This is a genomic window from Bradyrhizobium sp. IC4060, assembly GCF_020193715.1.
Lineage (GTDB): Bacteria > Pseudomonadota > Alphaproteobacteria > Rhizobiales > Xanthobacteraceae > Bradyrhizobium > Bradyrhizobium yuanmingense.
Genome location: NZ_JADYVJ010000015.1, coordinates 1 through 56802, shown reverse-complemented (window position 1 = coordinate 56802; position 56802 = coordinate 1). Strand labels below are relative to the sequence as shown.

General features: G+C 65.1%; 51 protein-coding genes (1 of these 51 only partly in view). 25 read left to right on the top strand and 26 right to left on the bottom strand.

What is annotated here, in order from left to right; genetic code table 11:
* Positions 1-131, top strand: the final stretch of a protein-coding gene (locus tag I6F16_RS32390; protein WP_225113654.1) for an MFS transporter. 1078 nt of this gene lie to the left of the window's left edge; only the last 131 of its 1209 coding nucleotides appear in the window; its start codon lies off the left edge, out of view; it ends in the stop codon at positions 129-131.
* Between the two features lie 258 nt (positions 132-389).
* Here I6F16_RS32390 and I6F16_RS32385 read toward each other — a convergent pair whose 3' ends face one another.
* Entirely contained in the window at positions 390-1715 is a 1326-nt protein-coding gene (locus I6F16_RS32385; RefSeq protein ID WP_225113653.1) for an MFS transporter, read from the bottom strand.
* 145 nt (positions 1716-1860) lie between these two features.
* Between I6F16_RS32385 and I6F16_RS32380 the strand changes: the two genes are divergently transcribed.
* Genes I6F16_RS32380 through I6F16_RS32365 form a run of 4 tightly spaced genes read left to right on the top strand, consistent with a single transcriptional unit; the run spans position 1861 to position 6459 of the window.
* A complete protein-coding gene (locus I6F16_RS32380; RefSeq protein ID WP_036014611.1) occupies positions 1861-2514 on the top strand; it encodes an ABC transporter ATP-binding protein in 654 nt (217 codons plus the stop codon).
* Positions 2511-4973: an FtsX-like permease family protein gene (locus I6F16_RS32375; protein WP_225113652.1), complete on the top strand. Its 2463-nt coding sequence runs from the start codon at positions 2511-2513 to the stop codon at positions 4971-4973. Before I6F16_RS32380 ends, I6F16_RS32375 begins: the two co-directional genes overlap by 4 nt.
* Positions 4963-6045 (top strand): lipocalin-like domain-containing protein, encoded by a 1083-nt coding sequence (locus I6F16_RS32370; RefSeq protein ID WP_225113651.1) that lies wholly within the window; start codon positions 4963-4965, stop codon positions 6043-6045. Before I6F16_RS32375 ends, I6F16_RS32370 begins: the two co-directional genes overlap by 11 nt.
* Positions 6046-6072: 27 nt before the next feature.
* Positions 6073-6459, top strand: coding sequence for an MAPEG family protein (locus tag I6F16_RS32365; RefSeq protein WP_225113697.1), 387 nt, complete (start codon positions 6073-6075; stop codon positions 6457-6459).
* A gap of 213 nt (positions 6460-6672) precedes the next feature.
* Here the strand turns inward: I6F16_RS32365 and I6F16_RS32360 are convergent, their stop codons facing one another.
* From I6F16_RS32360 to cobS, 9 genes are all read right to left on the bottom strand, one after another.
* On the bottom strand, positions 6673-7863 hold the full coding sequence (locus I6F16_RS32360; RefSeq protein WP_225113650.1) for an ABC transporter substrate-binding protein: 1191 nt from the start codon (positions 7861-7863) through the stop codon (positions 6673-6675).
* 287 nt (positions 7864-8150) lie between these two features.
* The gene (locus I6F16_RS32355; RefSeq protein WP_225113649.1) at positions 8151-11315 is read right to left on the bottom strand and encodes a multidrug efflux RND transporter permease subunit; all 3165 of its coding nucleotides are present in this window, start codon (positions 11313-11315) and stop codon (positions 8151-8153) included.
* Positions 11312-12511, bottom strand: a complete 1200-nt coding sequence (locus tag I6F16_RS32350) for an efflux RND transporter periplasmic adaptor subunit (RefSeq protein ID WP_225113648.1) — start codon at positions 12509-12511, stop codon at positions 11312-11314. The genes I6F16_RS32355 and I6F16_RS32350 overlap by 4 nt, the downstream gene beginning before the upstream one ends.
* 288 nt (positions 12512-12799) lie before the next feature.
* On the bottom strand, positions 12800-13207 hold the full coding sequence (locus I6F16_RS32345) for a hypothetical protein (protein WP_036026263.1): 408 nt from the start codon (positions 13205-13207) through the stop codon (positions 12800-12802).
* Between the two features lie 241 nt (positions 13208-13448).
* Positions 13449-14561, bottom strand: coding sequence for an NADH:flavin oxidoreductase/NADH oxidase (locus I6F16_RS32340; RefSeq protein ID WP_036026261.1), 1113 nt, complete (start codon positions 14559-14561; stop codon positions 13449-13451).
* Between the two features lie 205 nt (positions 14562-14766).
* On the bottom strand, positions 14767-15735 hold the full coding sequence (locus I6F16_RS32335) for a tripartite tricarboxylate transporter substrate-binding protein (protein ID WP_225113647.1): 969 nt from the start codon (positions 15733-15735) through the stop codon (positions 14767-14769).
* A gap of 54 nt (positions 15736-15789) precedes the next feature.
* Entirely contained in the window at positions 15790-16893 is a 1104-nt protein-coding gene (locus tag I6F16_RS32330) for an esterase-like activity of phytase family protein (RefSeq protein WP_036014638.1), read from the bottom strand.
* Entirely contained in the window at positions 16890-18791 is a 1902-nt protein-coding gene (cobT, locus tag I6F16_RS32325; protein ID WP_036026252.1) for a cobaltochelatase subunit CobT, read from the bottom strand. The genes I6F16_RS32330 and cobT overlap by 4 nt, the downstream gene beginning before the upstream one ends.
* 142 nt (positions 18792-18933) lie before the next feature.
* Entirely contained in the window at positions 18934-19932 is a 999-nt protein-coding gene (gene cobS, locus I6F16_RS32320) for a cobaltochelatase subunit CobS (protein ID WP_025032652.1), read from the bottom strand.
* Positions 19933-20226: 294 nt separating this feature from the next.
* Between cobS and I6F16_RS32315 the strand changes: the two genes are divergently transcribed.
* On the top strand, positions 20227-20880 hold the full coding sequence (locus I6F16_RS32315) for a DedA family protein (RefSeq protein WP_225113646.1): 654 nt from the start codon (positions 20227-20229) through the stop codon (positions 20878-20880).
* Between the two features lie 140 nt (positions 20881-21020).
* The gene (locus tag I6F16_RS32310) at positions 21021-21920 is read left to right on the top strand and encodes an EamA family transporter (RefSeq protein ID WP_225113645.1); all 900 of its coding nucleotides are present in this window, start codon (positions 21021-21023) and stop codon (positions 21918-21920) included.
* On the opposite strand, the gene I6F16_RS32305 is transcribed toward I6F16_RS32310, so the two are convergent.
* From I6F16_RS32305 to I6F16_RS32290, 4 genes are read right to left on the bottom strand one after another with little or no spacing between them, the layout of a single operon-like run.
* A complete protein-coding gene (locus I6F16_RS32305; RefSeq protein WP_225113644.1) occupies positions 21917-22399 on the bottom strand; it encodes a DUF1178 family protein in 483 nt (160 codons plus the stop codon). The genes I6F16_RS32310 and I6F16_RS32305 overlap by 4 nt on opposite strands.
* Complete coding sequence (locus tag I6F16_RS32300; RefSeq protein ID WP_225113643.1) at positions 22396-23274, bottom strand: carbon-nitrogen hydrolase family protein; 879 nt, start codon at positions 23272-23274, stop codon at positions 22396-22398. The genes I6F16_RS32305 and I6F16_RS32300 overlap by 4 nt, the downstream gene beginning before the upstream one ends.
* Positions 23271-23546 carry a glutaredoxin 3 gene (grxC, locus tag I6F16_RS32295; protein ID WP_036026245.1) on the bottom strand — a complete coding sequence of 92 codons (276 nt, stop codon included), beginning with the start codon at positions 23544-23546 and terminating at the stop codon, positions 23271-23273. The genes I6F16_RS32300 and grxC overlap by 4 nt, the downstream gene beginning before the upstream one ends.
* 34 nt (positions 23547-23580) lie before the next feature.
* Positions 23581-24390, bottom strand: coding sequence for a ComF family protein (locus tag I6F16_RS32290; RefSeq protein ID WP_225113642.1), 810 nt, complete (start codon positions 24388-24390; stop codon positions 23581-23583).
* A 64-nt stretch (positions 24391-24454) separates the two neighbouring features.
* Here I6F16_RS32290 and I6F16_RS32285 point away from each other — a divergent pair, with 64 nt between their 5' ends.
* A complete protein-coding gene (locus tag I6F16_RS32285; protein ID WP_225113641.1) occupies positions 24455-25303 on the top strand; it encodes a methyltransferase domain-containing protein in 849 nt (282 codons plus the stop codon).
* Positions 25304-25423: 120 nt separating this feature from the next.
* Here I6F16_RS32285 and I6F16_RS32280 read toward each other — a convergent pair whose 3' ends face one another.
* On the bottom strand, positions 25424-25834 hold the full coding sequence (locus tag I6F16_RS32280; protein WP_225113640.1) for a (deoxy)nucleoside triphosphate pyrophosphohydrolase: 411 nt from the start codon (positions 25832-25834) through the stop codon (positions 25424-25426).
* Between the two features lie 137 nt (positions 25835-25971).
* Between I6F16_RS32280 and I6F16_RS32275 the strand changes: the two genes are divergently transcribed.
* A complete protein-coding gene (locus I6F16_RS32275; protein ID WP_225113639.1) occupies positions 25972-27297 on the top strand; it encodes a TadE/TadG family type IV pilus assembly protein in 1326 nt (441 codons plus the stop codon).
* A gap of 43 nt (positions 27298-27340) precedes the next feature.
* Here I6F16_RS32275 and argJ read toward each other — a convergent pair whose 3' ends face one another.
* Both argJ and I6F16_RS32265 read right to left on the bottom strand, forming a co-directional pair.
* Entirely contained in the window at positions 27341-28582 is a 1242-nt protein-coding gene (gene argJ / locus I6F16_RS32270; RefSeq protein ID WP_036014660.1) for a bifunctional glutamate N-acetyltransferase/amino-acid acetyltransferase ArgJ, read from the bottom strand.
* A 100-nt stretch (positions 28583-28682) separates the two neighbouring features.
* Entirely contained in the window at positions 28683-29597 is a 915-nt protein-coding gene (locus I6F16_RS32265; RefSeq protein WP_109141737.1) for a peptidylprolyl isomerase, read from the bottom strand.
* Positions 29598-29949: 352 nt separating this feature from the next.
* On the opposite strand from I6F16_RS32265, the gene secA reads away from it, so the two are divergent.
* Positions 29950-32790: a preprotein translocase subunit SecA gene (gene secA / locus I6F16_RS32260; protein ID WP_109141738.1), complete on the top strand. Its 2841-nt coding sequence runs from the start codon at positions 29950-29952 to the stop codon at positions 32788-32790.
* Positions 32791-33267: 477 nt separating this feature from the next.
* Complete coding sequence (locus I6F16_RS32255) at positions 33268-33672, top strand: DUF6006 family protein (RefSeq protein WP_225113638.1); 405 nt, start codon at positions 33268-33270, stop codon at positions 33670-33672.
* An 86-nt stretch (positions 33673-33758) separates the two neighbouring features.
* Here I6F16_RS32255 and I6F16_RS32250 read toward each other — a convergent pair whose 3' ends face one another.
* The gene (locus I6F16_RS32250; protein ID WP_025032676.1) at positions 33759-34202 is read right to left on the bottom strand and encodes a MarR family transcriptional regulator; all 444 of its coding nucleotides are present in this window, start codon (positions 34200-34202) and stop codon (positions 33759-33761) included.
* Between the two features lie 37 nt (positions 34203-34239).
* Between I6F16_RS32250 and I6F16_RS32245 the strand changes: the two genes are divergently transcribed.
* The 9 genes from I6F16_RS32245 to ligD all read left to right on the top strand — a co-directional run bounded on the left by I6F16_RS32245 (position 34240) and on the right by ligD (position 43868).
* Entirely contained in the window at positions 34240-34494 is a 255-nt protein-coding gene (locus I6F16_RS32245; RefSeq protein WP_162131185.1) for a hypothetical protein, read from the top strand.
* The gene (locus tag I6F16_RS32240; protein ID WP_036026234.1) at positions 34382-35566 is read left to right on the top strand and encodes a substrate-binding domain-containing protein; all 1185 of its coding nucleotides are present in this window, start codon (positions 34382-34384) and stop codon (positions 35564-35566) included. The genes I6F16_RS32245 and I6F16_RS32240 overlap by 113 nt, the downstream gene beginning before the upstream one ends.
* A gap of 151 nt (positions 35567-35717) precedes the next feature.
* Positions 35718-37232 (top strand): amidase, encoded by a 1515-nt coding sequence (locus tag I6F16_RS32235; RefSeq protein ID WP_036026291.1) that lies wholly within the window; start codon positions 35718-35720, stop codon positions 37230-37232.
* 36 nt (positions 37233-37268) lie between these two features.
* Entirely contained in the window at positions 37269-38126 is an 858-nt protein-coding gene (locus I6F16_RS32230; protein WP_225113637.1) for a branched-chain amino acid ABC transporter permease, read from the top strand.
* A 4-nt stretch (positions 38127-38130) separates the two neighbouring features.
* The gene (locus I6F16_RS32225) at positions 38131-39348 is read left to right on the top strand and encodes a substrate-binding protein (RefSeq protein WP_036014678.1); all 1218 of its coding nucleotides are present in this window, start codon (positions 38131-38133) and stop codon (positions 39346-39348) included.
* Positions 39349-39426: 78 nt separating this feature from the next.
* On the top strand, positions 39427-40530 hold the full coding sequence (locus tag I6F16_RS32220; protein ID WP_225174291.1) for a branched-chain amino acid ABC transporter permease: 1104 nt from the start codon (positions 39427-39429) through the stop codon (positions 40528-40530).
* A complete protein-coding gene (locus I6F16_RS32215) occupies positions 40520-41251 on the top strand; it encodes an ABC transporter ATP-binding protein (protein ID WP_036014683.1) in 732 nt (243 codons plus the stop codon). Before I6F16_RS32220 ends, I6F16_RS32215 begins: the two co-directional genes overlap by 11 nt.
* Complete coding sequence (locus I6F16_RS32210; protein ID WP_036014686.1) at positions 41244-41939, top strand: ABC transporter ATP-binding protein; 696 nt, start codon at positions 41244-41246, stop codon at positions 41937-41939. The genes I6F16_RS32215 and I6F16_RS32210 overlap by 8 nt, the downstream gene beginning before the upstream one ends.
* 111 nt (positions 41940-42050) lie before the next feature.
* Entirely contained in the window at positions 42051-43868 is a 1818-nt protein-coding gene (gene ligD / locus I6F16_RS32205) for a DNA ligase D (RefSeq protein WP_225113635.1), read from the top strand.
* A 20-nt stretch (positions 43869-43888) separates the two neighbouring features.
* Here the strand turns inward: ligD and I6F16_RS32200 are convergent, their stop codons facing one another.
* The 4 genes from I6F16_RS32200 to I6F16_RS32185 form a co-directional block, all read right to left on the bottom strand.
* Positions 43889-45421, bottom strand: a complete 1533-nt coding sequence (locus tag I6F16_RS32200) for a murein L,D-transpeptidase family protein (RefSeq protein WP_225113634.1) — start codon at positions 45419-45421, stop codon at positions 43889-43891.
* A gap of 491 nt (positions 45422-45912) precedes the next feature.
* Entirely contained in the window at positions 45913-46875 is a 963-nt protein-coding gene (locus I6F16_RS32195) for an acetyl-CoA carboxylase carboxyltransferase subunit alpha (protein ID WP_036042616.1), read from the bottom strand.
* Between the two features lie 272 nt (positions 46876-47147).
* Positions 47148-48104 carry a site-specific tyrosine recombinase XerD gene (gene xerD / locus I6F16_RS32190; protein WP_225113633.1) on the bottom strand — a complete coding sequence of 319 codons (957 nt, stop codon included), beginning with the start codon at positions 48102-48104 and terminating at the stop codon, positions 47148-47150.
* Positions 48105-48121: 17 nt separating this feature from the next.
* Positions 48122-48268 carry a hypothetical protein gene (locus I6F16_RS32185; RefSeq protein WP_036026218.1) on the bottom strand — a complete coding sequence of 49 codons (147 nt, stop codon included), beginning with the start codon at positions 48266-48268 and terminating at the stop codon, positions 48122-48124.
* 174 nt (positions 48269-48442) lie between these two features.
* On the opposite strand from I6F16_RS32185, the gene I6F16_RS32180 reads away from it, so the two are divergent.
* From I6F16_RS32180 to I6F16_RS32170, 3 genes are all read left to right on the top strand, one after another.
* Positions 48443-49069 carry a shikimate kinase gene (locus I6F16_RS32180; protein WP_036042618.1) on the top strand — a complete coding sequence of 209 codons (627 nt, stop codon included), beginning with the start codon at positions 48443-48445 and terminating at the stop codon, positions 49067-49069.
* Positions 49066-50208: a 3-dehydroquinate synthase gene (gene aroB / locus I6F16_RS32175; RefSeq protein WP_036014703.1), complete on the top strand. Its 1143-nt coding sequence runs from the start codon at positions 49066-49068 to the stop codon at positions 50206-50208. Before I6F16_RS32180 ends, aroB begins: the two co-directional genes overlap by 4 nt.
* A gap of 67 nt (positions 50209-50275) precedes the next feature.
* On the top strand, positions 50276-51628 hold the full coding sequence (locus tag I6F16_RS32170; protein ID WP_036014704.1) for a hemolysin family protein: 1353 nt from the start codon (positions 50276-50278) through the stop codon (positions 51626-51628).
* Positions 51629-51828: 200 nt separating this feature from the next.
* Here I6F16_RS32170 and I6F16_RS32165 read toward each other — a convergent pair whose 3' ends face one another.
* Positions 51829-52098, bottom strand: a complete 270-nt coding sequence (locus I6F16_RS32165) for a BolA family protein (protein ID WP_050995968.1) — start codon at positions 52096-52098, stop codon at positions 51829-51831.
* A 127-nt stretch (positions 52099-52225) separates the two neighbouring features.
* Here I6F16_RS32165 and I6F16_RS32160 point away from each other — a divergent pair, with 127 nt between their 5' ends.
* Entirely contained in the window at positions 52226-52855 is a 630-nt protein-coding gene (locus I6F16_RS32160; protein ID WP_036014711.1) for a DnaJ domain-containing protein, read from the top strand.
* Positions 52856-53024: 169 nt separating this feature from the next.
* On the opposite strand, the gene I6F16_RS32155 is transcribed toward I6F16_RS32160, so the two are convergent.
* Complete coding sequence (locus I6F16_RS32155; RefSeq protein ID WP_225174290.1) at positions 53025-54119, bottom strand: citrate synthase/methylcitrate synthase; 1095 nt, start codon at positions 54117-54119, stop codon at positions 53025-53027.
* 76 nt (positions 54120-54195) lie between these two features.
* Between I6F16_RS32155 and I6F16_RS32150 the strand changes: the two genes are divergently transcribed.
* Positions 54196-55416, top strand: coding sequence for a citrate synthase family protein (locus I6F16_RS32150; RefSeq protein WP_225115168.1), 1221 nt, complete (start codon positions 54196-54198; stop codon positions 55414-55416).
* Between the two features lie 93 nt (positions 55417-55509).
* On the opposite strand, the gene ubiG is transcribed toward I6F16_RS32150, so the two are convergent.
* Positions 55510-56277: a bifunctional 2-polyprenyl-6-hydroxyphenol methylase/3-demethylubiquinol 3-O-methyltransferase UbiG gene (gene ubiG, locus I6F16_RS32145; RefSeq protein WP_036026212.1), complete on the bottom strand. Its 768-nt coding sequence runs from the start codon at positions 56275-56277 to the stop codon at positions 55510-55512.
* Positions 56278-56291: 14 nt separating this feature from the next.
* Entirely contained in the window at positions 56292-56759 is a 468-nt protein-coding gene (locus I6F16_RS32140; protein WP_036014717.1) for a PH domain-containing protein, read from the bottom strand.
* Positions 56760-56802 lie beyond the last annotated feature (43 nt).

The following is a 56802-nucleotide window of genomic DNA, read 5'->3' as shown; positions in this document are numbered from 1 at the left end:
CACCGCTGCTGTTCGGCTGGATCATGGATCAAAGCGCGCCGCACTGGGTGTTCGGCGCGTCCGTGATCTTCATGGTGGCGACGGTGGTGCTGTCGCCGTTCACGGAGCGCCGGCCGGCGAAAGCAAATTGAGCCGTCGGCATCGACACAAATTCAACTGTCGTTCCTGCGAAGGCTAACGAGGCAGCCGCTTACCCTCCCTTGGAGGGGTCCGGGACGAGCGAAGCTCGCCCGTGGTCGATCGCGCGCAGCGCGAGCGGGGTGGGGTGATCTCTCCTCTCGGGCACTGCTGGATGGGGAAACACCGTCACCCCACCCCGCTACGCATTCCGCTTCGCTACATGCGCAGCGACCCTCCCCCTCCAGGGGACGGTAAGAGAGAGCCGCGACTTACGTCGGCGACACTGCGCCCTTCAGCGCCGTGCCCTGCGCCGCCGCATCACGTGTCAGCCTGGCTTTCTCCGTGTTCGGCCACAACAGCAGCAGGCCAATGACGCCGGAGCCGATCATGACCACCGCGTTGATGGTGAAGCCCGTCAGGTAGCCATCGAGCATGCTGCTGGCGCGCTGGATCACGGTGCCCATCACGCTCGGCGCGATGATGCCTGAAAGCGTGTAGAGCGCGCCGTAGATCGCGAGCACTGCACCGCGCTGCGAGGCCGGCGTGAACTCGCCGAGCATCGGCGGGCAGACCACGTAGATCGCGCCGCAGAGTCCGGAGCCGAGGACGAGCAGCGCGATCTGCAGGCCGGCGCCCTCGACATGCGCCATCGCGGTGAGGATCAGGCCGCCGACGATGAGCGGCACCGAGCCGAGCACGCCGCGCGAGACGCGCGTGGTGTAGCCGCGGGCCATCATCACCTGCGAGATCCAGCCGGTGAGGATGACGATGGTGGCGCCGAATACCCAGGGCAGGATCGAGATGAAGCCGGCCTGGCTCTGCGAGAAGCCGAGCCCCTTGACGATGAACGGCGTGAACCAGGTGAGGCCGAGCGACAGCGCCCAATAAGCGCCGAAGGTCGCGATCACGCAGCCGAGGAAGGTGCGCGAGGTCAGCAGCTGCACGTACGGAATCTTCGGCTCGGTGACGGCCAGGACCTCGGTATCCTCCAGCGGGCCTTCCTTGCCGAGCGCGAGCCAGGCTGCGACCCAGATCAGGCCGACGACCCCGAGCGCGCCGAAGGCGTAGTGCCAGGAATGGTTGACGATGATCCAGTTCAGCGCCGGCACCGCCAAGATGACGCCGAAGGCCGAGCCCTGTGACAGGATCGCGGTCGGCAGCGTGCGCTTCTCGTCGGGGAACCATTTGTAGATGGCGTGCGCGGCGACCGAGAAGGCCGGCCCTTCGCCCGCCCCCAAGACGATTCGGCAGATCAAGAGCGTGGTGAAGGAGACTGTGCCGACCATCGGGAACTGCGACACCGCCCAGATCACCGCCAGCGTCAACAACACCCAGCGCGTCGGCACCTTGTTGACGATGAAGCCGACCACGATGGCCGAGATCGAGAACAGGAAGAAGAACGAGGACCCGAGCAGGCCGAACTGCTCGGCGCTGAGCTTCATGTCGGTCATGATCGGCACGCCGGCGAGACCGACCACGATCTTGTCCGCGAAGTTCACCACCATGAAAAGAAAGAGGAGAAATGTAACAGTCCAGGCGCCCTTTGGCGTTTTGGTCGTCCCAGCCGCCACATTCGGCATTTCCTGAGCGCTCATCATTCTCCCCGTATGTCTCTTTCGGCACTTTCTTGATTTGGCCGTTTTGGAAGCTAACAGCGGCTTCAGGGCCAACGCAACCCCGGCATTTCCGCATCAGGTGTGCTAGGCAGCAATTCCGTTAATTCCGTCCGGCGCCGTCATCGTGCTGAGCATCCGAAACCTCTCAAAGACCTTCTCTTCGGCCGGCGAGCCCGTCCATGTTCTGCGCGGCGTCGACCTCGACCTCGGGGCTGGCGAGCGCGTCGCGCTGACCGGTGAATCCGGCAGCGGCAAGAGCACCCTGCTGCACCTGATCGCCGGCCTCGACGCCGCCGATGGCGGCTCGATCCGGCTGGGTGACGCCGAGGTCACCACGCTATCGGATGCCGGACGCGCCAGCTTGCGGCGGAATCGCGTTGGCCTGGTCTTTCAGCAGTTCAACCTGATCCCGAGCCTCTCCGTCGCGGACAATCTCGCCTTCCAGGCGCGGATCGCCGGCCGGCATGATGCGGCCTGGACGAAAGAGCTTGTCGAGCGCCTCGGACTCGGCAGCCTGCTCAAACGGTATCCAGAGCAAATATCAGGCGGCCAGCAGCAGCGGGTCGCGATCGGCCGGGCGCTGGCGACAAAGCCCGCGCTGCTGCTGGCGGACGAGCCGACCGGCAATCTCGACGAAGCTACCGCCGAGGAGGTGCTGGCGCTGGCGCGCGACCTCGTCGCGCGCACCGGCTGCGGCTTCCTGATGGTGACGCACAGCCTGCATCTCGCCGCCACGCTCGACCGTCATCTCACGTTGCATGCGGGGCGCATTTCATGAAGCGCGCGCTCTGGGTTCTCGCCGTGCTGCTCAGCCATTGGCGGCACCACAAGATGCAGTTCGCGACGCTGCTGATTGGCCTGATTGCGGCGACCGCGCTGTGGAGCGGGGTGCAGGCCATCAATCAGCAGGCCCGCAATGCCTATGACCGCGCTGCAGCAACGTTCGGCGGCGTGCGCACCGCGATGCTGGTCGCTCCCAATGCGGCGACTTTCCCGCAGGAGCTGTTCATAAAGCTCCGCCGCGCCGGCTGGCCGGTGTCGCCGGTGCTGGAGGGACGCGTCCAGATCAACGGGCATTCGGTACGGCTGCTCGGCATCGAGCCGGTCACGCTGCCGGTCGATGTCGGCAACGCGCCACGCCTGGGTGCCACGGATCTCAGCAGCTTCGTTGCTCCGCCCGGCCAGACGTTGGTGGCCCGGGAGACGCTGAGGGGCTTGCAGCAAGCAGAGGGCACGGCCCCGGCGATCAGCAGCGGCGCAAGGCTGCCGCCGCTGCGGGTCCAGCCGCAGCTCGCACCCGATGTGCTCGTGGTCGATATCGGCGTGGCACAGCGGCTGCTGAGCAAGCCCGACCAGGTCTCGCGGCTGCTGATCGGCAAGCCGAGGGGCAAGCCCGCACCGCTCGCGAGCGTGGTCGGCGAGCAGTTAGAGCGAGTCGAGCCCAATGCGGAGACGGAGCTGGAGCGTCTCACCGACAGTTTTCATCTCAACCTCACCGCCTTCGGCCTGCTGTCGTTCTTCGTCGGCCTGTTCATCGTCAATTCGGCCGTCGGCCTTGCGTTCGAGCAGCGGCTGCCAATGCTGCGCACTTTGCGGGCCTGTGGCGCCTCGGCGCGGCTAGTCAATACGGTGCTGGTGGTCGAGCTGGTGGCGCTGGCGCTGGTCGCAGGCCTGATCGGGCTCGCGTGCGGCTATTTCATCGCAGCCGCCCTGCTGCCCGATGTCGCGGCCTCGCTGCGCGGACTCTATGGCGCGCAGATCCCTGGGCAGCTCAGCCTGCGGCCCGAATGGTGGCTCGCCGGCATCGGGATCAGCGTGGCGGGTGCGCTTGTGGCGGCGGCGACCAGCCTGATCAAGGCGATCAGGATGCCGGTGCTGGCGACGGCGCAGCCGGGCGCCTGGCAGCAGCGGCAACGCCGCTGGCTGATCCTGCAGAGCTGTGCAGCCTGCGGCGCGTTCGCCGTCGCGCTGCTGCTGCTCCACTACGGGCAATCACTGATCGCAGGGTTCGGCGTGCTGGCCGCGTTGATGTTCGGTGCGGCACTGATCCTGCCGGCCTTCCTCGACATCATCCTGCTCGTAGGCCAGCGCTTCGCGCGAGGCCCGCTCGTGCTGTGGTTCTGGGCGGACAGCCGGCAGCAGCTCTCCGGATTGTCGCTGGCGCTGATGGCGCTTTTGCTCGCGCTTGCCGTCAACGTCGGGGTCTCCACCATGGTGGAGACCTTCAGCCGCACCTTCATCGGCTGGCTCGACGGGCGCCTTGCGGCCGACGTCTACATCAGCGCCTCCGACAATGCGCAAGGCGTCGCGATCCGGAACTGGCTGAAGGATCGCAGCGATGTTCAGGCGATCCTCCCCGGCGGGCGCGCGGAGGCGCAGGTTCAGGGCCAGCCGGTCGAGTTGCTCGGTCTGCCCGATCACGCGCTCTATCGCGAACGCTGGCCGCTGCTGGACACGGCGCCGCGGGCCTGGACGCGGCTGGTGCCGGGCAATGCCGCTTTCATCAGCGAGCAATTGAGCCGCCGGCTGAACGTGCAGATCGGCGACGTCGTCGAGGTGCCGGCGCCTGGCGGAAGCTGGGAGCTCGACATCGTCGGCATCTATGCCGATTACGGCAACCCCAGGGGGCAGCTCACGGTGAACGTTGCCGCATTGATTCGGCAGTTTCCGCAGACGCCGCAGACCCGGATCGGCCTGATCGTCGCGAGAGAGAATATCCCCGGCCTGATCGCGGCCTTGCAGAAGCAGTTCGGGCTCAACGACCGCAGCGTCGCCGACCAGGCGACGGTGAAGGCGGAATCGATCCGCATCTTCAACCGCACCTTTGCGGTGACGTCGGCGCTGAACGCCTTCACGCTCGGCGTCGCCGGCATCGCCTTGCTCACGAGCCTGCTGACCCTGGCGAACGCCCGACTGCCGCAGCTTGCACCGCTGTGGGCGATCGGCCTGACCCGGCCGCGCCTTGCCGCGATCGAGCTGACCAAGACGCTCTCGGTCGCGCTGTTCACGGCACTGCTGGCCGTGCCGCTCGGACTGCTGGTCGCGTGGTGCCTCATCGCGATCGTCAATGTGAAAGCATTCGGCTGGCGGCTGCCGTTCCATGTGTTTCCGCTGCAATTGGTCGAGCTGGTCGCGGTGGCGCTGTTCGCCTCGCTGCTTGCGGCGCTGCTGCCGATGGTGCGGCTGGCGCGGATGCAGCCGGCGAATCTCGTCAAGGTGTTTGCCAATGAGCGCTGAAGCCATCACGCGGCGCGCCTTCGCCGGTGGAATCGTCGCCCTCGCCCTCCCGCGCCGCGCCGGCGCGCAGGGCTATGCCGGACTCGGCGAGACCGCCGATGGGTTTACAAAGGTAACGCCGGGAAAGACATTCACCTTCCCCGAAGATCACGGACCGCATCCGCAGTTTCGTATCGAGTGGTGGTATCTCACGGCCAACCTCGTCGACGCGCGCGGCGCGGCGTGCGGCCTGCAATGGACGCTGTTCCGCCAGGCGGCGCAGCCAGGTCCGCAAGGCGAGGGCTGGGCCAATCAACAGGTGTGGATGGCGCATGCCGCGGTGACGCGCGCCGACACTCACCGCTTCTCTGAAACGTTTTCACGGGGTGGCGTCGGGCAAGCCGGCGTGACGGCAAAACCGTTCGATGCCTGGATTGACGATTGGGAGATGAAGAGTTTTGACCGCACCGATGACCGCGCTTTGGCGCCGCTGTTGCTGAAGGCAGCTGGCGCCGATTTCAGCTACGCACTGACGCTCGAGGCCGACCGGCCGGTCGTGCTGCAGGGCGATCGCGGCTTCAGCCGCAAGTCGGAGCGTGGGCAGGCCTCGTACTACTACAGCCAGCCGTTCTACCGCGCGCGCGGTACGCTCAGCATCGACGACAAGCCGGTCGATGTCTCGGGCCAGGCCTGGATGGACCGGGAATGGAGCAGCCAGCCGCTCGACGCCGACCAGACCGGCTGGGACTGGCTGTCGCTGCATCTGTCATCCGGAGACAAGCTGATGCTGTACCGGCTGAGGCAGAAGGACGGCAGAAATTATCCGTTCGGCAATTGGATCAGCGCGGCCGGCGAGACGCAGATGATTGCAGGCAGCGACATCCAGATGATGCCGAGGGCGACGGCTGAGATTGCGGGACGCAAGTTGCCGGTGCAATGGCAGATCGCGATCCCCGCGCGATCATTCTCGATCCTCTGCAAGCCGCTCAATCCGAACGCCTGGATGGGGACCGGCTTCTCGTACTGGGAAGGGCCGATCAGCTTTGCCGGCACACATGACGGCATTGGCTATCTCGAGCTGACCGGCTATTGAGGCGCGATTTCTATGAAGGAACCGACGATGTATCATCTCACCGCCCTCGTCACGCTGCTGGCGATCGCGTTTTATTTCTTCACCTCCATCAACGTCTCGCGCTCGCGCACCAAGACCGGCGTGAAGGTACCTGCGATGTCGGGGCATCCGGATTTCGAACGGGCCTTCCGCATCCAGATGAACACGTTGGAATGGATGCCGATCGTCCTGCCAGCCCTTTGGCTGTTCGCGATCTATATCAGCGACGCCATCGCGGCGGCGATCGGCGTGATCTGGATCATCGGCCGGATCGTCTATTTCATCGGCTATTCGCAAGCCGTGGCCAAGCGCGGCACCGGCTTTGCGATCCAGGCGCTCGCCGCAATGGCGCTGTGGGTCGGGGCGCTCGGGGCGGTGATGCTGCGGTTGGTGTGAGGCAATCCGTCGCCACACATTCCGCTGTCGTCCCGGACAAGCGTAAGCGCCGATCCGGGACCCATAACCACAGGAAGATGTCGTGATGCGAGCTGATCACTCCGAGTCCCCGTAACCACGCGTGCCTGTGGTTATGGGTCGATGATCGGCGCGCGCTTGAGGCGCGCTTGTCCGGGACGACAGCGCGGGTGTGGCGCTCGCTGTGCCACTTCCCTACTTCGTCAGCGGACAGCCGCTCTCCTTGGCGGTGAAGAAGGCCTTGTCGCCGGGGACGGTGGCGAGCAGCTTGTAATAATCCCAGGGCTCCTTCGATTCCGAGGGCTTCTTGACCTCGAACAGATACATGTCGTGGATCATGCGGCCGTTCTCGAGCACCTTGCCGCCTTGCGCGAAGTCGTCGTCGACCGGCAGCTCCTTCAGCTTCTTGGCGACGGCATCCGGATCCTTGGTGCCGGCAGCCTTGACGGCCTTGAGATAGCTCAGCGTCGCCGAATAGGTACCGGCGTGGATCATGCTCGGCATCCGCCCGGTGCGCTTGAGGAAGCGCTCGCCGAGATTGCGCGTCCTGTCGTTGAGATCCCAGTAATAACCTTCGGTCAGCACCAGGCCTTGCGCGGCCTGCAAGCCGAGGCCGTTCACCTCGGCAAGCGTCATCAGGAGGCCCGCGAGCTTCTGGCCACTCGCGACGATGCCGAACTCGGACGCCTGCTTGATCGAATTGGTGGTGTCGAGGCCGGCGTTGGCGAGGCCGACGATCTTCGCCTTCGAGCTCTGCGCCTGCAGCAGGAAGGAGGAGAAGTCCGACGAATTGAGCGGAACGCGCACCGAGCCGAGCACCTTGCCGCCATTGGCGGTGACGATCTCGCTGGTGTCCTTCTCCAGCGCGTAGCCGAAGGCGTAGTCCGCGGTGAGGAAGAACCAGGTGTCGCCGCCGGCTTTGGTCAGCGCGCCGCCGGTGCCGACGCCGAGCGCGCGGGTGTCGTAGGCCCAGTGGAAGCCGTAGGGCTGGCAGGCATCGCCGGTGAGGCGCGATGTCGCGGCGCCGACGACGATGTCGATCTTCTTCTTTTCCTTGGAGAGCTCGTGGATCGCGAGCGCGACCGAGGAGGTCGTCAGCTCCGTGATCATGTCGACGTTCTCGACGTCATACCAGCGCCGCGCGATCGAGCTTGCGAGGTCAGGCTTGTTCTGGTGGTCTGCAGTGACGAGCTCGATCTTCTGGCCGAGTACTTCGCCGCCGAAATCCTCGATCGCCATCCTGGCCGCTTCGACCGACCATTTGCCGCCGTAATCGGCATAGACGCCGGACTGGTCGTTGAGGATGCCGATCTTGACGCCTTGCGCGGAGGCGGGAACCGCAATCAAGAGGGCCGAGGCCGCTGCGGCCCAAAGTGCTGATTTCATATGTTTAACTCCCGGCATTCTTCTGTGAAATCGCGCGGATAGTAGTGAAGAACCGCGCTTCCGCCCATCCATTTCATGTTGGTCGTTAGTATGGGATTCTGCGTGCCACATTCTCCACCGTCGTCCCGGGGCGTGCGCAGCGCGAGCCCGGGACCCATAACCACAGGATGGTGTTTGGCGAAGACTCGCCGCTGTCGCGCTAAACTCCTCCCTGTGGTTATGGATCCCCGCGTTCGCGAGGATGACAGCGGAGGATGTGGCGGAGTCTTTGGCCATCGAGAGAGACGTCAGGCCATCGCCTCCGGCTTCTTGTCGCGCCGCCCTTCCGCCAGGTTCCGCACCACGACGTAGAAGATCGGTGTGAACAGAAGGCCGAACAGGGTGACGCCGATCATGCCGAAGAACACGGCGACGCCGACGGCCTGGCGCATCTCCGAGCCAGAGCCGCTCGAGATCACCAGCGGCAAGACGCCGAGGATGAACGCGAACGAGGTCATCAGGATCGGCCGCAAGCGCAGGCGGCAGGCATCGATGACGGCCTCCAGCCGCGGCTTGCCTTCGTTCTCGATATCGCGCGCGAATTCGACGATTAGGATCGCGTTCTTCGCCGCCAGTCCCACCAGCACGACGAAGCCAATCTGGGTCAGAATGTTGACGTCCTGGCCCATGACGCGAACGCCGATGGTGGCGGCGAGCAGGCACATCGGCACGATCAGAATCACCGCGAACGGCAGCGTCCAGCTGCCATATTGCGCGGCGAGGACGAGATAGACGAACAGCACGCAGATCGGAAATACGTAGAGACCGGCATTGCCGCCGGTGACCTGCTGATAGGACAGGTCGGTCCATTCGAAGGTGAAGCCGCTCGGTAAAGTATCGTTCGCGAGCTGCTTGATGGCGTTGAGCGCGGTGGTCGAGCTCGTGCCCGGCGCCGGCTCGCCCTGGAGTTCGGACGCCGCATAGAGATTGTAGCGCGCGACGCGGTCGGGTCCCGAGACGTCCTTGAACTCGACCACGCTGCCGAGCATCACCATGTCGCCGGAAGCGTTGCGCGTGCGCAGGCGCGCAAGGTCGCTCGGTTCTTTCCGGAACGGGAAGTCGGCCTGCGCGGTGACGTGGTAGGTGCGGCCAAACAGGTTGAAGTCGTTGACATAGGTCGACCCGAAATAGGTCTGGATCGTCTCGTTGATGTTGGAGATGGGCACGCCCAGCTTCTGCGCCTTGGTGCGGTCGATGTCGACGAAGAGCTGCGGCGTGTTGGCCGTGAACGGCGAGAACACCGAGGGGGCGAGCAGCGAGGGCGATTTGCGCGCGGCGGCGACAAGCTCGTCGGTGGCGGCTGCGAGCATTTCAGGCCCGCGGCCCTGGCGGTCCTGGATGCGGATGGCAAAGCCGCCGCCGGTGCCGATGCCGGGCACGGCCGGCGGCGGAATCACGATGATGAAAGCGCCCTGGATCGCGGACAGGCGCTTGCGCAGCTCGGCGGTGATGGCATTCGCGGACAGGCCCTTCTTCAGCCGCGCCTCGGGCTCGTCGAACACCGGGAACAGCGCCGCCGCATTGCCGGCCTGCGTGCGGGTGGCGCCGGAGAAACCGGCAAAGGCGGCGACTCGAACGATGCCCGGCGTTTCCAGCGAGATCCGCTCGATCTCGCGAACGACCTCGGTGGTACGCGCCAGCGACGCCGCGCCCGGCAATTGCACGGATATGATGACGTAGCCGCGATCCTGCGCCGGGATGAAGCCCTGCGGCGTGGTCACGATCAACCAGCCGGCGCCGCCGATCAGCACGACGTAGATCAGCAGCATCACCACCGAATGGCGAATCGCGAAATTGGCGAGGCCGGCATAGCCATGCGCCAGCCGGTCGAACACGCGATTGAACACGCCGGTGAACGCATTCCAGCCGCGCGCGATGATGTTCCAGGCGGCCGGCGGCCGCTTTTCTTCGTGTGGTGTGAGGATCTGCGAGGCTAGCGCGGGCGAGAGCGTCAGCGAGCAGAAGCAGGAGATCGCCGTCGCAACGGCGATGGTGACGGCGAATTGCTGGAAGAACTGCCCGGAGATGCCGCCGAGGAACGCGGTCGGGACGAACACCGCGCATAGCACCAGGGCGATCGAGACCAGTGCGCCGCCGACCTCCTCCATTGTCTTCAGCGCGGCATCGCGACGACTGAGGCCGTGCTCGAGATGGCGTTCGACATTCTCGACCACGACGATGGCGTCGTCGACCACGATGCCGACCGCGAGGACGAGCCCGAACAGGGTGAGATTGTTGATGGAGAAGCCGAGCGCCGCCATCACCGCGAACGTGCCGACCAGCGAGACCGGAATCGCGATGATCGGAATGATCGCGGGCCGCCATCCCTGCAGGAACACCAGCACGACGACGACCACGAGCAGCATGGCCTCGTAAATGGTCTTGATCAGCTCGTGGACCGACTGGGCGATGAACTCGGTCGGGTTGTAGCCGATATTGAAGTCGAGCCCCCTGGGAAAGCTCTCCTTGAGCCTCGTCATGGTGTCGGAGATGTTCTTTGCGGTCGCGAGCGCGTTCGAGCCCGGCCGCTGCGTCACCAGCATCGCGACCGCCGACTTGCGCAGCAGGAAGCTGTTGGTGCTGTAGGCCAGCGCCCCGAGCTCGATGCGGGCGACGTCGCGCAGCCGCACCGTGCGGCCGTCAGGGCCGGCCTTGATCAGGATATCCTCGAACTGCTTCTGGTCCTTCAAACGTCCGGTGAAGGTGAGGTTGGGCTGGAAGGCGCGATCGGCGATCGGCGGCTCGGCGATCTGGCCGCCCGCGATCTGCACGTTCTGGGCGCGGATGGCCGCGAGCACCTCGGCCGAGGTCAGGCCGAGATTGGCGATTCTGTCGGGATCGAGCCACAGCCGCATCGAATAGTCGCGGGCGCCGAAGATCTGGATGTCGCCGACGCCGTCGATGCGCAAGAGCTGGTCGCGGACCTGGAGCAGCGCATAATTGGAGATGTAAAGCTGGTCGAACGTGTCGTCCGGCGACAGCATGAACACGACCATCAGGATGTCGGGCGAGTTCTTGCGGGTGGTGACGCCGTTGCGCTGCACTTCCTCTGGAAGGCGCGGCTGCGCGATGGCGACGCGATTCTGCACCAGCACCTGGGCCTTGTCGAGATCGGTGCCGAGCTTGAAGGTGACGGTGATGGTGAGCTGGCCGTTCGAGGTCGCCTGGCTGTAGAGATACAGCATGTCCTCGACACCGTTGATCTCCTGCTCGATGGGAGCTGCGACCGTGTCGGACACGGTCTGGGCGGAGGCGCCGGGATATTGCGTCGTGACGACGACGGTCGGCGGCACCACTTGCGGATATTCGGAGACCGGCAGCGTGGTGTAGGCGAGTGCACCGACGATCAGGAGCACGATCGACAGCACCATCGCCAAAATGGGCTGGTTGATGGAGAGGCGGCCAAGATTCATGACTTGCCACCGGCCGGCGCTTGCGCGGTCTGGGGAGCGACCTTGGCGCCGACGCGGGCGCGCTGGATGCCATTGACGATGACGCGATCGTCCGGCTTCAGCCCTTCACGGATCACGCGCAGGCCGTCGTCGAGCGGACCGAGCACGACGGGGCGTGCCTCGACCGTATCATCAGGCTTGACCACGAACACGATCTTGCGGGACTGGTCGGTTGCGATCGCAGCGTCCGGAATCAGCAGCGCCTCGTAAGGCGCGCTGCCGATCAGGCGGACGCGGCCGAACTGGCCGGGCAGGATCGAAAGATCCGTGTTCTTCACCACCGCGCGGCTGCGCAGCGTGCCGGTCGACACGTCCAGCCGATTGTCGAGGAAATTGACGGTGCCCCCGCGCGAGGGCTTGGTCTCGCCGGCCAGCGTCACTTGCACCGGGTTCGCGGTATCGCGCGAACTTGGCCGCCGTCCTTCGAACCACAATTTGCTGTATTTGATGAACGTCGCCTCATCCATGTCGAAATAGATGTAGATGGGATCGAGCGCGACGATCGAAGTCAGCAGCGTCGAGGTGCCGGTGTCGCTGCCCTGCACGAGATTGCCGGGGCTGACGAGATGGCGGCTGACGCGGCCGGTCAAGGGCGCTGCCACATGCGTGAACTCGATGTTGAGCTTGGCGGCCTTCAGCGCGCCCTCGGCCTGCATCTCGGCGGCGTGCGCAGCCTGCAAGGCCTGGCGGCGCTGATCGACGACCTGTTCGGAGACCGCGCTGGTCTGCACGAGGCTGAGACCACGGTCGAGCTCGCGCTTGGCGAGCTCCACTCGCGCCCGTGCGTCTGACAGCTGGCCCTCCGCCTGAGTGGCCACCGCCTCGAACGGGCGCGGATCGATCACGTAGAGCAGGTCACCCTGACGCACGATGGCGCCGTCCTGGAATTCGACCGAGTTGACGAAGCCGCCGACCCGCGGCCGCACCTGGACCTCCTCCACCGCCTCGAAGCGGCCGGTGAACTCGTCCCAATCGGTGACTGTGCGCTTGACCGGCTGGGCGACCGTCACCGCCGGCGCCGGCGGAGCCGCAGCCTGCGATGCCGGCTTGTCGCAGCCGGACAGGGCGAACGCGGCGGCGAGAAGCCCGGCGATTGCGCTGACCTGAACGAAATCGTGCTTTTTGATCAACTGCCTGCTTCCGTCCGGTCCGCTCATCCCCAGGTCCTCGCATCAAAGCCGCAGAAGATGCAGGGTACGCCTCTACCTGCGGGCGCCACAAGATGTGTTGCAAAGATGAACTCTTCAAGACCAATGCGCGCGCAATGCTCCGAACGGCGCCCTGACCGGATGACGGGTTGACAGAGAGAGAGAGACGGTGCCGGGCAAGGCAGTTGCGGCAAGCCGAACCCTGCCGTGAACGACGGGCACTCGGAATTGCGAGCTTTTCCCGGCGGCTGTCCTTCGAGACGCCCGCTTCAGGCGGGCCCATCCTGACAAAGAGAGCTACTTACGCAGCCTGGCCTTGGCGCCGGCGACGATCTGCATGGTGACGCCGGCAATCCAGCCGACCAAGACGAGCCAGGTCCAGGCCATGTGCGGATCGAGCCGGAGCACGATCACGGCGACCGAGGCGAAGGCGGTGAGCGTAGCGGAGAGCGTGCCGGCGGCGCTCATGAGCTCGGCGGCGTCGATCTGGCTGTGCGCATCGTCGAAAGGCATCTGCGGCGTGTCGATGCCGAGATAGAAGCCGATGCCGCCGAGCAGCATCATCAGCAGCAGGAAGCCCTGCGTGGTGAGGGTGGGGATCGCCGAGCCGACATAGGCGCCGACGAACAATCCGCACGCGGCCCCCGCCATGGCAAGGCCAACGCGCTCGAACACATGGGCAGTTTTACGAAAACGAAAGCGCATGGCCAGCCTCCGCGAGGCGTTGAGTATGGAGAGGTTAGGCCAGTTTTGGGGGGCATGGAAGGTGAGGAGGTTTACGGATGCGTGAGGGATCTAACTCCCTCTCCCCGTTCTTACGGGGAGAGGGTTGGGGTGAGGGGCTTCTCTCCACACATGAGATTTTCGCCGCACCTGTACCCCCTCACCCGGATTGCGCTCGCGCGCAATCCGACCTCTCCCCGCAAGCGGGGAGAGGTGAAGAGAGTCACCTCGCCCCGAACGTGGTCTTGCCGAACAGCGCCTTTTGCGTGGACGGCTGCGAGCGCCAGTATTGCGGCGGCGCCTCGACCACGCCGCCGAGCTCGGCGGCAGCGTGCCAGCCCCAGCGCGGATCGTAGAGCAGGCCGCGGGCGAGCGCGACCATGTCGGCCTTGCCCGACGCGACGATCTCCTCCGCGTGCTTCGACTCGGTGATCAGGCCGACGGCGATGGTGGGCAGGCCGGTCTCGCGCTTGATCGCCTCTGCAAACTGCACCTGATAGCCGGGGCCGAGCGGAATCTTCTGCAGCGGCGAGACGCCGCCGGACGATGCATCGATCCAGTCGACGCCGCGCGCCTTCAGCGCGTTCGCGAATTCGATGGTCTGTGCCAGATCCCAGCCGCCCTCGACCCAATCGGTCGACGACACCCGCATGCCGACCGGCTTGTCGGCGGGGAACGCGGCGCGCACCACGTCGAACACCTCCAGCGGAAAGCGCATGCGGTTCGCGAGGCTACCGCCATATTCGTCGGTGCGCTTGTTGGAGATCGGCGACAGGAATTGATGCAAGAGATAACCATGCGCGCCATGGACCTCGATGGCGTCGATACCGAGCCGCGCGGCGCGCTCGGTCGAATGGACGAAGGCCTCGCGGATGCGCTTCAGGCCTGCCGCATCCAGCGCCAGCGGGGCGGCCTCGCCCTCCTTGTGCGGCACCGCCGACGGCCCGACCGTCTGCCAGCCGCCCTGCCCTTCCGGAATCAATTGGCCGCCGTCCCAGGGGCGCGCGCTCGAGGCCTTGCGGCCGGCATGGGCGAGTTGCATCGCGATCGCGGTGGAGGAATGCTTGCGCACCGAATGCAGGATCGGCTTCAGCGCGGCCTCGCAGGCGTCGCTGTAGAGCCCGAGGCAGCCCGGCGTGATACGGCCGATCGCCTCGACATGCGTCGCCTCGATGCAGAACATCGCCGCGCCCGACAGGCTGAGATTGTTTATGTGGGTGAAGTGCCAGTCGGTGGCGACGCCGTCATCGGCCGAATATTGGCACATCGGCGACACCACGAGGCGGTTCTTCAAAGTCAGTCCGCGCAGCTTGATCGGAGAAAACAGGGCGCTCATGCGAGGGTCCGGGGCTGGAGAAATGGAAGCGATTGCATGAAGTTTAGTGGGTGGGCGGCGAATTGCCAGCCGCACGGGCAGCATGGCGACCAGCAGCGGCATGCATTGCGCTGGAGATGCCGCGGCGAACATGTCTCCCTATTGTCGTCCCGGATCCGCGCTTCGCTTGTCCGGGACGATGGAGGAATGCGGGCGTAACCCGCCCCTACGGCTTGATGCCGGCGGCCTTGATCAGCTCCTGATTGGCCGCCAGCTCGCGCTTGACGAGGTCGTCCATCTCGGCGGGCTTCATCGGCCTCGGTTCGAGCCCGAGCTTTGTCAGGCTCACCTGCGTCGCCGGCGTGGCCAGGACTTTCTCGGCGGCCGCGTGCAGCTTGTCGACGACCTCGCGCGGGGTCTTCGCCGGCACGAACACGCCGAACCAGATCTCGCCGTCGGCGTCCTTCAAGCCGATCTCGGCCGGCGTCGGCACATCGGGCAGCTCGGCAACGCGCTTCGGTGTCGAGACCACCAGCGCGCGCACTTGGCCCTCGCGGATCAGCGGCAACGCGGTCGCCAGCGGGCAGAAATACAGATCGATGCGCCCACCGAGAATGTCGGCGATCACTTCCGGGCCGGCGCGATACGGCACATGAATAGCCTCGATGCCGGCGGCGTAGCGGAACTTCTCGCTCGAGATGTGCACGGCGCTGCCGATGCCGACCGAGCCGAACGAGATCGAACCGGGCTTTGCCTTGGCAGCGGCGATGAAGTCCTGGATGGTTCTCCAAGGGCGCTCCTTCGGCACGATCATCACATTGGCACCGGATCCGATCATGAACACCGAGGCGAGATCGCGGCTGGGGTCGAAGCTCGCATTCGGGAACATCAGGGGCGCAATGGTCAGCGCCGACGACTGGGCGAGTAGGCTGTAACCATCGGGATCGGACTTCGCGACCGCCGCCGAACCGACCACACCGCCGCCGCCGGCGCGGTTTTCGATCACGATCGGCTGACCGAGTTCGGCGGAGAGATGCTCGAACACCAGCCGCGGCACCACGTCCGCCGCGCTGCCCGGACCGAACGGAATGGTCGCCTTGATCAGTCGCGCCGGCCAGTCTTGTGCCTGGACTTGTGTTGCAGCGGCGATCCAGAAGGACGCATATAGACAAAACACGCGAAGGAACCTGGTCATCGAAATCTCCGGTCGACTCTCGCGATCGCTGCAAGAACCGTTCCGGCGCGATCTCTACTCCGCCAGCGTGAATTGCAGCAGCAGGGTTCGCTGCAACATCGAGAAATTGTCGTCGGAGATCAGGGTCAGCACCGTCTCGCCGTCGGCGGTGACGTGGGCGTCGATGCCTTCCATGTTGTCGATCTCGTGGCCGAGATCGGCGGCGAACAGCGTCAGGCCGTCGACGACGGCGCCCGGCGCGATTCCCTTCAGCGGGATCGCGCGGATGCGGATGTTGACGCCGGTGAACCAGGAAAATTTACGTTCGAGGATGAGCAGATCGCCCGAGGGCAGCAGCACCGCGTCGCTGATGTCGAAATTCTCCGAGCGCCGCACGCTGAATTGGCCGGGCGTCGAGCCGCCGATCAGGAAAGCGAGGAGGTTGCCGTCGGCATCGAGCCCGCGCTCGGAAAAGGCGATCAGCGTGCCCGCGAGCGGCTGGGCCTGGCTCTTGCCCGGTCCCTGCGCTTTGGGCACGACGACCATCGCCTCCAGCCCCTTGTTGTAGGGCAGCTTGCGCAAGGCCGGCGGGACGGCGATCACTTCGCCGCGGGCGCCGGTAGCACCCTTGGCGAAATCATAGCGCAGGATCTGGTTGACGCGTTCGAGCCCGACATAGACGAGGTTGCCGTCGCGCGCGAGCGACTCGGTATCGTACCAGAGCCGCTTCTCGGTGATCGGCCGCCCGTCGGCGCCCAGCACCGGCGCGGCCTCGACGTCGGCGAGCCCAATCATCTCGCGGCCGGAATAGCGGATGCTGCCGGTGAACCAGCCGCCCTGATCGGAGATCGCGAGAAAGCGCTCGCCCTTGCCGTCGAGGAAGCGGAGGCCCGACAGCCCGCCGAAGCCGCGATAGGGCGAGGTCAGCACCAGGCCGCTGCGAAAATCCAGCGAGCCGAAGCGCGTGCGCGAGCGGTCGCGCGGCTCGAAATTGGCAATGCTACGCGCGTTGACCTCGACGCTGACCGGCGCGGTGACGGCATGCTCGAGCTGGAGGGCGCGCGGCGGCGGCTCGGTCTTGGGCTGCAGCTGCGCCTGCGCCAAGCGCGGCAACGCGAGAGTGGAAAATCCCGCCGCCGCGAGGCTGACGAAGCTGCGGCGGGATGGATGCGTGCTCACGAATGCAATTTGCGTCGCGGGCGACCGGCCGCTTGCGTTGGCGCCGTGTTGGTCTCGCTGAAGAGCTCGGCAAGCTTTTCGGTGATCGCGCCGCCGAGTTCTTCCGCGTCCACGATCGTTACCGCGCGGCGATAATAGCGCGTCACGTCATGGCCGATGCCGATCGCGATCAGCTCGACCGGCGAGCGGGTCTCGATCTCCTCGATGATGTGGCGCAGATGCCGCTCGAGATAATTGCCCGGATTGACCGACAACGTGGAATCGTCGACCGGCGCGCCGTCCGAGATCATCATCAAGATCTTGCGCTGCTCGGGCCGGCCGAGCAGGCGCTTGTGCGCCCAGTCCAGCGCCTCGCCGTCGATGTTCTCCTTCAAGAGGCCCTCGCGCATCATCAGGCCCAGGTTTTTCCGCGCACGACGCCACGGGGCGTCCGCGGACTTGTAGATGATGTGGCGGAGATCGTTGAGGCGGCCGGGATTGGCCGGCTTGCCGGCGGCAAGCCATGCCTCGCGCGATTGCCCGCCCTTCCAGGCCCGCGTGGTGAAGCCGAGAATCTCGACCTTGACGCCGCAACGCTCCAGCGTGCGCGCGAGGATGTCGGCACAGGTCGCGGCGACCGTGATCGGGCGGCCGCGCATGGAGCCGGAATTGTCGAGCAGCAGCGTCACTACGGTGTCGCGGAACGTCGCCTCCTTCTCGTGCATGAAGGACAGCGGGTGATAGGGATCGGTGACGACGCGCGACAGCCGCGCAGGGTCGAGGATGCCCTCCTCGAGATCGAACTCCCAGGCGCGATTCTGCTGCGCCATCAGGCGGCGCTGCAGCCGGTTGGCGAGACGGGCGACGATGCCCTGCAGATGTGCGAGCTGCTTGTCGAGATAGGCGCGCAGCCGCTCCAGCTCGTCATGGTCGCAGAGATCCTCGGCGGCGATGACCTCATCGAACTTGGGCGCGAAGGCGTGATATTCCGGCCCACGCGGCTCGTTCCTGCCGTGCTGGTTCGGGCGCGTCGCCTCGCCCGGCGTCTCGTCATCACCGAGCTCGCCATCGTCGAAGGTGTCGGAGGTCGAGGCCTGCGCGCTTTCCATCGCGCTCTCGCTCATCTCCTCGCTGGTTGCCTGCGCCTGGTCGGCGCTCATTTCCTGCGCGGCGTCGGAATCGGGCGAGCCTTCGGCGCCGGACTGGTCGTTGTCGCCGTCCTGGTTCTCCTCGTTCTCGTCATTGTCTTCGCTGTCGGCGTTGCGCTCGTCGCCGAGCTCGAGTGCCGACAGCAGGTCATGCACGGCATCGCCGAACTTGGTCTGATCCTCGAGCACGCCGTCGAGCCGATCGAGCCGCTTGCCGATCTTGTCTTCGAGGATCGGTCGCCAGAGATCGACCATCTTCTTGGCCGCCGTCGGCGGCGCCATGCCGGTGAGGCGCTCGCGCACCAGCATCGCCAGCGCGTCCGCCAGCGGCGCGTCGGCGCGGTCGGTGATCTCGTCGAACTTGCCGCGGTGGAAATGGTCGTCGAGCATCGCGGTGAGGTTCTTGGCAACGCCCGCCATGCGGCGCGCGCCGATCGCCTCGACGCGGGCCTGCTCCACCGCCTCGAACACGCCGCGCGCCTGCGGATTGCCGGGCATCAGCTTGCGGTGAACCTTGGGATCGTGACAGGCGATCTTGAGCGCGATGGAATCGGCATGGCCGCGCACGATCGCGGCGTCACGCTTCGTCATCTTGCGCGCGGGCTCGGGCAGCCGCGCCTTGCCGGGCGCAAGTCCCGGGCGCTCGGCCGCGAAGGAGACGTCGAGCTCGGGCGCCTTTGCGATCGCCTTCAGACAGGAGGCGACCGAGCGCTTGAACGGCTCGGTCGGTGCTTCCTTGTTGCTGCGGAATTTGGAGTTGGAGGTGGTCATCTGACCCTATCTGTCGTCCCGGCGAAGGCCGGGACCCATAACCACCGGCCGCTCTTGTGTCAGGAAACTATCAGCGTCGCTTCAATCGAGACATCACGCGGTATGGGTCCCGGCCTTCGCCGGGACGACACACCGTGAGAGATCAGCTCAGCGCGACGTTGACTGCCGATTCCGGCAGCTCCGCATTGAAGCAGCGCTGGTAGAACTCGGCGACCAAGGGCCGTTCGAGCTCGTCGCATTTGTTGAGGAAGGTGACGCGGAACGCAAAGCCGATATCGCCGAAGATGTCGGAGTTTTCCGCCCAGGTGATCACCGTGCGCGGGCTCATCACCGTCGACAGATCGCCATTGGCGAAGGCGTTGCGGGTGAGATCGGCGAGGCGCACCATCTTGTTGACGATGTCGCGGCCCTCCTGCGTGCGATAGTGCTTGGCCTTGGCCAGCACGATCTCGACTTCCTCGTCGTGGCTGAGATAGTTCAGCGTGGTGACGATCGACCAGCGGTCCATCTGGCCCTGGTTGATCTGCTGGGTGCCGTGATAGAGGCCCGAGGTGTCGCCGAGGCCGACGGTGTTGGCGGTGGCGAACAGCCGGAACGCCGGATGCGGCTTGATCACCTTGTTCTGGTCCAAGAGCGTCAGGCGGCCCGAAACCTCCAGCACGCGCTGGATCACGAACATGACGTCCGGGCGGCCGGCGTCGTATTCGTCGAACACCAGCGCGACGTTGTTCTGCAGCGCCCAGGGCAGGATGCCGTCGCGGAATTCGGTGACCTGCTTGCCGTCGCGGACCACGATCGAGTCCTTGCCGACGAGGTCGATACGGCTGATGTGGCTGTCGAGGTTGACGCGCACGCAGGGCCAGTTCAGACGTGCCGCGACCTGCTCGATATGGGTGGATTTGCCGGTGCCGTGATAGCCGGTCACCATCACGCGGCGGTTCCTGGCAAAGCCCGCGAGAATGGCCAGCGTGGTGGCGCGGTCGAAGCGGTAATCGGAATCCACTTCGGGCACATGAGGATCGACTTCGGAATAGGCCGGGACTTCGAGATCACTGTCGATCCCGAACACCTGGCGCACCGACACCTTCATGTCGGGCAGGCCGGAAACTTCCTCAACTTTGGACAGGGCGGCGGTCGTCATCAATCCTCCGAGGTCCCGGGCGGTCCCGAAACCGGTTATTCGCACGTTGGCTGCGGCTGGGTGCTGAAAATCAACCTATCAGAGACAACGAGCCGGCAGAAGCCCGCCCACCAATCAAAGTTCCGTTGTCTTTTCATTTAGATAGGCAAGGAACGCAGTTTTTGGAGGGCTGCCTTGCGAATCACGCCGAAATTCGGGCGGGTCGCGCCCAATCCCTGCGAATGGTACTTTGGCCGTATGCAGTTACTTATGTAGGGTCCGAAGCCCTCATGCTCCAGCCCTACAAGAGACGACGTGACGTCCTTTCTCGATCCCCTCATCGCCTTCGTTTCCGCCCATGCGTGGCTGGCCTATCTGACCCTGTTCCTGGCGGCGCTGCTCGAAGCCGTTCCGGTGGTGGGATCGGTGATCCCCGGCTCGACCATCATCCTGGCGCTGAGCGCCCTGATCCCCGGCGGCGAATTGCAGCTGCCATGGGTGCTCTTGGCGGCCGCAACTGGTGCCGTACTCGGCGACGGGGCGGCCTATTGGATCGGGCACAGGCGGCAGCGCGAGATCCTCAACACCTGGCCGCTGACCAATTATCGACGCGTGGTCGCGGAGAGCGAAAACTTCTTCAACCGCTTCGGCACCTGGGCCGTGTTCTTCGCCCGCTTCGTGCCGCCGATCCGCGCCTTCGTGCCCGTGACCGCCGGCGCGCTGGGCATGGCGCCCACGAAATTCTATGCCGTGAACATCCCGGCGATCCTGGCCTGGGCGCCCGCCCATGTGCTGCCGGGCGTCTTGGCCGTGTCGGCCCTGCATGAATATGCCGGGCTGCATCATCATGCGCATGTCGGCAAGCACATCTGGATGCTGACCGTTGCAGGGGTTGCGATCGTGCTGGGCGTGGGGATGTGGATCTATCGCCGACGGTATGGCGGCGCGACGGCCAAGCCGCAGGTTTAGGCAGACGCCACATCACAACCGTCGTCCCTGCGTTCGCGGGCACCGAGTTTGTGCGAGAGCATCGCACCCATGACATCCGTGTGATTGACCTGCTCCACCGCTAGCGGCACGTTGGCCCGGATCCTCGCGCCCGCCACCCCATGTTCACCATCGCCAGCCTCTGGATTCCCTTCACCATCATTGCCGCGCTCGGGCAGGTCGCGCGCAATGCGATGCAGCGGTCGTTGACGAAGCCGCTGGGGACCTGGGGCGCGACCAATATCCGCTTCCTGTTCGGCTTTCCGTTCTCGCTGCTGTTCCTGGGGCTGGTGCTGCTCGCGACCGGCGATCATCTCAGCGCGCCGCCAGCCGTGTTCTGGCCATGGCTGCTGCTGGGCGCGCTCAGCCAGATCGTCGCCACCGGCCTGATGCTGCTCGCGATGAACGACCGCTCGTTTGTCGTGACGACGGCCTACCTGAAGACCGAGGCGATCCAGACCGCGATCTTCGGCTTCGTCTTCCTCGGCGATCACCTGACCTGGCTGAAGGTGCTCGCGATCATGATCGCCACCGTCGGCGTCGTCATCACCGCGCTCCGCCCCGGCAGCGACAAGAGCTTTGCCGAGCTGAAGCCGACCATCACCGGCCTCGTTGCCGCGGCGGCCTTCGCGCTGTCAGCGGTCGGCTTTCGCGGCGCCATCATCAATGTGCCCGGCGTGTCCTTCGTGACCGCGGCGTCAATCACGCTGGTGCTCGGCCTGTTCGTGCAGACGTTGATCCTGACGATCTACCTGCTCTGGCGCACGCCGGACGTGCTGCGAGGAATCCTCAGGTTATGGCGACCGTCGATGCTCGCGGGCTTCATCGGCGCCTTCGCCTCGCAATTCTGGTTCCTCGCCTTTGCGCTGACGGCGGCCGCCAACGTCCGCACGCTCGCGCTGATCGAGGTGCTGTTCGCGCAAGCCGTGGCGTATTACTCGTTCAAGCAGCCGATCGCGCCGCGCGAGCTTGCAGGCATTGCGCTGATTGTCCTGGGCGTCGCTGTGCTGGTGGGAGCTTAATTCCGGTCTTCCGGCAGCGTCGGCAGCGGTGAGACCTCGATGCCTTCGTCGATCAGCGACTTCGCCTCTTCGGGCGAGGCTTCGCCATAGATTGGGCGGTGCTCCTTGTCGCCGTAATGCATGGCGCGGGCTTCGTTGGCGAAGCGCTCACCGACATTGTCGGCGTTCTTGACGATGTGGTTGCGCAGCTCTTTCAGCTTGGCGCGCAGCTCGCGCTCCTGCGCCATCAGCAGCGAGGTCGGCCCTGACGGCGCAGCCTCGGGTGTGGTCGCGGCCACGGGCTCCGGCGACGGCGTGGCGCGGCCGCGCCCCTTCTTGCCGACGATGCGCGGCGCCATGATCGCCTTGTCGACCTTGGCTGAGCCGCAGATCGGGCAGGTCACGAGCTTGCGCTTCACCTGCGAATCATAGGCCGACGAGCTCTGGAACCAACTTTCGAAGGCGTGATTGCGGTCGCAGTGGAGCGCGTAGCGGATCATGCCGAGCCCCGCACGAGGTGCAAATGGTCCGGCCCGGCCTTGGGATCGGAGACGCCGAAGCGGCGGCCGTGCTGGAGCGAGGGAATCGCCCGGCGCGCGGTCTCGACCTTGGCCGGGTCGATCCTAGCCATGATGATGCCCGGCTCGACATCGCCTTCGGCGAGGATCTCGCCCCAAGGATCGATGATCAGCGAATGCCCGTAGGTCTCGCGCTTGTTCTCGTGGGTGCCGGCCTGCGCCGCGGCGAAGACGAAGCAGCCGGTCTCGATCGCACGGGCTCGCAGCAGCACGTGCCAATGCGCTTCACCGGTCTTGCGGGTGAAGGCGGACGGCACGGTGATGAAATAGGCGCCGCTTTCTGCGAGCGCACGGTACAGCGCCGGGAAGCGCACATCGTAGCAGATCGTCAAGCCGATGCGGCCCCAGGGCAGATCCGAGATCACGGCGGTCTCGCCCGGCTGGTAATTGGCGGATTCGCGATAGCTCTCGCCGTCCGGCAGCTCGATGTCGAACATGTGGATCTTGTCGTAGCTCGCGAGCACATTGCCCTCGGGCCCGATCAGGAAGGAGCGGTTGACCGCCTTCTCCGGCGAGAAGCGCAGCGCCAGCGAGCCGACATGGAGGTGAATCCTCAGCTCCGCCGCGAGCGCCCGGTAGGCCTTCAGCGAGGCATCGTCCTCTTCGCTCTGGAGATGCTCGAACAGCGCCTTGCGGTTCAGCTGCATCATGTTGCTGACTTCGGGTGTCTGCACGTAATCGGCGCCATCGGCCGCAGCCTGCCGGATCAGCTTCGTAGCCTGCTCGAGGCTCGGCCCGGGCATCAGGCCGGTGCGCATCTGCACCATGGCGGCGGTGAACGTGCGGTTCTCGCTCATGATACCGCCTTCACGCTTTCGAGCATGCCATCGAGCTTGCCTTCGCGATCGAGCGCATAGAGGTCGTCACAGCCGCCGACATGGGTGCCGCCGATCCAGATCTGCGGGAAGGTCGAGCCCTGGCCGGCGCGGCCGTACATTTCCTGGCGCCAGGACGGGTTCTTGGCGACGTCGAATTCGGTGAAGGTCGCCTTCTTGCGGGTCAGCAGTGACTTGGCGGCGGAACAATAGCCGCAGCCCGGCCGGGTGTAGATCTCGACAGCAGCAGTCATTCGTCTGGCGCTCTCATGTCATGAATTCATTGAATTATATGGGACGGGGCCCGCTCTCGACAACCCGGGCAAAGACCAGCACGTCGACCTGGGCCGCCTTGGCGCGGAGCAGGGCCCGCGCGCAGGTGTCGAGCGTAGCCCCTGACGTCAGGACATCGTCGATCAGGACAACGCGGCGGCCCTGGATCTCGGCCTGACGGCCGGGAGATACCTGGAATGCGCCTTGCACATTGGTGGCGCGCTGGGCCCGCGACAGGCCGATCTGCTGCTCGGTGGCGCGCACCCGCCGCAGCACGTCGCCCCGCACCTTGATCCCGCTCTGTCGCTCGATGACGCGCGCGAGCGCGCCGGACTGGTTGTAACGGCGCCGCCAGGCCCGCCGCCAATGCAGGGGCACGGGCACCAGCATGTCGGCGCCGGTCAGCAACTCGCCGCCCGCGCGCGCCATCCAGCGGCCCATGGCCGGCGCCAGATCGGTACGGTCCTGATACTTCAGCGCATGCACCAGCGTGCGCGCGACGTCGTCGTAGCGCACCGCCGCGCGAGCGCGCTGGTAAGCCGGCGGGCTCGCGATCGCCTCCATCGACAGCATCTCGGGGCCGGGGTCGTAGACGAAGGGAATGCCGAGCCGCGGGCAATAGGGCCGCTCGATGAACGACAGCCGCGCCCAGCAGGAAGCGCAAACGCCCTCGCCATCAACCGGCTCCCGGCACGATACGCACTGTGTCGGCAGGGCGATGTCGAGCGCGAGCCGCGCCGCCCGCGCCAGCACGTGGCGGCCGGCCGTCCACGCGCTCCGCAGCGGTGCGGCGATGGAACGGATGGGGGGAGCGTCGGCTTCCATGTGGGGAGGCTAACGCTGCACGCAGCGGATTGCCAGAACTGTGGAGATCGGCGTAACCAGCGGCATGGTCCGGACCGCTCAAATCCCGCCCGCCTTGTTTGATCGTGCCTTGCTGCAGAGGCGGCAGCAGCGCGCCCAGGCCCAAGGCGCGGTCACATTCCTGCTCGAGCGGGTCGCCGAGGACATGTCCGACCGCTTGGCAGCGGTGATGCGGGAGTTTCACGCTCCCGCCGACCTCTGGACGCCCGGCGCGGGACTGGCGGCGTTGCGCACGCGGCTTCCCTCCATCGAACACATCGCGCTCGACGCGGCCGGCGCGGAGAAGTTGTCCCTCGCGCCTGAGAGCCTCGATCTCGTCGTCTCGGCGCTGGCGCTGCAATACGTCAACGACCTGCCGGGCGTGCTCGCGCAAATCCGCCGGGCACTCAAGCCGGACGGGCTGCTGCTTGCTGCCATGATCGGCGGCGACAGCCTCACCGAGCTGCGGCAGGCCTTTGCCGCGGCGGAAGCCGAATGCGAGGGCGGTGTGTCGCCGCGCGTGGCGCCGTTCGCTGACCTTCGCGACATCGGTGCGCTATTGCAGCGGGCGGGCTTTGCGCTGCCGGTGACCGACGTCGACCGTGTCGTGGTGCGCTATGCCAATGCGTTCGCCTTGATGCAGGATCTCCGCCGCATGGGTGCGGCCAACGTGCTGATCGAGCGGCGGCGGACACCGACGCGCCGCGCGACGCTGCTGCGCATGGCCGAGATCTACGCCGAGCGTTTTGCCGATGCCGACGGCCGCATCCGCGCGACCTTCGACATCGTCTGGCTCTCGGGCTGGGCTCCGCATGCGAGCCAGCAGCAGCCGCTGAAGCCGGGGTCGGCGAAAGCGAGCCTGGCGGAGGCGGTGAAGAAGGCGGGGAAGGAGTGATCTTTCTCTTGCGTCATGCCCGGGCTTGTCCCGGCCATCCACGTCTTTCAGGCTGGCACGAAGGCCGTGGATGCCCGGGACAAGCCCGGGCATGACGCCAGAGAGCGGTACCCTTCGACCTCACATCAACAAATCGATCAGATGCGGGATCAGCGGAATGTCCGCGGGCGGCATCGGGTAATCGCGCAGCTTGTTGGCGCGGACCCAGGCAAGGTTCTGGCCCTCGCGTGCGGTGACCAACCCCTCCCAGCGCCGGCAGATATAGAGCGGCATCAGCAGATGGAAGGTCTCGTAACCGTAGCTGGCGAAGGTCAGCGGCGCGAGGCACGGCTCGGCGACGTCGATGCCGAGCTCCTCATGAAGCTCCCGGATCAGGCTCTGCTCCGGCCGCTCGCCCGGCTCGAGCTTGCCGCCGGGGAATTCCCACAGGCCGGCCAGGGCCTTTCCTTCCGGGCGCTGCGCGATCAGGACGCGTTTGTCGGCGTCGACGAGCGCGCAGGCCACCACCAGTGTCAGTTTGAGATCGGCCATGCGCGTCTGTCGCTCGCTGAGATCGTTTGCAACGGTTTGTTAACCTCGTTGCAGTCTACGTTTCCAAGGTCACCATAAGTCATATTTAATCCGCAGTTCCTAGAGTGGGAACTCTTTAAACCACTCCAGGCCACCTCATGCGCGCTGCGCCTTCGGTTCTCGTCCGCCGGTTCGTCCACGACCGGAGCGGCAATATCGCGGTGATTTTCGCGCTCGCCTGCGTTCCCCTGATCAGTGCGGTCGGCTGCGCCATCGACTATTCGCGCGCGACGATGATCCGGTCCAAGCTTCAGGCCGCGGCGGATGCCGCCAGTGTCGGTTCGATCGCCAAGGCTTCGCCCGCCTTCAAGGCCGCCGGCAACATGACTGCGGACGGCTCGATTTCGGTCGGCATCACGGACGCCACGAACATTTTTAATGCCAATCGCGCCAGTCAGTCCGGCTACACGCTGACCGGCCTCACGCCGACCGTGGTCAAGTCCGGCTCGACCGTCACCGCGACGGTTTCGTTCACCGCAACTTTGAACACCATGTTCCTCGGCGTGATCGGCAAGTCGGTGCTGACGTTGAGCGGCACGTCGAAGGCGACGGCCAGCATGCCGCTCTATATCGATTTCTACCTGCTGCTGGACAATTCGCCGTCGATGGGCGTCGGTGCGACCCCGGCCGACGTGCAGAAGATGGTCAACAACACGTCGGACAAGTGCGCTTTCGCCTGCCACGATCTCAAGGACAAGAACAACTATTACGACCTTGCCAAGAAGCTTGGCGTGACCACCCGGATCGACGTGCTTCGGAGCGCCACCGAGTCCTTGATGGATACGGCAAACGCCACCGAGACCTATTCAAACCAGTTCAGAATGGCGATCTATGATTTCGGCGGCTCTGCAAGTTCGCTCGGCCTGCGCAGTCTGTTTTCGTTGTCGGCCTCTCTCTCCAGCGCCAAGGCGGCGGCCGGCAAGATCGACTTGATGTCGGTGAACGGCCAGAACGAGAATCACGATCAAGATACCCCATTCACCGCGGTCTTTCCCGCGATCAACGGCGAGATCAGCTCCCCCGGAAGCGGCACGTCGGCCAGTCCGCTCAAGTATCTGTTCTTCGTGTCCGACGGCGTGGCCGATGAGAGCAACACCGGATGCCTGAAACCGCTCTCGGGCAGCACGCGGTGCCAGTCGCCGCTCAACCCTGCGCTTTGCAAGACGATGAAGGATCGCGGCGTCAAGGTCGCGGTGTTGTACACGACGTATCTCGCGCTGCCGACCAACCCCTGGTACATAAAGTGGATCGATCCATTCAATGCCGGCCCCTATGGCCCGTCGCCGAACAGCCAGATCGCACAGAACATGCAGAGCTGCGCTTCGCCGGGCCTGTATTTCGAGGTCAGCCCGACGCAAGGCATCGCGGACGCCATGAACGCGCTGTTCAAGAAGGCGGTCGCGGACGCGCGGATCTCCGGATGAGGGCGCTCACCTCTCCCCGTAAGAACGGGGAGAGGGAGAAGGCCTACGACCTGTAGTCCCCGTTGATCGCCACATATTCCTTGGTGAGGTCGCAGGTCATGACGCGGTCGCGGCCTTTGCCGAGGCCGAGCGAGACCAGAATCGCGATCTCCGGCGCCTTCATCGCTTCCGACACCTGCGCTTCGTCATAATCGGGATCGCGCGCGCCGCGCTTGGCGACGCGGATGCCGTTGAACGAGATCGACAGCTTGTCGCGATCGGCCGGCTCGCCGGCCTTGCCGACTGCCATCACCACGCGGCCCCAATTTGCGTCTTCGCCCGCGATCGCGGTCTTCACCAGCGGTGAGTTCGCGATCGACATCGCGATCTTGCGGGCGGAGGCCTTGGTCTTGGCGCCCTCGACGGTGATCTCGACCAGCTTGCGCGCGCCTTCGCCGTCGCGGGCGACCTGCTCGGCGAGATTGGCGAGCACCTGGTTGAACGCCTTGACGAAGGCCTTCAGGCGCGGGTCGCTGGCGCGGCTGATCTTCGGCGCGCCGTGCTCGGCGGCGGCGCCGGTCGCAAACGCCAGCAGCGTGTCGGAGGTCGAGGTGTCGCCGTCGATGGTCACGGCGTTGAACGTGTCCTCGACGCCGCTCTTGAGCAGCGCCTGCAGCGCGGCGGGCGCGATCGGCGCGTCAGTGAAGATGAAGGACAGCATCGTCGCCATGTCGGGCGCGATCATGCCGGCGCCCTTGGCCATGCCGTTGATGGTGACCTTGGCCTTACCGAGCTTGACTGTCGCGGTCGCCACTTTCGGGAAGGTGTCGGTGGTCATGATCGCCTTGGCCGCGGCTAGGTAATCGCCGGGCTCGGCGGCTTCGGCGAGGCGGCCGAGCACGCCGTCGAACTTGGTGGCATCCAGCGGCTCGCCGATCACCCCGGTCGAGGCCAGGAAGATCTCGCTCTCGCTGCAGCCGACCGCCTTGGCCGCGATCTTCGCCGTCAGCGCGGTGGAGGCGCGGCCGGTCTTGCCGGTGAAGGCGTTGGCATTGCCGGAATTGACCACCAGCGCGCGCGCCTTGCCGCCCTTCAGCTTGGCGCGGCACCATTCCACCGGGGCCGAGGGACACTTCGACCTGGTGAAGACGCCGGCGACGGCAGTGCCCTTGTCCATCACCGCGAGCAGCACGTCGGTACGGTTCTTGTAGCGGATGCCGGCTTCGGCCGTCGCCAGACGGATGCCCGCGATCACGGGCATATCAGGGACGGTTTTGGGGGCGAGCGGAGAGACGGAGGAGGACATCGCGGGCGCCTTGGTAGTGTCTGGACATGCAGATGGCCGGGGGAGCCCCGGCCATTGCGACGTTAGATATACTTGGCGTCCGCGAAGTGACAGCGAATTCTTACTTCTTCGCCGGCGGCGCCATCTTGCTGTCGGACGGCTTCGCATCCGGCTTGGCGTCCTTCGACGCATCCGCCGCCGGCTGGTCCAGCCGCTCGACCTTGGCTTCGGTACGCAGCTTGGCGACATACTCGGCCTGGGCCTTGCGGGTCACATACTGCTCGATCTGGGCCTTGACCTGCTCGAAATCGGGCGCCTTGCGGTTGCGCTTTTCCTCGACCTTGATGATGTGCCAGCCGAACTGCGACTTCACGGGGTCGGAGATCTTGCCGGGCTCCAGCGAGAAGGCCACGGCCGAGAATTCCGGCACCATCTGCTCCTTGGTGAAGAAGCCGAGGTCGCCGCCATCGGCGGAGCCGGGGTCCTTGGACTTCTTCTTGGCGAGCTCGGCGAAATCGGCCCCCTTCCCGAGCTCGGCCTTCACCGCCTTGGCCTCGTCCTCGGTTTCGACCAGGATGTGGCGGGCGCGCACCTCCTGCTCGCCGGTGATCTGCTTGGCGGCCTCCTCATAGACCTTCTTCATGGCGTCCGGCGTGGTGGCGGCCTTGCCCTCGCTGGCGAGCAGGCTGTCCATCAGAAGCCGGTTGCGGGCGAAGGCCAGGCGCTTCTTGAACTCCTCGCCGTCGGCGATTTTCCTGTCTTCGGCAGCCTTGCTGACGATCTTCATGTCGATCAGGAACGACAGGACGTTCTCGTCCTTGGTCGCTGGGTCCATCTGGGCGAGGCTCGGCCCGAGTTCCTCCTCGGCCATGGTGACGTCGCTCTTCTTGATTTCCGCGCCATTGACCTTCGCCAGCACCGGATCATCGGCGGCCCGGAGCGGGCCCGCAAACGCCAGGGACAGCGCCAGAGCGAGGCTGCCAGCCAGGGCGGACGCGGAGCGGAAGCGCTGGGTTGCCGGGAACGAGGTGGTCATGGAAAATCCTTATGTTGAAGCAGGGGGCTGCTCGAGCGGGGCGGACACTCGCCCAATCAGGGGGGCTTGGCAACGCGAAAAGTCTGTCAAAATGATGAATTAGCCGCACTGCGCCCGCCGTTGACAAGGCCCCGACCGGGCCATATCTCTGCGCGGTCGCGACCATGGCGATGGCGTTTATTTTGCTGCGTTTTTGGCCGTTGAACCCAGACTTGCCCAATTCCCACCCATATGGCGGATGTCCCCCGCAGTCCGGGCTCTGACGCCGCGAAGCGTCACGGTGAGTTGATAGGCGGGCGGGTGACAACTTCTTAGGCCCAACGCGGTTGAATCGCGAACACAGGAACCAGGCATGATCGGCGCGCTCGCCCGCAAGTTTTTCGGCTCCGCCAACGACCGGCGGGTGAAGGGATATCAGTCCCGCGTCAACGCGATCAATGCGCTGGAGCCCGAGGTCTCGAAGCTCTCCGACGAGGCGCTCAAGGCCCGCACCGCGGAATTCAAGCAGCAGCTCGCGAACGGCAAGACGCTGGACGATCTCCTCGTCCCGGCCTTCGCCACCGTGCGCGAGGCCGCCAAGCGCACGCTTGGCCAGCGCCATTTCGACGTCCAGCTGATCGGCGGCATGGTGCTGCACGAGGGCGACATCGCCGAGATGAAGACCGGCGAAGGCAAGACGCTGGTCGCGACGCTTGCGGTGTATCTGAACGCGCTCGCCGGCAAAGGCGTCCACGTCGTCACGGTCAACGACTACCTCGCCCGCCGCGACTCCGGCTGGATGGGCCAGATCTACGGCTTCCTCGGCATGACCACCGGCGTGATCGTGCACGGCCTCGACGATGCCGAGCGCAAGGCGGCCTATGCCTGCGACATCACCTACGGCACCAACAACGAATACGGCTTCGACTATCTCCGCGACAACATGAAGTACCGGCTCGAGGACATGGTCCAGCGGCCGCACTTCTTCGCCATCGTCGACGAGGTCGACTCCATTCTGATCGACGAAGCGCGCACGCCGCTGATCATCTCCGGCCCGCTCGACGACCGCTCCGACTTCTACAACACCATCGACGGCTTCCTGCCGAGGCTCGACAAGACCGACTACGAGGTCGACGAGAAGCAGCGCACGGTGACGCTGACCGAAGGCGGCATGGAGAAGATCGAGACGCTGCTGCGCGATGCCGGCCAGCTCAAGGGCGAGTCGCTCTACGACGTCGAGAACGTCTCCGTCGTGCACCACATCAACCAGGCCCTGCGCGCTCACACGCTGTTCACGCGCGACAAGGACTACATCGTCCGCGACGGCGAAGTCGTCATCATCGACGAGTTCACCGGCCGCATGATGCCGGGCCGCCGCTATTCGGAAGGCCTGCATCAGGCGCTGGAAGCCAAGGAGCACGTCCAGGTCCAGCCCGAGAACCAGACGCTGGCCTCGATCACCTTCCAGAACTACTTCCGCATGTACGAGAAGCTGGCGGGCATGACCGGCACCGCCGCGACCGAAGCGGACGAATTGTTCGACATCTACAAGCTCGAGGTCGTGGAGATCCCGACCAATCTGTCGATCGCGCGCCTCGACGAGGACGACGAGGTCTATCGGACCCAGAAGGAAAAATATCAGGCCATCCTCGCCGAGATCGAGCGCGCCAATGCGCGCCTGCAGCCGGTGCTGGTCGGTACCGCCTCGATCGAGAAGTCGGAGGTGCTCGCCGAATTCCTCAAGAAGAACGGCTACAAGCAGATCGATTTCGGCAAGGAGGGCGCGCTCGACAAGCTCTATGCCGCCGCCCGCGCCGGCAAGCCGGCGAAACTGTTCGCGGTGCTGAACGCGCGCTTCCACGAGCAGGAAGCCTACATCGTCGCCGAAGCCGGCGTGCCGGGCGCGATCACGATCGCCACTAACATGGCCGGCCGCGGCACCGACATCAAGCTCGGCGGCTCGCTGGAGATGCGCATCCAGCAGGAGACTGCTGATATCACCGACGAGGCCGAGAAGGCCAAGAAGATCGAGCAGATCAAGGCCGATATCGAGCACTTCCGCGACATCGTGCTGAAGGCCGAGGAGACCGTCGAGGTCGAGCCGGCCAAGGGAAGCAAGCCTGCCAAGACCGTGAAGAAGCCCGGCGGCCTCTACATCATCGGCTCCGAGCGCCACGAATCCCGCCGCATCGACAACCAGCTGCGCGGCCGTTCCGGCCGTCAGGGCGATCCCGGCCGCTCGAAGTTCTTCCTGTCGCTGGAAGACGACCTGATGCGCATCTTCGGCTCGGACCGTCTCGACAGCATGCTGCAGCGTCTCGGCCTGCAAGAGGGCGAGGCCATCATCCATCCCTGGATCAACAAGGCGCTGGAGAAGGCGCAGCAGAAGGTCGAGGCGCGCAACTTCGACATCCGCAAGAACCTGCTCAAGTTCGACAACGTCCAGAACGACCAGCGCAAGGTGATCTTCGACCAGCGCGTCGAGCTGATGAAGGACGAGAGCGTCGCCGAGACCGTCGCCGACATGCGCCACGCCTTCATCGACGACCTCGTCGCCAAGCACGTGCCCGAGCATGCCTATGCCGAGCAGTGGGACGTCGCCGGGCTCAAGGACGAATTGAAGCGCGTGCTCGATCTCGACCTGCCGGTCGACGAATGGGCCAAGGAAGAGGGCATCGCCGACGAGGAGCTGCTGACTCGCATCGAGACCAAGGCCGACGAACACATGGCGGCCAAGGTCGCGCAATGGGGTCCCGACGTGATGCGTTACGTCGAGAAGACCATCCTCTTGCAGACGCTCGACCATCTCTGGCGCGAGCACCTGATCATGCTCGACCATCTGCGCCAGGTCATCGGTCTGCGCGGCTACGGCCAGCGCGATCCGTTGCAGGAGTACAAGACCGAAGCCTTCAATCTCTTCCAGGAGATGAGCGCTCACTTGCGCGAGGCCGTCACGGCGCAGCTGATGCGCGTCGAGATCGTCCCGCCGGAGCAGGAGGCCCCCGTCCTGCCGCCGATGGAGGCGCACAAGTTCGATCCGAACACCGGCGAGGACGAGATGGCTCTCGCCAGCGTCACCCTCGGCGCCCAATCCACCGACGCGGCGTTGCGCGACCCGAAGAACCCGACGAGCTGGGGCAAGGTCGGCCGCAACGAGGACTGCCCGTGCGGTAGTGGCAAGAAGTACAAGCACTGCCACGGGCGGTATGCTTGATCGATGACCTCAAAACCCAGCGAACTCGCGGTGTTGTCTTGGCCCACGAGTTCGCCAGGCGTCGAATGCTTTCGATCCATATGATGCCTGCTGGTCTTCCGTTGCATAACGAATGGTAGGCGCACGCCATTGAGGATGGCTGGCGCACAATTGTCAGACGGTCCTTTATCCGTCACGCGCGGCTGAGCACGCTTTAGTCATCTGGCAACCCGCCTCAGCGCCTGTTCCTGTGATCACTCCGGAGTGCTGCTGCTTCTGCAGATGGCCGGCGGCCACTCGCTCGCGCGGCTGCGTCGCTGAAGAACTCTTCACCCGGAGAGCCAATGGTCAAAGCGCGGCATCGCGTCTCGGCGAACGCCCTCGGGTAGACCATCCAATTTTTTACCACTGCTCATTGTGATCTGGATCACCGCTACAGAGCTCAATCCGTGGTTTGATTGAATCACGAGACGTGGCCTGAAAATTGGGAGCCAGACAATGTCCAAACGCGCGCTGCCAACCGCCTTTTGTGTCCTTGCCCTGAGTTTTTACGCCTGCGGTTCCGCCCCTGCGAGCCAAGTGGGCGGATGGTGGGGCGGAACATGGTCGTGCAACATCGACGGCCGCCCGGCCCGGATGAAATGGGCCGCCGTCGATGACAGTCAGACAACCTGCAACGGCAACACTTGCACCAGCACTTCGGGAGCACGCTGGTCAGGCCGCTTCTCAGATAATGGCTCGCGATGGGTGAAGTTGACAAATCCACGCAGCGGAACCCAGGGCGGCGTGTACTTCAACCATGCCGACGGCAACAAATGGTATCTAGCCAAGCCGGTCGGCAACAAGGCCGTGGGCTGGACGACATGGAATGGCCAACGCTATCGCCTCTCGTGCTGGCGATGATGCGCGAGTGCTTTCCTCTGGCTATGCATTGAAACGGCAGATGTGTGTGTGCGCTTCGCAAGGCGCCACGCTCCACTTCACGAGGTCTAATTCGAGCTGTCGATCAAGCTCTCCAGCAGCCGCTTGAGCTCGCTCGTCGACTTGTCGCCGTAGCTCTCCAGGATGTGCTCCTCCTGGTCGACCGCGAGCGAGTTGAGCTTCTTGCACAGCACCTTGCCGCGGTCGGAGATGAACATCAGCACCTTGCGGCGGTCGTTCGGGTCCTGCACGCGGTAGACCAGCGTGTCGGAGACCATGCGGTCGATCATCTTCGTGAGCGTCGGATGGTTGAGCAGCACGGCGTCCGCGAGCTCGCCCATCGAATGGCCCTCGCCGTCCGACAGCACTTTCAGGATGCGCCATTGCTCGACCGGCACGCCCTCCTTGCTCAACCTCAGTTCGAGCTGCCGGTTGATTTCCCGGTTGGCTTGCGCGAGCAGGTAAGCGAGGTGTTCGGTGATTGGGGAATTTTGTTTCGGCGGTTTTGCCACGGCTGAGACTTCGCCTTGACCCAAATGAGTGAATGTCTTGCAATCGATGCTGCATCTATATGCACTTCAATTCTTGAATATTCAATATTTTCAAAATAAGATCATTGCCCAACAAAAGGGCGGAAGCCGCGGCCGCCTGCTCAATGTGCTTTCAGGTCTGGCCTCAGACAGGAGTTGGCGTGCGCGCGACGGTGAACTTCCCGGCTCACGGCGGCTCGGCGTTACCGCCGTCCTTGCTGTTCAGGAATCTGTCGTCTTCGGCAGCTGGCGGTGCCTTGTCGCCGCACGGTGACGCCTTGTTCAAGCGCCGCGGCGTCAACAAGCTGCGCGTCGGCGGCTTCATCTGCTGCACCGGCTCGCCTGGCGTGTGGGGCCCGTGTGCCACGAACAGCGCGCAGCTTGCCGTCGCCGAGATCAACAAGCGCGGCGGCATTCTCGGCCGCGAGCTCGAGCTGTCGATCTACGATGCCGGCGGGCCGCTGGATGAGGTTCTGGACCGCGCCGAGCAGGCAATCGCATTCGACGAGGTCGATCTGATCGTCGGATTGCACACCAGCGCGGTTCGCGTGGGCCTCCGCGACGTCACCACACGCCACCGCATTCCCTATATCTACACGCCGGTCTACGAGGGCGGCGAGCGCACGCCCGGCGTGATGGCGATCGGCGAGACGCCGCGCTGGCAGAGCCGCCCCGCCATCCATTGGCTCGCGGACGTCAAGAAGGCCAAACGCTGGTACCTGATCGGCAGCGACTACGTTTGGCCCTGGCAATCGCATCGCGCGGTGAAGAACTACATCAAGGAAACCGGCGGCCGCGTCGTCGGCGAAGAGTTCGTCCCGCTCGGCGAAGACAATCACGGGCCGCATCTGGCGCGGATCCGCGCCGCCAAGCCCGATGTCGTGTTGATCTCGCTGATCGGTACCGACAGCATCACCTTCAACCGGGCCTTCGGCGAATGTGGGCTAGGCGCCACGACGCTGCGGCTCGCGGGCGCGATGGACGATACCGTGCTACTCGGCATCGGCGCCGACAACAGCGAGAACATGTTCTGCGCTTCCGGCTACTTCACCGGCACCGGCGCGCGCGCCAATGACGACTTCCAGAGCCGTTATCACGCGATGTTCGGGCCGAATGCGCCGCCGATCGGCTCGGTGGGGCAATCGAGTTACGAAGGCCTGCGCTTCCTCGAAGCCGTTGCGAACAAGGCTGGTTCGCTGGCGATGCGGCCGCTGCTCGCGGCCGGCCGCAACATCGTCTACAGCGGCGCCCGCGGTCGGGTTACCGTCTGCAACGGGCACGTGCGGATGCCGATGCATCTCGCCGAGGCCGACGGTCTCGATTTCAAGCTGATCAAGCCGCTCTGACCGCCTCGCGGCTAGACCGGCCGGCGCATTTGCAAAATAATACTTGAAAAGGAAAATATTTCCGTTTTGAATGTTTCGGCGAGGCCGCGGGTGCGTGCGTCGCACCGGGGCGGCCACGCCCAACGTTGCAAAGAACTTCAAGGAGAGCGCCGTGACAGTTGCCCTTCCCACGCCAGCCCAACTTCGCAGTGTCGCCGAGCAATGCGGTCTTTCGCTCACCGATGACGACGTCGCCTCGTTCCGCGGTCTCATGCAGGGCTCGATCGAAGCCTACAATCTCGTTGCCGCGATGCCGGACGAATTGCCCGAAGTGAAATATCCGCGCACGCCGGGCTATCGGCCCTCGGCGGAGGAGAACCCGCGCAATGCCTGGTATCGCAAGTCGACAGTGAAGGGCGCCGCCAGCGGCAAGCTCAAGGGCAAGACCATCGCGCTGAAGGACAACATCATGCTGGCCGGCGTGCCCATGACCAACGGCTCGTCGACCTTGGAAGGCTATGTGCCCGATTTCGACGCCACCATCGTCACGCGCATGCTGGATGCCGGCGCCGAGATCAAGGGCAAGGTGCATTGCGAGCATTTCTGCCTGTCCGGCGGCAGCCACACCGGCTCCTACGGGCCGGTGCATAATCCGCACAAGATGGGCTACTCGGCCGGCGGCTCGTCGTCGGGATCGGGCGTCGTGGTCGCGCTCGGCGAGGTCGACATGGCCATTGGCGGCGACCAGGGCGGCTCGATCCGCATGCCGTCGTCGTTCTGCGGCATCTACGGCATGAAGCCGACCTGGGGCCTCGTCCCCTACACCGGCATCATGCCGATCGAGATCTATGTCGATCACACCGGTCCGATGACGGCAACGGTCGAAGACAATGCGCTGCTGCTCGAGGTGCTCGCCGGGGACGACGGCTACGATCCGCGCATCAAGGCTCCGAAGGTCGAGGAGTACACCAAGGCGCTAGGCCAGGGCGTCAAGGGCATGAAGATCGGCATCGTCAAGGAGGGTTTCGAACAGCCGACCGCCGAGTCTGCGGTGAATGAAAGCGTGCGCGAGGCCGCAAAGCGCTTTAGGGATCTCGGCGCCACGGTCGAGACCGTCTCGATCCCGATGCACCTGATGGGCGGGGCGATCTGGACGCCGATCGGCACGGAAGGCCTGACCCAGACCATGATGTTCGGCGACGGCTACGGCCTCAGCCGCGGCGATCTCTATTCGACCTCGCTGATGGATTTCCATCGCGGCTGGCGTCGGCAGGCCGATTCGCTGTCCGAGACCACGAAGCTGTTCATGATGCTCGGCACCTACATCAACAACAATTTCGGCCCTCGCTTCTACGGCAAGGCCCTCAACATCTCGCGCCGGCTGACCGCGGCCTACGACAAGGCGTTTGGGGATTACGACCTGCTCCTGATGCCGACGACGCCGATGAAGGCGACCAAGCTGCCGGAGCCCAATGCCAGCCGCGAGGACTATGTCGCCCGCGCGCTCGAGATGATCTCCAACACCGCGCCGTTCGACATCACCCACCATCCGGCGATGTCGCTGCCCTGCGGCATGGTCGACGGCTTGCCCGTCGGCCTGATGCTGGTCGGCCGCATGTTCGAGGAATCCACGATCTACCGCGCCGCCCATGCCTTCGAGCAGATCGGCGACTGGAAGAAGATGTGAGGAAACCTTTGCTTCAACTCGGCGGAAACGCAACGCATGGCTAACGCGTTCGTCGCGGCGTTCGAGATCCTGAGCTTCGGCGCGATCATCGTCCTGATCGTGCTGGGGCTCGGGATCATCGCCAGCATGATGGGCATCTTCAACTTCGCGCAGGGCGAGTTCGTCCTGCTCGGCGCCTACATCACCTATCTCGCTTATGCCAAGGGCCTGCCGATCTGGGCCGGCATGGTTGCGGCGCCTTTCGTGGTCGGTGCGCTCGGCTTCGTGCTGGAGGCGCTGATCATCCGACGATTCTACGCCGCGCCGATCGTTGCCATGCTCGGCACCTATGCGCTCGGCCTGATCATCCGCGAGGCCGTTCGCGGGCTGATCGGCGGCTTCTACCTCACCGTGCCGGAGCCGATCGGCGGCTCGATCGACATCGGCGCCATGCACATCTCGGCGTGGCGCTTCACCATCATCATCATCACGCTGCTGGTGATGGGCCTCTGCTATCTGCTGTTGTCGCGGACGAGTTTCGGCCTGCGCGTGCGGGCGACGCTGGAGAACCCGTCGCTGGCGCGTGCGTCGGGCATTTCGACGCCGCTGATCTACGGCGCGACGTTCGCCTTCGGTGCGGCGCTCGCGGGCCTTGCTGGCGCGCTGATCGTGCCGGTGTTCAGCCTGTTTGCCGATCTCGGCCTGCGCTTCCTGATCCAGGGTTTTGTCGCGGTCATGGTCGGCGGGGTCGGCTCCTTCATCGGCCCGGTCGCGGGCGCCGGCGTCATCGGCACGCTGAGCGCGGCGCTGCCCTGGGTAATGGCACCCGTCGTCGCCGACGTGCTCGTCTTCGTGCTCGCCATCGTCTTCATCAAATTCCGTCCGCAAGGTCTCATCGCTGGAAAAGGGGTTTAATCACATGCTCGATCGTACTCAGCTCACGCGACGTCGTTTCCTGTCCAATTTCGCCTTTGCATCCGGCGCGGTCGCAACCGGCGTCGGCAGCTGGGTGATTCCGGCGCCCTGGGCCAATGCGGCCGAGGCGCCGATCAAGGTCGGCATCGCCACCGACCTCACCGGCCCGATCGCGTACGCCGGCAACGCCGACGCCAACGTCGCGAAAATGGTGATCAAGGAGATCAACGCGGCCGGCGGCCTGCTCGGCCGTCCGCTCGAGCTCTATATCGAGGACACCGCGTCCAACGAATCCGTCGCCGTCGGCAACGTGCGCAAGCTGATCCAGCGCGACAAGGTCGACATGGTGCTCGGCGGTATCACCTCGTCGATGCGCAACGCGATCAAGGACCCGATCGTCGCGCGCGGCAAGACGCTCTACATCTATCCGCAGCTCTACGAGGGCAAGGAGTGCACGCCGTACCTGTTCTGCACCGGCCCGACGCCGGCGCAGCAATGCGACGAGTTCATTCCCTGGCTGATCAAGAACGGCGGCAAGAAGTTCGCGCTGCCCAGCGCCAATTATGTCTGGCCGCACACGCTCAACGTCTACGCCCGCAAGGTGATCGAATCCAATGGCGGCGAGGTCGTGTTCGAGGAATATTACCCGCTCGACCAGGTCGACTTCTCCGCGACCGTCAACCGCATCATCTCCAACAAGGTCGACGTCGTCTTCAACACCGTCATCCCGCCCGGCGTCGGCCCGTTCTTCAAGCAGCTCTATGAAGCAGGCTTCCTCAAGAACGGCGGGCGCCTGGCCTGCGTCTACTACGACGAGAACACGCTCAACATCAACCAGGCCGCCGAGATCGAAGGCCTCGCCAGCTGCCTCGACTATTTCAAGGTGCTGACCAAGGAGAACCCGTTCGACGCCAAGATCCAGGCGGCCTATGAAAAGGATTTCCCGGGCAACTTCCTGTTCGCCGCCGGCAGCGCTGCCACCGGCACCTATCGCGGCCTCAAGCTGTGGGAAGCCGCGGTCAAGGAAGCCGGCAAGATCGACCGCGAGTCCGTGGCCGCCGCGCTCGACCATGCCAAGATCGCCGAAGGTCCGGGCGGACCCGCCGAGATGGTGCCGGGCAAGCGGCACTGCAAGATGAAGATGTACACCGCCGTCGCCAAGAGCGGAAATTACGAGATCGTCGGGCGCAGCAACGGCCTCGTCGATCCCAAGGAATGCTGATTTTCGCCTCTCCCCTCTCGGGGAGAGGTGAATCCCGCCGTGATTGACACGGCTGCCTCTGACGATGTTGAACTCGGAATGCTGAAGCCGATGAGTGTGGTAAGAGAGGCCATCGTCGCCGGCGTGGACGACGAAATGGACGGTGCGATGGCTGAGGGCGCAGCGGCGGAACGGGCCAATGACCGGGACAAGGCAGGACGAAAAATCCTGCCTGTCATCGAGGGCCTCGTGCTCCTCGCGGCGCTACTCGCGCCGCTGGTGCTGCAGGACTATCTCACGGTCTTCGCGACGCGCGTGATCATCCTCGCGCTGTTTGCGCTGTCCTTCGACCTGGTCTGGGGCTATGCCGGCATCATGAGCTTCGGCCAGGCGCTGTTCTTCGGCTCGGCCGGTTACGGCGTCGCCCTGCTCGCGCGCGACCTCGACATCACCAACATCTTCCTGGTGTTGCCGGCAGGCACGCTGATCGGCCTCACCTTCGCGCTGCTGCTCGGCGGCTTCCTGCTGCTGGGACGGCATCCCTCCAGCGTGATCTTCGTCTCGCTCGGCACGCTGACCGGCTCCTACGCCGCCGATCGGCTCGCGCGCGGCTGGTACTATCTCGGCGGCCAGAACGGCATCCCCTCGATCGCGCCGATGTCGCTTGGGTCATACGACTTCACGGAAGGCCCAGCGTTCTATTATCTCGTGCTCGGCATCCTCGTCGTGGTCTATCTGCTCTGCCGCGTCCTGGTGCGCTCGCAATTCGGCCTTGCGCTCGCAGGCCTGCGCGAGAACGAGCAGCGCATCGCCTTCTTCGGCTACAAGGCGCAGCATCTCAAAGCCATCATCTTCACCATCGGCGGCGCCGTCGCAGGCCTCGCCGGCAGCCTCTATGCCTTCCACGAAGGCTTCGTCTGGCCCAACATGGTGGGCGTCGTGGTTTCGACCCAGGTCGTGCTCTATGTGCTGTTCGGCGGCTCCGGCACGCTGATCGGTGCCGTCGTCGGCGCTGTCATCGTCGAGGGCGTCAGCTTCTGGCTTTCGGACAATTACCGCGAGATCTGGCCGATCATCCTCGGCCTGCTGCTCCTGCTCGTGATCCTGTTCCGGCCGCTCGGCCTGATCAGTTTTGTGCTCGGCGAGCGCGAACGCGTCGGCAGCTTTGGTGCCAAGCAAAAGGAGAGGCGCAATGCTCCTTGAAGCGGCCGGCATCAAGAAGGTCTTCGGCAAGCTCACCGCGCTCGACGGCGCAGCCCTCACGGTCGGCGAGAATGAGTTTCACGGCCTGATCGGCCCGAACGGCTCGGGCAAGAGCACGCTGATGAAGTGCATCGCCGGCGCCGAAGTGCCGACCCAAGGCAAGGTCTCCTTCGTCAACACCGACATCACCGCGTTCACGCCGACCGAACGTGCGCGCGCCGGCATGAGCCTGAAATTCCAGATCACATCCGTGCTGCCGTCGCTCACGCTCTACGACAACATCCTGCTCGCGCTGCAGGCGCAGTCCTCGCTGTTCGACCTCGTGTTCTCGCGCACGCGCGGTGCGTTGCACGACCAGGTCATGTCCATGCTGACGCAGTTCCGTCTCGCCGACCGCGCCTTCGATGCGGCCGCTGCGCTGTCGCACGGCCAGCAGCAATGGCTGGAGATCGCGATGGCGCTCGCCGGCAAGCCGAAGCTCCTATTGCTCGACGAGCCCACCGGCGGCATGAGCCTGGAAGAGCGCCGCGTCACCGGCGAGCTGCTGCAGCCGATCAAAAAACATTGCTCGCTGGTCATCGTCGAGCACGACCTCGATTTCATTCGCGACATCTGCGATCGCCTCACCGTGCTCGACCAGGGCAAGGTGCTGGCAACAGGCACGGTGTCCGAGATCCAGGCCAACACATCCGTCCAGGAGATCTATCTGCGCCGTGCCTGAATTTTTGGACATCAAGCATCTCGATGCCGGCTACGGCCGCAGCCAAGTCCTGTTCGACGTCAGCCTCGGCATTCCCTGGCGCGGCGGTGTTGCCGTGCTCGGCCGCAACGGCGCCGGCAAGACCACGCTGATGAAGACCATCGTCGGCGAGCTGCCGGCATGGAAGGGCGAGGTCGCCTTCGACGGCCGCGACATCAGTCGCCGCGCCACCCAGGAGCGCGTCCGCGCCGGCATCGGCTACGTGCCGCAGGAGCATTCGGTGTTCGCGCGCCTGTCGGTGCGCGACAATCTCGCCGTCGGCTCGCTGGCTAAGAAGGATTCCTCCGCCATCGACCGCGTGCTGGCGATCTTCCCAAAGCTCGGCCAGCGCCTCGACCAGCCTGCCGGCACGCTTTCCGGCGGCGAGCGCAAGATGCTCGCGATCGGCCGCGCCATGCTCGGGGATCCAAAACTGCTGCTGCTGGATGAGCCCACCGAGGGCGTCTGGATCGGCGTCATCGAGGAGATCACCGAGCGCCTGATCGAGCTTGCCAAGAGCATCGCCGTCATCATCGTCGAGCAGCACCTCGACCTCGCTTTGCGAGTCGCCGACTACGCCTATGTGCTCGACCGCGGCCGCGTCGCGCTGCAGGGCGACGCCGGCGAGGTGAAAGGCAGTCCGGAGCTGATGCGGTATCTGGCGCCTTAGCGCGCGGCGCCCCTCGCACTGCGAAATATTCGGGTTGTTCAAGAGCTTCGCGGCATTCCATCGATTTTATTTCAGATCGGAACGAATCTGTCGGGCCGCGTTGAATCCCGCATGTGTGCCGTTGCGTTGCGTCAGTCGGGACTATCGCGCCTAGCCGGCGCGCGGAAGATTCCGATTCCATCATACATCGTGCCATGCGATCCCACGCTACGCGAGAACCCGCCGCAAGGCAGCGGCTGGGTGTTCGAGATAAAAGCCGACGGCTATCGCGCGCAACTTCACCTGCAGGCGGGCGCGGCGACGGTCTATTCGCGCGCCGGATACGATTGGACCGAGCAGTTCTCGTCAATTGCAGCCGGCGCGCGAATGCTCAGAGCCGGGAGTGCGATCATTGATGGCGAGGCCGTTGTCTACGGCAGTAATGGCCGGCCGGACTTCCAGCAGCTGCGGCGCGAGCTCGGCGCCAAGCAGAGCCGCCGCATTCGCTATCACGCGTTCGATCTATTGTATCTTGACGGATACGATTTGCGCGGCGTCGGCTTTGTCGAGCGCAAGCAGCTGCTGCAGCGGCTCCTGAAAGAAGCGCCCGAGACTTTCATCTACGTCGAGCACGTCGAAGCCGACGGCGAGCAAATCCTTCGCCATGCTTGCAGGCTTGGCCTCGAAGGGCTGCTCGCCAAGCGCGCGGACGCACCTTATCGCTCCGGACGGCAGGAAGCCTGGCTCAAGCTGAAATGTAAGAAGAGCGAGACGTTTCCGATCGTCGCATTCGTCGAAAAGCTGGGCGCGTACCCGCGCAAGGTGGCTTCGCTTTACGTCGGGCATCACGAGGATGGGCGCCTGCTTTATGCCGGCAAGGTCCGCACCGGATACACCGAGGCGACCGCGCGTGAATTGCGTGAACGGCTTGACCCACTGATCCGGCGCGATTCTCCGCTCGATCTGCCGGTAAAGAAGCCCAAGGCTACATGGGTTGAGCCCGTGGTGAATGCCGAGGTGGAATATGGCGCCCTGACCGACGATGGCCTGCTGCGTGAAGCCGTATTCAAGGGCCTGCGCGACGATCTTGCGCCGCGGAAGGTCAGGGCGCCCCGGTTGGTGCCTTCATCGGTCAGACGGCCAAAGCTCGGCGTTCCCAAAGAGAATATCCTGCAGCTGCTGCCCGATGCGATCGTGCCCTCCAAGCAAGAGCTCGCGCATTACTGGGCGCGTGTCTGGAAGAAGGCGCTGCTGCATCTAGGACATCGACCGCTCAAGCTGGTGCGGCACGTGCACGGCACGACGTTCTATCACAAGGGGCCGCTGCCGAAGGACATTCCGCAAGCGGTGCACCAGCTACGCATCCGAAAGCGAGAAGGCGGCGAAGGCACGCGGCTTTGGGTGGACAGCCTTGACGGTTTCCTGGGACTCGTCGAGATCGGCGCAGTCGAATTGCATCCCTGGAATTCGACTGTTGAGGATTTCGAGCACGCCGATCGCATCGTGATCGACCTTGATCCCGGCGAGGGCGTCGAATGGGATGCTGTGATCGAGACCGCCCTGGAACTTCGCGCGCTGATGAGCCGTGAGGGGTTTGCGACTTGGCCCAAGTTGACCGGTGGTCAGGGCATTCATCTGACGGCGCCGCTTGAGGTGGCAATGCTGCACGATCAGGCGCATCGCGTGGCGCGCAGTCTCGTGGCCGATTTCGCATTGCGTCGGCCGGACCGCTACGTTCTCGCGGCCCAGGCCAGGCGCAGCGGCCGCATTTTTCTCGACTATTTGCGCAACGGCCGCGGTACCACCGCGATCGGCACCTTCTCGCCGCGGGCACGCGAGAACTTTCCCATTGCTGCACAGGTGACATGGAAGCGGATCGAAAGCGGCATAGTGCCCGACGCGTTCACGATTCACAGTCCCTACCGTGCGGTGCGGAGGAAAGAGCGATAATTGCGCGCTCGGGCGCTAGCCTACTTCACCGCCGAGAAGCGGCTGTCGAACGAGTTCGACTGCACCACCGGCGCGGCGCCTGATATCATCGGGGTATTGTCACCCGCGCCGTCGCTCACCGACGGCTTCAGCGCCGGACGCGATGCGGCGAGTCGGGTGTCGGGCTTCGGCGGCTCGGCCGGCTTGGCGGCGACGGCGGCCGGCTTCGGCGCATCCTTTGCATCCTTGGACTTGTCATGGGACTTGTCTTGCCCCGGCACGAAGCGGGTCACGGCGGCCTTGAGTCGCGAGGCGGCCGTGGCCGGCGTCGTGGACGTCTGGGCGGCCGGGGCCACGGACGCCGTGGCCTGCGGCGCGGGCGTTGCGGTCGCGGTGGTATCGGCGGTGCCGAATCCCATCTTGCGGCCGAGGTTGGAGAAGAAGCCGCTGCCTTCAGACTTTCCGGCGGGCGCAGCCGAAGCGACGCGGGTGCTCGCGGCAGGCGCGCTAACGGCAACCACCGGCTCTTCCTTCGGCGCCGGCGCGCTTGCCACAGCGTCGAGGTTCGGCTTGGGCGGGTTGACGTGGCCGGGGATCGTGCCCGGCGCCTTCGCCATGGCCAGCATCTGCAGCGTGGTGCCTTCGGCACTCTCGGACAGGCCGGTCGAGCCTTCCGGAATTTTGGCGGCGAACACCTTGTGCATGCCGCCGTCAATGCCGGTGTTCATCCGCGCCACCGGCGTGCCCTTGGCGACGAGCCTTGCATATTCCGTCTCGTCCTTGGCCTGCTTCTCGCGGACCGCGCTGGCGATCTCTTCGGGGATCACATAGGCCGGACATCTGGCGGAGGCGTCGAACACCAGATCGCGCTTGGCGTCCGCCGGCTTGGCGGCGTCGAACACGTATCTCTTCTCGCAGAAATCGACCTTCGGCTCCTGCCGCGTCACCTCGAAATGATCATAGCCTTCCTTGATCATCTTCCAGAACGGCATGTTCGGATTGTTCCGGTGCCTGGCCATGTTCACCGGCGTCATCTTGAACGGATAGGCCTGCAGCTGGAACGCCTTCTGGCCGCCGAAGAAGGACTCGCGGCCGAGCGAATAAATCTCCGCGATCTGCTCGTCCGTCATCGCGTAGCAGCCGCGCGACGAACAATCGCCATGCACCATCAGCTGCGAGCCGGTGCGGCCCAGCGCCTTGTCGAACGCGTTCGGGTAGCCGGTGTTGAACGAGAGGTAATAGGACGATTGCGGATTCATCTGGCTCGGATTGATCGAGTAGAATCCCTCCGGCGCCTGGCGGTCGCCTTCGCGCACCTTGGGGCCGAGATCGCCCGACCAGCGGCAGATCGGATAGGTCTTGAGCAGCGCGAACTGGCCCGAGCGGGTCTGCTTCCAGACCTCGAGCTCGGCCTCCTGCTTGAACAGGCGGACCAGGATCGGCGATTGCAGGTCCATGTCCTTCTCGGCCATCGCGGCGATCAGCTTCGGCGGCACCGGCTGATTGGCCTTGGCGTTGGTCGCAAGCGAGACCTGATCGGTGTTGCAGCCGGCGAGCAGACCGCCGGCCGTCATCAGCGCAACCGAAACCAAGAGCGCGCGAGCAAGCGAACGAGAAATCAAGATGGACCCCACACCGTGCCGGGCATTGAAGCGCGAACCCCAATTCTTCCGAAGCGCAATCCGACCGGTAAACCGACCCGCCGAGACGGGCCCGGTCAGACCCCGCTCCAGCGCTTATGCCCTGAAGCCATTGATTAAAATTCTAACCTCTGGGTCATGTGGTCGCAACCCGAGCGGGGATCACGAGGGCGTTGGCCCAGTGGCATGGTCAACGAAGACTAAATGGACGCGACTTGGGACGGAACTTGGGCTTTCGGGCCGAGGGGACTCAGATCGCCGATTTGGGCAAAAAAAGGGTTAAGGCGGGGTTACCGGGGGCTGCTCGAAAGGCCTGGTAGGGGTGGGCAAAGGCGCGAAGCGCCGTGCCCACGAGCCGTTCGTACAGCCGGGATTGGTGGGCACGCTTCGCTTTGCCCACCCTACGAGAGCGGAATCGAGGCGAATCAGCCCAGTTTGCGGCCGATATCGAGGAATTTCTGCCGCCGCTGCTTGCGGATGGCATCCCCATCAAAGTTCCGGAGCTCGTCGAACGCCTTGGCGATGGCCTCGCCCGTGGTGGCGATCATGGCGGCGGGGTCGCGGTGGGCGCCGCCGACCGGCTCCTTCAGGATGGCGTCGATCACGCCGAAGCGGAGCATATCCTGGGCGGTGATCTTCATGTTGTTGGCGGCTTCCTGCGCCTTGGTGCCGTCGCGCCAGAGAATGGAGGACGCCGCCTCCGGCGAGATCACGCTGTAGATCGCGTGCTCGAGCATCAAGACCTTGTTGGCGGTGGTGATGGCGATGGCGCCGCCCGACATGCCCTCGCCGGTGATGATCGCGACGTTGGGCACGGTCAGCGCCAGGCACGCATCGGTCGAGCGCGCGATGGCTTCCGCCTGGCCGCGCTCCTCGGCGCCGATGCCGGGATAGGCGCCGGCCGAATCGGCGAGCGACAGCACCGGCAGGCCGAACCGCTCGGCCATCTCCATCAGCCGCACGCATTTGCGATACCCTTCCGGCCGCGCCATGCCGAAATTGTGCCGGATGCGGCTCTCGGTGGAATCGCCCTTTTCCTGGCCCATCACGCAGATCGGCTCACCGCGGAAGCGGCCGAAGCCGGCGACCAGCGCCTCGTCCTCGCCGAACTTGCGGTCGCCGGCGAGCGGGGTGAATTCGGTGATCAGGCCCTTGATGAAGTCGTTGAAATGCGGCCGCTGCGGATGCCGCGCCACAAGCGTCTTCTGCCACGGCGTCAGGTTCGCATAGAGGTCGGCCAGCGCCTGCGCCGCCTTGTCCTCGATCCGCCCGACCTCGTCGCTGATGTCGGTGCCGGTGGCGGCGAGCGCACGCAATTCGTCGACCTTGGAGTCGAGCTCGGCGACGGGCTTTTCGAAGTCGAGATAGCTGCGCATCTGGTCTTGCATCAACTCAATATAGGGGGACGGGGCGCGAGAAGCGAAGCACGTTGGGGCGGCGGAAAGAAGTTTAGCTTCTTCAATGGCTTGGCTTGTGTGCTCGTGACAGTCGGCCAAATCAGTCGAAAGGCCCCGGCTCTTTCTGCGGAGATGTGGCCGAAGTCAAGGCGGTTTCACCCTTTACCCGTAGCCCGGATGGAGCGAAGCGCAATCCGGGAAGGTCTGGCGGCGAGGAGGCGGCCCCGGATTACGCGTCGCTCCATCCGGGCTACCAGCAGCAACTACTTCTCCGCCAGCGGGTGCAGGTCGCGCACCAAGCTCTTCAGCCGCTCCTCGACCACATGGGTATAGATCTGGGTGGTCGAGATGTCGGTGTGACCGAGCAGGGTCTGCACGATGCGCAGGTCCGCGCCGTTGTGCAGCAGATGGCTGGCAAAGGCGTGGCGCAGCACGTGCGGGGAGACCAGGCGGGCCTGCAAGCCGGACGCAACCGCGAGCTCCTTGAGGTCGCGGGCAAAATGCTGGCGCGTCAGATGTCCGCTCTCGCCGAACGAGGGGAACAGCCATTTCGACGCGGCCACGCTGTTCTTCCTGTCGGCCTTTGCCGCTTCCGTGGCGGCGAGATAGTCCGCCATCGCCTGCCGCGAGGCGTCGTTGAGCGGTACCAGCCGTTCCTTGTTGCCCTTGCCGCGCACCACGATCATGCGGGCGTCGCGCTTGGCCGCCGAGCGCGGCAGCGCCACCAGCTCGGAGACGCGCAGGCCCGTGGCGTAGAGCACCTCGAGCAGGCAATAGAGCCGCAAGGCACGCAGCCGTTTCGACGGCGAGGCATCTTCCGCCTCGCTCAATTCCCTGGCGCGGCGGAGCATGCGGTCGACGTCGGCGATCGACAACACTTTCGGCAGGCCGCGGCCGCGCTTCGGACCTGACAGGATCGCGGCGGGATCGTCACCGCGGATGCGCTCGTTCAGCAGGAAACGGTAGAGGTGCCGCATCGCGGACAGCCGGCGGGCCACACTGGTGGATTTGAAGCCGCGGGTGTCGAGATCGACGAGATAGTCGCGCAGCGTCTGGGTCTCGGCATCCACGAATGTATGGCCGACGCGGCCCAGAAATTCCGAGAAATCGCTGAGGTCGCGGCGGTAGGCATCGAGCGTGTTGGGGCCGGCGCCCTGTTCCGCGGCGAGCATGTCGAGGAACAGGCCGATGAGCCTGGTGTCTGAGGGTTTGGCGGGCATGCCCGGGAGGCTAGCTCCTATTTCTTGAGAAACTTGTCCGGCGGGATCGTCACCGTCATTTCCCGCGGCTTCGGGTTGACGAAGTTCGCCAGCGCGAAGACCACGCCATAGACGATGCCGCCGATCACGGCGACGACCGTCAGGAAGCGGAACAGGCTCGGCATCGTTCTGGGGTCTCGGGTCGGGGCGCGGCAGCCAAATTAACCAATGAAATCATCCAACATGTTCGCCGTTTCGTGGCAAGAGTCCTCTGGCGAGGGCCCCCATGGGGTCGTATAGGTGGCCAAAGCCATGCCGCATCTGGCGGCAGTTCGAGCGAGATCCAGCCGAGCGAGACGATGTCCGACGCCGCGTTGCCGCTTCCTGCTTCGCCCGAGGCCGACATCCTGTCGGCGCTCGGGGCGCGCTCGATCGTGCTCGTCGGCATGATGGGGGTGGGCAAATCCACCATCGGCCGCCGCCTCGCGGCCCGGCTCAGGCTGCCCTTCATCGATGCCGACACCGAAATCGAGGTGGCCCATGCCGGCATGACCATCCCGGAGATCTTTGCGGCCCATGGCGAGCCCTATTTCCGCGACGGCGAGGCCCGTGTGATCGCGCGGCTGCTCGAGGGCGGGCCGATCGTGCTGGCGACCGGTGGCGGCGCTTTCATGCGCGAGGAGACGCGCGCACGCATCGCGGCGAAGGCCATCTCGATCTGGCTGAGGGCGGACCATGACGTCATCATGCGCCGCGTGCGGCGCCGTGCCGACCGTCCGCTGCTTCAGACCGCCGATCCCGAAGGAACCGTGACGCGCCTTCTCGCCCAGCGCGAGCCGATCTATGCCAATGCCGACCTCACCATCGCCTCGCGCGACGTGCCGCACGACAGAATCGTCGAGGAATGCATCGAGGCGCTGCACGCCCGTCTCTGCGGCGGAGAGCCAGCCCAACCGCCTGCCGACATTGCGAGTGCGTCAAGATGACTGCGCCGTTGAAACATTCCGATCCCATCAAGGTCGACGTCGCACTCGGTGACCGCGCCTATGACATCGTCATCGGCCGCGGCGTGCTGGCCTCGCTCGGCGAGCGTGTCGCCGCTCTGCGTCCCGGCGTGCGCACGGCCATCGTGACCGACCGCACCGTCGCGAAATACTGGCTCGAGCCCACTGAGGCGTCGCTCGCAGCCAGCGGTATTCCGACCTCGCGCATCGTCGTCGAGGAAGGCGAGATCTCGAAAACCTATGCCGGGCTCGAAAAGGTCAGCGAGGCCCTGATCGCAGCGAAGATCGAGCGCAACGATCTCGTCATCGCGCTCGGCGGCGGCGTGGTCGGCGATCTCGCCGGCTTTGCCGCGGCGATCCTGCGCCGCGGCGTCGATTTCGTGCAGGTGCCGACCTCGCTTCTCGCGCAGGTCGATTCCAGCGTCGGCGGCAAGACCGGCATCAACTCGCCGCAGGGCAAGAATCTGCTCGGGGCCTTCCACCAGCCGGTGCTCGTCATCGCCGACACCGCCGTGCTCGACACGCTGTCGCCGCGCCAGTTCCGGGCCGGCTATGCCGAGGTCGCCAAATACGGCGTGCTGGGCGACGAGGCCTTCTTCAGCTGGCTGGAGAAGAACCATGCCGACATCTCGAGGGGCGGATCGGCCCGCGAGCATGCGATCGCGACCTCCTGCCGGGCCAAGGCCGCAATCGTCGCGCGCGACGAGCGCGAGACCGGCGAGCGCGCGCTGCTCAATCTCGGCCACACCTTCGGCCACGCGCTGGAGGCTGTGACCGGCTTCTCCGACCGCCTGTTCCACGGCGAGGGCGTCGCCATCGGCATGACGCTGGCAGCGCAGTTCTCCGCGAAGCTCGGCATGATCGGCGAGCGTGAGGCGGCGCGCATCGAGCGCCACCTGATCGAGGCAGGCCTGCCGACGCGCCTGCAGGACATCGCCGGCTTTGCGCAGGAAGGGCTCGCCGATGCCGACGCGCTGATGGCGCTGATGGCGCAGGACAAGAAGGTCAAGCGCGGCAAGCTCACCTTCATCCTACTGGAGGCCGTGGGCCGCGCGGTGATCGCAAAGGACGTCGAGCCGGCGCCGGTGCGCGACTTCCTGAAAGAGAAGCTCGCGCAGTGATAACGGGACCGTTCAGATCGGCCGCCCGCGAAACGGCGGGGAACGCCAGGGCGGTCGCGAGGCAAACATGAGTTCGATCTCGATCAATCTGCTGCTTGCGGCCCTCCTGCTCGCCGCCAACGCGTTTTACGTGGCGGCGGAATTTGCGCTGGTGAAGAGCCGCGGCTTCCGCGTCAAGGCCATGGTCGAGCAGAACCGCTTCGGCGCGCGCCTGCTGCAGACGATGATGGGGAACATCGAATCCTATCTCGCCTGCTGCCAGCTCGGCATCACCATGGCCTCGCTCGGTCTCGGCTGGATCGGTGAGCCGACGGTGTCTGCGCTGCTGAGCCCCGTCCTCAGCCCGCTCGGAATGTCGGAGGCCACGCTGCACTTCACCTCGTTCGTGGCGGGTTTTCTGGTCTTCTCTTCGCTGCACATCGTCATCGGCGAGCAGGTGCCGAAGACGCTTGCGATCAGGGAGCCGATGCCAGTGTCGCAGTGGATTGCCTATCCGCTGCATTTTTCCTACCTCCTGTTCTACCCGCTGAGCTGGTGCCTCAACACGGCGTCGAGCGCGATCCTCCGTCTGATGGGGGTGCAGGAGTTCTCGCAACACGAAATCCTGACGGATTCGGAGATCGAGGGCCTGGTCGAGGAATCGGCCGTGCACGGCAAGATCGAGAGCGGCGAGGCCGAGTACATTCACAACGTCTTCCGTCTCGGCGAGCTGACCGTGTCTGACGTGATGGTCCACCGCACGGCCATGGTGATGATCAACGCCGACCTGCCGCCGGAGGAGCTGGTGCGGGAGGTGCTGGCCACCGAATACACCCGCATTCCGCTGTGGCGGGACAAGTCGGAGAACATCATCGGCATTCTGCACGCCAAGGATCTGTTGCGCGCGATCCGCGCATCGGAGGGCGACACGTCGCGCATCGACGTCACCACCATCATGCTGCCGCCCTGGTTCGTGCCGGAGATGCGGCCGATATCCCAGCAGCTCAAGGCGTTCCGCCGCCGCAAGACCCATTTCGCACTCGTCGTCGACGAGTATGGTGAGGTCGAAGGCCTCGTGACGCTGGAAGACATTCTGGAGGAGATCGTCGGCGACATCTCCGACGAGCATGACGTGGTGGTCGCCGGCGTGCGCCGTCAGCCGGACGGCTCCGTCGTGGTCGACGGGTCGGTGCCGATCCGCGACCTCAACCGCGCCATGGACTGGCATCTGCCCGATGAAGAGGCAACCACGGTCGCCGGTCTCGTCATTCACGAGGCGCGCTCGATCCCCGACCGCGGCCAGAGCTTCACCTTCCACGGTTTCCGCTTCCGCGTCCTCCGCCGCGAGCGCAACCGCATCACCGCGCTCCGTATTTCACCGGTGACGCGCGAGGCCGAGCTCGAAGAGGCAAAGCCGAGACGGGCCGGGACGTCGTTCTAATTTTTCCCTTACCCTCCCCTGGAGGGGTCCGGGACGAGCGTAGCTCGCCCATGGGTCGCTACACATGAAGAGCAGCGCAATGCGTAGCGGGGTGGGGTGACGGTCTTCCCACATCCAACAGTACCCGAGTGGAGAGATCACCCCACCCCGCTCGCGCTGCGCGCGATCGACCCTCCCCCTCCAGGGCAGGGTCAGAGAATTCAACCTTCCCCCGGCGCCTGCGCATTGATCGCCAGCGCGTGCACGCTGCCGGCGAGTTCCGCGGCGAGCGCTGAATTTATCATGCGATGACGGTCGATCCGGCTCTTCCCTTTGAAGGCGGCAGACACGATATACACACGGAAGTGCGTCTCGCCGCCTGCTCGGTGGCCGGCGTGGCCCTCATGCAAATGTGACTCGTCGACGACTTGCAGGCTTTCCGGCGTGAAAGCTTCCTGCAACTTGTTGCTGATAGTGTCTTTCATAGCCATGTGTGCCATTAAGGTGCGCGCTCGCATCCCGTCAATACCCGGACGTCCAAGCTCGTCGCGACCGGGTGCTCAGCGAATTGCAATGTCAAGACTTGAAGGTTTTTGCATTGCGTAGTCAAAGTCAGCCATGCCGATCGATTCATCAAAATTCTTCGACTCCATCCGCGTGAAGCCGCGGGGCAAGCAGCCGGAAGTGAAGCCGCGCGACACCGCGGTCAATTGCGAATGGGCGGGCTGCGCCAACAAGGGCTCGCACCGGGCGCCGAAGGGCCGCGAGAACCAGCGCGAGTACTGGCACTTCTGCCTCGACCACGTGCGCGAGTACAACCAGAACTACAATTTCTTTTCCGGCATGAATGCCGAAGCCGTCGCGCGCTATCAGAAGGATGCGCTGACCGGTCACCGTCCGACCTGGAAGATGGGCGCCAATGGCGGCAAGAAGGGCGCGGAAGAGATCGACATGGCGGCCGATCCTTTCAGCATGTTCAGCGAGATCAACGGCCGCGCCAGCTGGCGCAAGGGCCCCGAAGCGGAGCCCAAGGCCGAGACGCGCAAAGTGATGAACGCCGAGCGCAAGGCGCTTCAAGTCATGGGCCTCGGCCCCAGCGCGACGCTTGCCGACGTCAAGACCAAGTACAAGGCGCTGGTGAAGCAGCACCACCCCGACGCCAATGGCGGCGACCGCTCGACCGAGGACCGCCTGATCGAGATCATCAAGGCGTATAATTATCTGAAGACGGTCGTGCGCGAGGCGTAGGGGCCCGCGGTCTTCTCCGCTGTTTTCCGCGCTCTTGCGGCGACGACAGTGTCGTAGGGTGGGCAAAGCAAAGCGTGCCCACCTTTTTTTCGATCGAGAGAGATGGTGGGCACGGCGCAAGTGCGCCTTTGGCCACCCTACGATTCCGGTCTCGCGGAGGCATCCGCTCTCAAACTTCCGGCATCGCCCCGACATATGACGAGCTCGGCCTGATCAACCGCCCCGTCCGCTGCTGCTCGCGGGCATGCGCGGTCCAGCCCGCGCTGCGCGCGATCGCGAAGATCGGCGTGAACGCCTGCCGCGGAATCGCCAGCGCATCGAGGAAGATCGCGGTGAAGAACTCGACGTTCGTCTCCAGCGGCCGCTCCGGATTCTTCTTGCGCAAGGCGCTGCGGATATAAGCCTCGACCTCGCCGGCAAACGGCAAATCGGTGCCATTGGACGCAAGCGCCTCGACCGCGGTCTTGAGCACGTCGGCGCGCGGATCGCGGACGCGATAGACGCGGTGACCGAAACCCATCATGCGCTCGCCGCGCGCCAGCGCCGCGTCGACCCAGGACTGAATGCGCTCGCGCGAGCCGATCGCGTCCAGCATTTCCAGCACCGGCTCCGGCGCGCCGCCATGCAGCGGACCGGTCAGCGCGCAATAGCCGGCGGTGACGGCCGCGAACAGGTCGGCCTGCGTCGAGGCCACCACGCGCGCGGCGAAGGTCGATGCGTTCATGCCGTGGTCGCTGGCGGTGACGAGATAGGCGTCGAGCGCCGTGACCTCGCGCGTTGCAGGCGAACGGCCGTGCAACATGCGCAGCGTGTCGGCGGCATGGCTCACGGTGGGATCGGGCGCGACCGGCTCGAGCCCCTTGGCGCGCCGGACCAGCGCGCCCGCGATCACCGGAAACGCGCCGACGATCGTCGCCTCGTGCTCCAGCCCGTGCTCGGCGCGAAGTCCGGCGACGGCGGCACGAAACCCGTCGATGATGCCCATGCCGCGCGTCGCCGGCAACAGGTCCGGCAGCCGCGCGAAGGCGCGCTCGCGCGCCACGCCCAGGTTTGAGCGCACATTGGCTTCGGTGAGGGTGGTCTTGCTGGCGCCATTCCAGAGCCGGGCGGTAACGCCTTCGAAGCTCGAGATGGCGGCGAGCCGCCCGACGTGCTCCCCGGCGATGATGAGCTCGCCGCGCTCGCCGTCGACATGGCTCAGCACGGTCTCGGCCGCGGGAACGCCGTCCAGCCCGATCTGGCTTTTGGTGAGGTGGATGTTCATGACCCAAATCTCCTGTTCACGGAGAACAAGGTCAGGCCTCTCGACACATTGATCAATCTTGATTACATAAATCAATATGAAAAATTCTGATGGGCTGTACCTCTCCGCTCGGGAAGCCGCCGCCGAGCTCGCGATCTCTCCGGCCACCCTCTACGCCTATGTCAGCCGCGGCCTGATCCGCTCCGAGCCGACGCCGGACTCGCGAAAGAACCGCTATCGCGCCGAGGACGTTCGGGCGCTGAAGGAGCGCCGTGTGCCGTCGCCGGAGCCACGCGGCCTGCGCAGCTTCGATGCCGATCTGCCGGTGATGGACACGGAGATCTCGACCATCACCGAGGAGGGCGCCATCTATCGCGGCGTCAATTGCGTCGATCTTTCCGAGAGTGACACGCTGGAGCACGCCGCGACGCTGCTGTGGGATGTCGCCGACGTCGATCCGTTTGCCCCCGACAATCAACCGGAACTCTCCGAGGAAATGCGCGTGATCGCGAAGGCCGCGCGCCGGGCCGCACCGATCGACCGCGCCATCGCCGTGCTCGCACTGGCCGCCAGCGTCGATCCCCGCGCCTTCACCCGGGCACCCGATGGCCGCGCTATGGTCGGCGCGCGCATCGTCCGCCTGCTGGTTGCGACCATGCTCAATGCGGACGCCTCGGCCGGGCCGCTGCATCAGCAGGTCGCGCGCGCCTGGGCGGCGGACAACAAGCACGCGCCCGACCTGATCCGCCGCGCGCTGGTACTGCTCGCCGATCACGAGCTGAACGCGTCGACCTTCACCGCGCGCTGCGCTGCCTCGACCGGCCTCAACCTTTATGACTCCGTCATCGCCGGGCTCGCCGCGTTGAAAGGGCCGAAGCATGGCGGCGCCGGCGTCCTGGCCTCACAGCTCGTCAAGACGCTGGTCGACCGCGACGTCGAGCCTGTCGTGCGCGAGCGTGTCGCCCTCGGTGAACGCTTTGCCGGCTTTGGCCACGGCGTCTACAAGCACGGCGACCCCCGCGCGCAGTCGCTGCTGAACGCGCTGTCGCGCTCCGGCGCGCCGCGCAAATTCACCAGGGAAGTGCCAGAGCGGATCGCGGAAGCCACCGGCGAGTTCGTCAATATCGACTACGCGCTCGCCGTGCTGGTCCACGCACTGCGTCTGCCCGCCGGCAGCGAGCTGGCACTGTTCGCGATGGCCCGTAGCGTCGGCTGGATCGCGCATGCCAGCGAGCAATTGCAGTTCGGCAAGCTGATCAGACCGAGGGCAAGATATGTGGGGCCTGCGCCGGGACGCAGGGCGGGGGCTGCCGGTTAGAACCTCCGGGAGTGCGGCAATCTCCGCTGTCGTCGCTGCGAACGCAGGAGGACAGCGTTCCTGGAATGACGGCTCGCACTCACCCTGGGCAGTTCACACCATCGCTTCCGCGACCACCATATAGTTCACGTCCATATCCGACGACAGAGACCATTTGTCGGCGAAGGGCGAGTAGACGACGCCGGTCTGCTCGGTGATGACAAGACGGTTGTCGAGCAGGTATTTCGTCAGTTCGTCGGGCGTGACGAACTTGTTCCACTCATGCGTGCCGCGCGGTAGCCAGCGCAGGACGTATTCGGCACCGACGATGGCGAGGGCAAAGCTCTTCCAGTTGCGGTTCAGCGTCGAGACCACCATCAGGCCGTTTGGCTTCAGCATCGCGGCGCAGCGCTTCAGGAACATGCCGACGTCGGTGACGTGCTCGACCACCTCCATCGCCAGCACGATGTCGAAGCGCTCGCGCGGGTCGATCTCCTCCACCGTGGTGCAGCGATAGTCGATCGCCAGATGGCTCTTGTCGGCGTGCAGCTTCGCCGCCGCGATGTTGCTCGCGGAGGGATCGATGCCGATGACCTGCGCTCCGAGGCGCGACAGCGGCTCGCAGAGCAGGCCGGCGCCGCAGCCGATGTCGAGCACGCGCAAGGACCCAAGACAATTGAGGCTGCGCACGTTGCGCTCGAACTTGCGGCAGGCGGCGTCGCGGATATAGCCGAGCCGCAACGGGTTGATCCGGTGCAGCGGCGCCATCTTGCCCTTGGGATCCCACCATTCCGCCGAGAGTTTCGAGAATTTCGCGATCTCGGCGGCGTCGACGCTCGAGCCGAGCTGGGCGGAAAGAGAAGTATTTTGCTGCATGCTCATGGTTGGGCGCGGTCCTACCGCGTGGTGATCGAACTACGGAAGGCGAGCGGCGAGGCGATGGTCTTGATCGTCTCGATACCCTCGCCGACGCCGCGAATCGTCACGTCGCCGTAGTTGAGAATACGTCCAAGAATGGTCTGGTCGACATCGACGCTCTCGACCTTGTCCAGCGCCATCTCGAAGGTTCGGCGCTTGATGAAGCCGGTCTTGTGCACGACCCTGAGGTTGGTGACGTCGGTCTCGGTGGTGAAACGATGGAACCAGCCCTTCACGGTCCAATACAGGGCCGCCAGAGCCGCGAGACCCGCGGCCCCGAGGCAAAGCAGAACGAGCCAGTCGACGGTCGCCTGCCGCGACAGGATGAGCAGGGCCAGCGCCGCGATCCAGGCCACGATGGCCGGAAAGTAGAAGATCCAGTGCGCATTGGTCGAATACAGCACGCGCTCGCCGGGCTGCAGGATCTCGTCGATGTAACGCGCCATGATCTAGCTTAACCCACTACCCCACCCTGCCCCCGCAGGAACC

Bases quoted from the DNA above. Each gene is read 5' to 3' on its own strand.
- I6F16_RS32385 (WP_225113653.1), bottom strand. From the start codon at position 1,715: ATGAGCGCTCAGGAAATGCCGAATGTGGCGGCTGGGACGACCAAAACG.
- I6F16_RS32375 (WP_225113652.1), top strand. From the start codon at position 2,511: ATGAAGCGCGCGCTCTGGGTTCTCGCCGTGCTGCTCAGCCATTGGCGG.
- I6F16_RS32370 (WP_225113651.1), top strand. From the start codon at position 4,963: ATGAGCGCTGAAGCCATCACGCGGCGCGCCTTCGCCGGTGGAATCGTC.
- I6F16_RS32365 (WP_225113697.1), top strand. From the start codon at position 6,073: ATGTATCATCTCACCGCCCTCGTCACGCTGCTGGCGATCGCGTTTTAT.
- I6F16_RS32360 (WP_225113650.1), bottom strand. From the start codon at position 7,863: ATGAAATCAGCACTTTGGGCCGCAGCGGCCTCGGCCCTCTTGATTGCG.
- I6F16_RS32355 (WP_225113649.1), bottom strand. From the start codon at position 11,315: ATGAATCTTGGCCGCCTCTCCATCAACCAGCCCATTTTGGCGATGGTG.
- I6F16_RS32350 (WP_225113648.1), bottom strand. From the start codon at position 12,511: ATGAGCGGACCGGACGGAAGCAGGCAGTTGATCAAAAAGCACGATTTC.
- I6F16_RS32345 (WP_036026263.1), bottom strand. From the start codon at position 13,207: ATGCGCTTTCGTTTTCGTAAAACTGCCCATGTGTTCGAGCGCGTTGGC.
- I6F16_RS32340 (WP_036026261.1), bottom strand. From the start codon at position 14,561: ATGAGCGCCCTGTTTTCTCCGATCAAGCTGCGCGGACTGACTTTGAAG.
- I6F16_RS32335 (WP_225113647.1), bottom strand. From the start codon at position 15,735: ATGACCAGGTTCCTTCGCGTGTTTTGTCTATATGCGTCCTTCTGGATC.
- cobT (WP_036026252.1), bottom strand. From the start codon at position 18,791: ATGACCACCTCCAACTCCAAATTCCGCAGCAACAAGGAAGCACCGACC.
- cobS (WP_025032652.1), bottom strand. From the start codon at position 19,932: ATGACGACCGCCGCCCTGTCCAAAGTTGAGGAAGTTTCCGGCCTGCCC.
- I6F16_RS32310 (WP_225113645.1), top strand. From the start codon at position 21,021: ATGTTCACCATCGCCAGCCTCTGGATTCCCTTCACCATCATTGCCGCG.
- I6F16_RS32305 (WP_225113644.1), bottom strand. From the start codon at position 22,399: ATGATCCGCTACGCGCTCCACTGCGACCGCAATCACGCCTTCGAAAGT.
- I6F16_RS32300 (WP_225113643.1), bottom strand. From the start codon at position 23,274: ATGAGCGAGAACCGCACGTTCACCGCCGCCATGGTGCAGATGCGCACC.
- grxC (WP_036026245.1), bottom strand. From the start codon at position 23,546: ATGACTGCTGCTGTCGAGATCTACACCCGGCCGGGCTGCGGCTATTGT.
- I6F16_RS32290 (WP_225113642.1), bottom strand. From the start codon at position 24,390: ATGGAAGCCGACGCTCCCCCCATCCGTTCCATCGCCGCACCGCTGCGG.
- I6F16_RS32285 (WP_225113641.1), top strand. From the start codon at position 24,455: ATGGTCCGGACCGCTCAAATCCCGCCCGCCTTGTTTGATCGTGCCTTG.
- I6F16_RS32280 (WP_225113640.1), bottom strand. From the start codon at position 25,834: ATGGCCGATCTCAAACTGACACTGGTGGTGGCCTGCGCGCTCGTCGAC.
- I6F16_RS32275 (WP_225113639.1), top strand. From the start codon at position 25,972: ATGCGCGCTGCGCCTTCGGTTCTCGTCCGCCGGTTCGTCCACGACCGG.
- argJ (WP_036014660.1), bottom strand. From the start codon at position 28,582: ATGTCCTCCTCCGTCTCTCCGCTCGCCCCCAAAACCGTCCCTGATATG.
- I6F16_RS32265 (WP_109141737.1), bottom strand. From the start codon at position 29,597: ATGACCACCTCGTTCCCGGCAACCCAGCGCTTCCGCTCCGCGTCCGCC.
- secA (WP_109141738.1), top strand. From the start codon at position 29,950: ATGATCGGCGCGCTCGCCCGCAAGTTTTTCGGCTCCGCCAACGACCGG.
- I6F16_RS32255 (WP_225113638.1), top strand. From the start codon at position 33,268: ATGTCCAAACGCGCGCTGCCAACCGCCTTTTGTGTCCTTGCCCTGAGT.
- I6F16_RS32230 (WP_225113637.1), top strand. From the start codon at position 37,269: ATGGCTAACGCGTTCGTCGCGGCGTTCGAGATCCTGAGCTTCGGCGCG.
- I6F16_RS32225 (WP_036014678.1), top strand. From the start codon at position 38,131: ATGCTCGATCGTACTCAGCTCACGCGACGTCGTTTCCTGTCCAATTTC.
- I6F16_RS32220 (WP_225174291.1), top strand. From the start codon at position 39,427: ATGCTGAAGCCGATGAGTGTGGTAAGAGAGGCCATCGTCGCCGGCGTG.
- I6F16_RS32215 (WP_036014683.1), top strand. From the start codon at position 40,520: ATGCTCCTTGAAGCGGCCGGCATCAAGAAGGTCTTCGGCAAGCTCACC.
- ligD (WP_225113635.1), top strand. From the start codon at position 42,051: ATGTGTGCCGTTGCGTTGCGTCAGTCGGGACTATCGCGCCTAGCCGGC.
- I6F16_RS32200 (WP_225113634.1), bottom strand. From the start codon at position 45,421: ATGACGGCCGGCGGTCTGCTCGCCGGCTGCAACACCGATCAGGTCTCG.
- I6F16_RS32195 (WP_036042616.1), bottom strand. From the start codon at position 46,875: ATGCAAGACCAGATGCGCAGCTATCTCGACTTCGAAAAGCCCGTCGCC.
- xerD (WP_225113633.1), bottom strand. From the start codon at position 48,104: ATGCCCGCCAAACCCTCAGACACCAGGCTCATCGGCCTGTTCCTCGAC.
- I6F16_RS32185 (WP_036026218.1), bottom strand. From the start codon at position 48,268: ATGCCGAGCCTGTTCCGCTTCCTGACGGTCGTCGCCGTGATCGGCGGC.
- I6F16_RS32180 (WP_036042618.1), top strand. From the start codon at position 48,443: ATGTCCGACGCCGCGTTGCCGCTTCCTGCTTCGCCCGAGGCCGACATC.
- aroB (WP_036014703.1), top strand. From the start codon at position 49,066: ATGACTGCGCCGTTGAAACATTCCGATCCCATCAAGGTCGACGTCGCA.
- I6F16_RS32170 (WP_036014704.1), top strand. From the start codon at position 50,276: ATGAGTTCGATCTCGATCAATCTGCTGCTTGCGGCCCTCCTGCTCGCC.
- I6F16_RS32165 (WP_050995968.1), bottom strand. From the start codon at position 52,098: ATGGCTATGAAAGACACTATCAGCAACAAGTTGCAGGAAGCTTTCACG.
- I6F16_RS32160 (WP_036014711.1), top strand. From the start codon at position 52,226: ATGCCGATCGATTCATCAAAATTCTTCGACTCCATCCGCGTGAAGCCG.
- I6F16_RS32155 (WP_225174290.1), bottom strand. From the start codon at position 54,119: ATGAACATCCACCTCACCAAAAGCCAGATCGGGCTGGACGGCGTTCCC.
- I6F16_RS32150 (WP_225115168.1), top strand. From the start codon at position 54,196: ATGAAAAATTCTGATGGGCTGTACCTCTCCGCTCGGGAAGCCGCCGCC.
- ubiG (WP_036026212.1), bottom strand. From the start codon at position 56,277: ATGAGCATGCAGCAAAATACTTCTCTTTCCGCCCAGCTCGGCTCGAGC.
- I6F16_RS32140 (WP_036014717.1), bottom strand. From the start codon at position 56,759: ATGGCGCGTTACATCGACGAGATCCTGCAGCCCGGCGAGCGCGTGCTG.